The organism is Pseudomonas sp. WAC2, from assembly GCF_030403525.1.
Lineage (GTDB): Bacteria > Pseudomonadota > Gammaproteobacteria > Pseudomonadales > Pseudomonadaceae > Chryseomonas > Chryseomonas luteola.
The window spans coordinates 1-57,377 of sequence record NZ_JAUEPD010000004.1; the positions used below are offsets into that span (position 1 = coordinate 1).

Consider the following 57,377-nt stretch of genomic DNA (forward strand, 5'->3'; position numbering starts at 1 on the left):
TGATTTCCTGGTAGCGCGCATACGGAACGCCACTGGTCCCAATCACCTGGCCGCGATAGCGTGCATAGTTATGCAGGTCCAGAATGATCTTGATGTTGTGCTTTTGCGCATAACCAAAGGTGCGGTCGATCAGGGCTACATAGGTAGGATCTAGAGGACCGCCCAGCTTGGGTTGCAGACGCTCCCAGATGATGGGGAAGCGGAATGTCTTGATACCCCTGGCGCTCCACTGCTGGAAATAGGATTCCACTGGAAAAATATAGTTGGTGCCATTGATTCCAGGTAGAACATGGGGAGCAAATCCCGCACCGGACAGGTTCAGACTAACCAGATCGACCGGTTCGGCTTGGGCGGCTACCGAGCCAAAGGTAAGACCCACGAGAAGGGGCAGGCTCTTGAAGAATCGCTTAGAAAAATGAATGGACGTGCTCATAATCACCATACTGCTCTGCTAGTGATGGGCTAGGTCTCGCGTCCATGAATACGAGGGGGCTGCCCTAAATAAAAAGTAATGAGGTCTTGGTACTGGGAGATACCAAGAGGCGCATCCTGACGCTTGTGGCCTTGATTACAAGTGACGTGCCAAAACCTTTACATATAAGGAAACATTTAGGATTAAAGTCCTGATAGCTTTGCTAAATACTTGATGGCGCAATGCTTTCAGCAGGAAGACCGTTTATCGGGTTTGATTTTTCAGGTCGAGTAGGCAGTACCTGGTGAAGAAGGGACCCCTTGGGCAGTCAGAAATCTGGCTTTCAGGCGAGACCATTCTGGCGCTTTCGCCTATCCGGCTCGATATTTCTAGAATATTTTCATGATCTATTTTCGCTTTCGTCCAAAAGCAAAAACTTCTTGTCGAGATGCGGGATAATGGCAGCCAATTCGCTTATTCACGTTTCGGTAGTTTTGCATGGAAATCAAGGTCAATTTTCTCGATAACCTTCGGCTTGAGGCTAAGTTCGATGACTTCACGGTCATAGCCGATCAGCCTATCCGCTACAAGGGGGACGGTTCGGCGCCTGGGCCTTTTGATTATTTCCTGGCTTCATCAGCGTTATGTGCTGCGTATTTCGTGAAGCTGTATTGCCAGACACGCAACATCCCTACCGACAACATTCGTCTTTCGCAGAACAATATTGTTGATCCTGAAAACCGTTATCAGCAGATTTTCAAGATTCAGGTCGAGTTGCCTGCCGATATCTCTGACAAAGACCGGCAGGGCATTTTGCGCTCTATCGACCGTTGTACGGTAAAGAAGGTGGTGCAAACCGGCCCGGAATTTGTCATTGAGGAAGTGGATAACCTGGATGCCGATGCCCAGGCGCTGCTGATACCGAGCATGGCCTCTGACACGAGCACCTTTATTGCAGGCAAGGATCTGCCGCTTGAGCAAACTATCGCCAACATGTCGGGGATTCTGGCCGACCTGGGCATGAAGATTGAAATCGCTTCATGGCGAAATATCGTTCCCAACGTGTGGTCGCTGCATATACGCGACGCTCATTCTCCGATGTGCTTTACCAATGGCAAGGGGGCCACCAAGGAAGCCGCGTTGGCGTCAGCCTTGGGCGAGTTTATCGAGCGTCTGAACTGTAACTTCTTCTACAACGATCAGTTCTGGGGTGAAGACATTGCCAATGCAGAGTTCGTGCATTACCCGAACGAACGGTGGTTCAAGCCAGGCCGTAAGGATGCATTGCCAGCTGAAATTCTCGATGCATACTGCCGGGAAATCTACAACCCTGATGGGGAGCTACGCGGCTCGCATCTGTATGACACCAACTCCGGCAATGTCGAGCGTGGCATCTGTTCGCTGCCCTTTGTACGTCAGTCGGACGGCGAGGTGGTGTATTTCCCATCCAATCTGATCGAAAACCTGTACCTGAGCAATGGCATGAGTGCCGGTAACACGCTGGCTGAAGCGCAGGTGCAATGTCTATCTGAAATTTTCGAGCGCGCAGTGAAGCGTGAAATCCTGGAAGGGGAGCTTGCCCTGCCTGACGTACCGCAGGACGTGCTGGCAAAATACCCAGCTATTCTGGCTGGCATCCAAGGACTGGAAGAGCAGGGCTTCCCGGTATTGGTAAAGGATGCATCGCTCGGAGGTGAATTCCCGGTGATGTGCGTCACCTTGATGAATCCACGTACCGGCGGCGTATTCGCCTCGTTTGGCGCGCATCCGAGCTTGGAGGTAGCGCTTGAGCGCAGCCTCACAGAACTGCTTCAAGGGCGCAGTTTCGAAGGTCTCAATGATCTTCCTCAGCCTACGTTTGAAAGCCAGGCCGTGACCGAGCCGAACAACTTCGTTGAGCATTTCATTGATTCCAGCGGTGTGGTGTCGTGGCGTTTCTTCAGTGCCAAGGCGGATTTCGAATTTGTCGAATGGGATTTTTCAGCCGAGGGTGAAAATGCCAATGCTGAGGAAGCCGCGACGCTGTTCGGTATCCTCGAGGATATGGGTAAGGAAGTGTACATGGCGGTATATGAGGACCTGGGGGCAACGGCTTGCCGTATCCTGGTGCCGGGCTATTCGGAGATTTATCCGGTAGAGGATCTGATCTGGGATAACACCAACAAGGCGCTGTCCTTCCGCGCTGATATTCTGAATCTGCACCGTCTGGATGACGCCGCTCTGGAAGCATTGGTTGAGCGCCTGGAAAACTGCGAGCTGGATGATTACACCGATATCACTACCCTGATCGGCATCGAATTTGATGACAACACAGTTTGGGGACAGCTCACGATTCTTGAATTGAAGTTGCTGATCTATCTGGCACTGAAGCAGTTCGAGGAAGCGCATGAACTGGTCGGTGCCTTCCTGCAGTTCAACGACAATACCGTTGAGCGTGGCCTGTTCTATCAGGCTTTGAATGCAGTACTGGAGGTGTCGCTGGACGAGGAACTGGAGCTGGCCGACTATGAAGTCAACTTCCGCAGGATGTTTGGCAATCCGCGCATGGATGCAGTGCTGGGCTCAGTGGATGGAAGCATCCGCTTCTTTGGCCTGACGCCCACCAGCATGAAGCTGGAGGGGCTGGATAGACACCTGCGACTGATCGACAGCTATAAGAAACTGCATACTGCACGTGCCAGGGCCGCTGCCTCTGCCCATTAGCTGTCATTGAAGGCGCGTAGTGGCTAGGGTCGCTCCCAGTGACTATACGCCTGGCGGATGCCAGCAGTGCAATCGCCTGATTACCTGCTATTTGAGTAATCAGGCGCGCTCGCGAGACGGACCTGTTATTGCGTTGGGGCAGAGGAGAACTGACCCTTTGCCCGGCTACGAATGATGGGTCTGCTCTTTAGAGGAGGTACCCAATGGAGGTAATCGTCGTACTTCGGTGATGTAGATCAGGATCAGCGACACCCAAACGATTAATACAGAGGCCAGGGTAGTTTGATGTCATGGAAGGTATTATTATGCACAGGCGCATTTGGAGTGCGCGTTTGACCTGATCATTAAAAGGACTTAGCCATGACCGACATCAATCAGCCTATTCAGCCGGCCCCATCGCAGCAGCCGATAATCAGCAATTCAAATATGGCTGTTATCGTCTATGTTCTGTATATCGTAGGCTTCTTCAACGGCGTCACCGCGCTGATTGGACTCATCCTGGCTTACGCCAATAGAGACGCAGCAGACCCGGTTTCTCGTTCACACTTGGATTATCAGATCCGTACGTTCTGGTGGGGGCTTTTGTGGCTGGTACTGGGGTTTGCTTCAACCCTGCTCATCATTGGATGGTTCGTGTTGCTTGGCTGGGCCATTTGGACGATTTATCGAATCGTGAAAGGACTGACAGCAATCAATAATCGTCGCGGTATTTAAGCGCTGAATTCTGGCTAAACATTTTAGATATTCCCTGGGATAGTAGTGTTTGTCGCTGATATCCCAGGCTGATGTCTAACCATCAGAAACGCAAAACCAGCACATGCATGCACTAAAGCTTACTTATTACTCAGTGTATGCGTTACTGTTTTCCTGCCTTGTCACTATTCCTGATCAAATAACGTCAGAAGATAGGATTCTTGCCTTATCGTCAACAGATATGCTTGTTATTGGCAGGTACGTCTTCAACGAAAAAAACAGGGCAATAAAATGGCATACGAAATTGCCGCTAAAAACACTGTTGTTGACTCTAGCCAAACTACGGGATAAGTAGGGATCAATACACATGAACTGTCGATTAGAGTACGCAATTGAAGCCTCTTGGAACTTCAATTGCGTAATTAGGATCAGGCTTAGAAGGCCTTGGGGTTCTGCCCAAAGCGGTTTTCTACAGAATCTCCCTCGAGGCACATAAGTATTAGAAAGATGATTCCACCTACCGCGGGGACTCCACTGATAAGCACCCACCAACCGCTTCGGTTGGTATCATGAAGGCGTCGGACAGTTACTCCCAGATTTGGAAGAATCATAGCCAGGGTATAGGCACCACATAACCAGAGGCCCCAGCCAATTACTCCATCTACTACGGCTAGTACAATAGTAATGATCAAGCTGAATAGGGCGAACATCCAATATTCTTTCCGCCGAGCACGGCCATAAAACTTAATGTAGTTACTGACTACCGAGAGATACCATTCCATTTCTTACATCTTCCTTATACAAGCCATGCATAAACGCCAGCATCCTAAAAACAATGAAGTTCAGGAAAGGAGTCAGTAAAAGACGAGATGACTGCACAAAGACGCTACTTGCCATGAGAGCAAGCAATGCAAGAGAAATCTTTCCCAGATCATCCATAATCTTTCACAGAAGCCAGTCCATAGCTTCAAGGTGGGCGGTAAGTTTACAGATGAAGTCAACTTGACGCTACAGTAAAAGCGCTATCATTCATTCCAGATAGGTGACCACTGAGTAATAGTTGGAAAATTCGGCTTTTCAATCACTTAGATACGTCGAAGGTATTGAATCAGTGAAGTGCCATGATTAGCGTATCTTTAAGGTTTGGCAACCTGAGCATTGAGATAGCCGCTATTGCTTGGTCAGGTATACCGGCAGGCATGGATTTATCGTACATGCTACCGACTCAACCAGACTAAAAAAGTCAGACAGTTGTGTAATAGTTCTGACAAACCGTTCAGGATGATAACGTGTAAATGTTACCTTTAAAGGTTTACTAGCGTGTGGTTTCATAACCAGATCCTGGCCCTCAAAACGATTACTACATAGTTTGTGGTTGCATTTGATAAATCAGCGTTTGCCTATTGAGTGGGCGCGCATGCATTCCCTCGTGCAAACCTCATTGCCTCAACGTTTAAATCCATTGATACATCGTCAGCATCGACTTCTATCGAACAAAATGTATGGCTGTTCGCTGGGTGCGATGAGTCCTTATACAGTCGTAGCATGCCAAGCTGCTACAAGTCACACAGTAGGGTTATGTCATTGGGTGGGTATCAACACCGCTATAATCGTCGTAACGCTTGAGCGAGATCAAAAACGTTTATCCAGATTTCGATACGTTAGGGGTTCACCTCATACGTTCAGGAGTCTCGGATGGCCAAGAAATTTCCTTTGCAGCCTAAGCATCCGGAGCGCATCTGTTGGGGGTGCGATATGTATTGTCCTGCAAACTCGTTAGCCTGCGGTAATGGCGCCAGCCGTACCATGCATCCGGTTGAGCTGTTTGGTGAGGACTGGGATACGTTCAATGCAACCGGGGGTGAGCAGGCAGAAAGCGAGAACCCCGAACATCAGCTGAAACAGTAGGTCCGACGCGAGCGGGTATCCAATCAACCTATCGTACGTTCGTTTGGCTTAAGCTGTAGTCTCTTCAAATCGGATGAGAGGCTATAAGACGTGTTTACCCTGCGGCATGCCTGGTCAGGTCCCGTTGAGCTGGTGGATGCCAGCGGTACGGGTCACCGATTCGCCAAGCACAGCCATGATGAGTGTGTAATTGGCGTTAATTTGGAAGGCGAGGAGCACATCTGGCTGGATGGCAGGATGTTCAATGCCGGCAAGGGATCCATCACCCTGTATAACCCCGGCCAAATACAAGGCGGTGGGGCCCATGAGGGAGCCTTCTGGCACTACGTAGGGCTTTATGTATCGGCGGACTGGCTGGCCCAAAGCCTTGGGGTCAATAAAGTTGAGTTCGAGCATCCTTTGCTCTATCAGCCAGACATTGCAAACCGCTTTGCCTGCGTGGTGCAAATGGCGTTACAAGGTAGCTCCATGAGCAACCCACACGTTCATCAGGCGTTGGTCCTGTTACTCGCAGAGATCACGGAGCTGAGTGGTGTTGCACTGACCACGCATTCAGCCGAGCCAGAGGTGGTTCTTCGTATTCAGGAGTGTCTTGCCGACTCCTTGGCGCAAATGCCTACTTTGGACGAACTAGCCCTTTTGACCCAGCGATCCAAGTATCAATTGCTGAGAGCATTTCAAAAGGAAACGGGGTTGAGCCCACACCAATGGGCCATGCAGCTGAGAACGCGGCGAGCACGGGGACTGCTGCGGCAGGGTATGCCCGCCACGGATGTTGCTTATACGCTTGGCTTTGCTGATCAGAGCCACTTGAGTCGCCACTTTCGTTCGGCTTATGGAATACCGCCTGGCCAATATCAACGCCTCTACAGGTCCTGCAATCCTGTTCAAGATTATTGAGCAGGGGCAACCCATACTGATCGCCCTTTCTTTTCGAGACGCCTGATATGCTGACAATCTTCCTATCGGCCTTTTTGTTTGGCGCTGCGTTCTGCCTGTCGCCTGGACCTGTCCTGGCTGAAACGTTGCGTCGTGGCTTGTCCAATGGTTTCAGGCCGGCCTTAATGGTTCAGGTAGGATCTTTGTTGGGCGATGCCGTGTGGGCTGTATTAGGGTTGGTAGGGCTGTCAGTCCTGCTGGGCCATGAGCCGATTCGCATACCCCTAACGCTACTCTGTGCGGTTTATCTGGCCTGGCTAGGCGTTCAGAGTCTCAAGGATGCGTGGCGCCTGCCGGTCGGTACAGGTGAATCAGGTCAACCGCAGCAGGGCGCCTTGATGGCGGGTGCTGCCATCTCGTTGACTAATCCAAAAAACATTGTGTATTGGGGTGCGTTGGGAAGCGCCTTGTCGGGTATAACAGGCGACACTCCCAGTATTGCAAACACAGCGATGTTCTTTAGCGGAGTCATGAGTGCCTCCATTTTGTGCTGCTTTCTGACGGCAGCGCTTGTTGAGGGATTCCGGCGTGCCAGCTCGCCAAACTGGCATAGAGCCAGCCATGCCCTGTGCGGAATCCTGTTGCTCATCATGGCTGGGCTCGCTCTGCATGGTCTCTGAGTGCGATCTTATACATGCGCTATAAAAGACAGGTAACCGTTTTGATAAAGGTAACGGCCAATCATTACAAAGCAGATGGCTACGATGAGAGGCCTGATCAGTCGGGCACCGCCACCGATAACGGCCAGTGAGCCCAGATAGGCACCCGCAAGCTGTCCGACTGCCATGATGCCACCTACCAGCCAAAGTACCTTGCCGCCCACGATGAAGATTGCAAGGGATGCAAGGTTGCTCGCCAGGTTAAGGGACTTGGCAGTTGCCGTAGCGGTAATAAGGTCGCGGCCCCGTAAGGCTACCTCGCTGAGTGAAAAGAACGAGCCCGTGCCAGGGCCGAAAAAACCGTCGTAAAACCCGATAAGGGGGACAACCAGGAGACGGTGCAGCCGCTCCCCCATGCGCGGCTTGCGCTCAACAGTACCTGCGCCTGGCGCAAGCAGAAAGTACAACGCAATACCACCCAATATGAAAGGCACCAGGACTTCAAGAGCGGAGGCATCCACACGCTGAATAACCACGGCGCCCACGGCTGCACCAATAAAGGAGGTCAAGAAGGGCTTTTTGACACCTGCCCAGGCGATCTTGCGTTTACGAAGCAGGGTCAGTGTGGCGATTAGCGCCCCAAAGGTGCTCTGGAGTTTATTGGTTGCAATGGCTTGTACCGGTGGGATCTGAGCCAGCATCAGGGTAGGCACGGTAAGCAGCCCGCCGCCACCTGCCAGCGTATCGATAAAGCCTGCCGCAAAGGCAACCAGCCCGAGTAATAGCAGAAAGGTGGGATCCAACACTACATCCATTTCAACATCCTTTGATGACGCGAGACGGATACGATAGAGCAATGCCGGGTTTTGTGTTGCAATGTGGTATTGCAGAAATCGCAACAAGGAAGGCGGTATGTCACTGGCCCAGTTATGGGAGCTACAAGCCTTTTGCGCAGTAGTGGATCGCCATAGTTTCGTGAGTGCGGCGCGCCTGCTGGGACGCTCTCCCAGTACAGTGACGCGGGCCATACAGAGCCTTGAGGCACAGCTGGGGCATGAGCTTTTGCAGCGCTCACAAAAGCAGGTCCGATTGACCGAGGCGGGGGAGGCGTATTATGGCTACGCCAGGCAGATGCTGTCGCTGCAGGCCGAGGCAGAGGAATCACTCTCGGTACAGGGTACGTTGGCGCAAGGGTGGATTCGCTGCTCCGCCCCTGAAAGCCTGATGATGGATTTCTTGCCCAGCGTCATGGCGGAGTTTGGGCGGCGGAACCCCCAGATCAGCATCGATATACAGGTAAGCGATGCGGCGCATGATCCCATTGCAGACAAACTGGATTTTGCTATTCGTGGTGGCTTTGCCTATCCCAGCGAGCTGATCGGCGCGCCATTGTGGAGCTATCGGCGTTACCTCTATGCAAGTCCGGCGTATCTCGCCATACGTGGCGTGCCTGAAGCGCCCGAGGCGCTTGTCGAGCATGACCTGCTGATGCATACCTCCCCAAGAATCCTCAAGGATTGGTATTTCAGGCAGGGCGATGCTCAGGTCCGTTACAAGGCCCAGCCCCGTTACCGTCTCAGTTCAGGCGTAGCGTTATATAACGCTGCTGTCCAAGGTCTTGGTATCTGCCGGCTGGCAGACTGGCTTGCAGAACCGGCGGTGCAGGCGGGACGTTTAGTCCGGGTATGCAGCCATTATCGATTGACCTCCTCAACCGGGCATGACCCACAGATACATGCCGTTTATGCCAGTACCCAGCTGCCCCAGCGAGTGCGCGCCTTTCTGGAGGCAATCAAAAGCGCCGCGCGTGAACGTTACGCCTGAAGCGGTTGAGTCGTTGGTGCGACAGGCCCAATCACCCAGCAGAGGTACAGATGCTTGTAACCGTTTATGGTGTCGTCTTGTTCGCGGCGGCCTTGCATGCCACTTGGAATGCAATCGTCAAAAGTGGAAGCGACAAGATTCTTATCACAGCAGTGATTACCGCTGCAGCGGCATTGATAGCAGCCTTGATCCTACCATTTGTACCTCCGCCGGCAGCGCCCAGCTGGGGTTTCATTGGAGCATCTGCTGTACTGCAGGTGGTGTATTACAACCTGGTGGCACAGACTTATCGCGTCGCTGAAATGAACCTGGCATACCCGTTGATGCGGGGAACGGCGCCGCTGCTGGTAGCGGTCATCAGCACGGTGGGATTAGGCGAGCATCTGAGCACGACGGCCTGGGTGGGTATCGGCACGCTTTGTCTGGGTATCTTATTGATGGCGCGCCAACGTGCATCCAGGCGCGGGGCAGGGATTGGTCTGGCGCTACTTAACGCCCTGGTTATTGCTACTTACACATTGGTAGACGGGGCGGGCGTCAGAATGTCGGGTGCACCGCTGGCGTATACCCTATGGATTTTTCTTCTGACAGGCGCGGTTATGACGGCCTGGATGCTTTGGCGCAATGCCCATGCCTTCGTATCATTTTTCCGCGTTCAATGGCTGGTGGGACTGGTAGGGGGAGCTGGAACATTGGCGTCTTATGGCCTGGCGCTTTGGGCGATGACCCTGGCGCCTGTGGCCGTTATCGCTGCCTTGCGAGAGACCTCGATTATATTTGCGGCGCTCATCTCCGTGCTTGTTCTGAAAGAGCGCATGAGTCGGGGTCGAATTGCGGCGGTATGTGTCATGGCTATAGGGGCAATGATTCTGCGTCTGGCTTGACTAGTCAGGTGGCAAGCCAGATGCCAGCAAGTCTCGCCGATATTTGACGAAGCCGCGCTTGCTGTCACCCTTGAAGCCTGCCCGCTCGAAGAAGGCGTGGGCCTGAGTCCGGTGGGCTGAACTCAATAACATGATCTTGGAGCAGTCCTTGTCGATACAGCGTTGCTCGATGGCCCTGATCAGCTGCCTGCCGACGCCCGTTCCGCGTTGCGCCTCGTCAACGATTACATTCTCTACCACCGCAAACGGTTGAAAACCAAACATTGCATCCTTGCAGAAGATCAGCAACGCGCTGGCGATAACGGTGCCGCCATATTCGGCCACTAAAAGCTCATGGACAGGATCATGCTGAAGCTCCTCCAGACGAGCCGGAAGCACAGTAATGAACGCACTGTCCACAAGTTGGCTGTATAGCCGTTGGAGGTAGCCGGCATCGTCAGGTTGTGCACGTCGAACGGTTAACATGCGTGGACGATCTCTGTTGTGGTGCGTTGGCAGACTTTTATCTGTGGCTTTACCGAGGGATATCTCCGGTTGGCCGAAGCATCTTGTACATCGGTATACAGTCCAGCGTAAGACCACGAGGCGAGTGGTAGGTGGATACCTTTTCACCTATGAAACCACATTTTCGATAGAACGGCGCCGCGTTCAGGGTAGCGTCCAGGTGAAGGTAGTCCAGGTCTGCCTGAACGGCAAGCGTTTCGAGATGCTCCAGCATCTGGCGCGCAGCCCCTTGTCTCATGCAGTGGGGTAATACAAAGATTGCGTCGATCTTGCCGGATGTTAGGTCAACCATACCTGTTCCGATGATGCGCTCATCCGAGACCAGGACATGGAAATGGTCCTCGACATCATTTTCATAGCTTTGCGTAAAGGTGCCACTGGTCCAGATCCGGATCTGCTCGTCACTGTAGGACGATGGGCATTGATGACGAATGGCCTCACAGCGGACTGTCCAGGTGTCCGCCGTGTCTGCGCGGTTTGCCTTGCGAATGTGAAACACGTTATGACCCCTCTGATTGAGCAGCCGGACGGACTCATTCCCTGGCACCACGAGGCGCTATTTGCTGCGTGCAGAGAGGGTACATCCAGGAGGACGCACAGAGCCACAACAGCACACCTGCGCTGGCGACCAGAGCCAGTATTTTAAACGCTTCAGCATAGCCGTAACGGGCTGCGAAAAATCCGCCCAGGCTGGTACTCAAGGCAGCACCGATGCCCTGTACTGTCATGACGGCAGCAAGGCCGGTGTTGAATCGCCCGGAACCATCCAGAATGCGGGCTACCAACCCCGGTACGGCTACGCCCAGCAAGCCCGCACCAATACCGTCGAGCAACTGGACAGGGATCAGAACCCAGGGTGCCTGGATGAATGAGGCCAGCAGGCCGCGAAGAGGCAAGGCCAACAGTGCCAGTATAAACACGATGTAATAGCCCTTGGTCTGGGCCAATCTGGCCGCCAGCAGTGCCATGACGATCATGGTGGCCTGAGCCACGATTACCGTAGCCGCGGTATAGGCACTGGGGTCGCCAGCGGTGCCGCGCGCTACCATTGCCTGGCCCAGCAGCGGGAGCATTGCCGCATTGCCAAGGTGAAAGAGCAGCACTGTAACTGCCACGGTTAGAAGGGGGCGGTTGCGGAAAAGGGCTGACCAGGAAAGCTTTTTCGCATGATCCGGCGAGCCAGCGCGGGCTGCCTCGTGATCAATCTGGTCAGCCCGTATCCTTGCTAGCATGCACAAGGCGGCTAGTGTCAGAATGCCCATCAGGACGAATACAGCGCCCAGACCAAACCAGTAGCCGAATACGCCAGCGCCGATTGCAGCAAAGGCATTACCACCATGGTTGAACGCTTCATTTCGACCTAGCTGATGGTCGAACCCCCGTGTTCCTACAAGGCCTAGGGTAAGTCCTGCAATGGCGGGTGGAATAGCGGCACCGGCGATACCGGCAACCATCTGCGCGATGCTGGTAAAGAGAAAAGTAGGTAGAAAATAATTGAGGGCGCAGGCCACAAGAATGCACAAGGCAGCCCATGCAACAATACCGCGCTTGGCCTGTAGTGCGTCCACCAGCATTCCCAGCGGTGTGGTCAGGAGCAAACCGGCTAACCCGCCTAGTGTCATGACCAGTCCTATTCGGTCCGCGGTCCAGCCCTGTTGCTGAAGAAAGATTCCAAGGAATGGGCCAAGCCCGTCACGAACATCCGCAAGAAAGAAGTTCAGGCCGTTCAAGAACGCAGTGGGCGCCATGTGGATGCATGCCTCTTATGTCCATTGGGCAACGACTATTCATCCTGATTTAAAACATTTTGCAACCTTTAAGGAAGAATTAAGCCAGCCCCGTTAGCGTGATCACATCAAAAGCTGCATTGAGGATGCATCACATGAGATCACCTATATCTATCTGGACAACTTGGGTCCTGGCTTTTGCTGACGACACGCGGAAAACCCGGCAGCAGCTGCGTTAACGCCGTTCTGAACGATATACAGCCACTGATCTCCAGACTGTCACCAAGGGAGTCGTTTCATGATTGCTCGGATTTCGAGAACGCTGACCTGGATGCACAAGGTTTTTTCCTACGTCGGCTGGCCGCTGTTCTGGTTGTTTATCTGGGATGTCATCGTTACGGCCGATTCGATGTTGCTGATGAACAATCGGCTAAACCTGCCTCTTATGCCACTGACGCTGCTCTGTTCAGCGCTGGTCGTCCTGATCAGCTTTCGCAATACAAGCGCCTATAACCGTTGGTGGGAAGCACGTACCTTGTGGGGCGCCATGGTTAACAGTTCACGGAGTTTTGGTCGCCAGGTACTGACCTTGATCGATGATCAAGACGACAGGCGTAATCCAATCAAAGCGCTGCTGTTTCGCCGACACGTGGCCTACCTCAAGGCGCTTTCCGCTCACCTCAAAGGCCAAGCTTGCCCAGCGGATGTCGCGACGCTACTACCTGCCGATGAGTTTGCCCGCCGACATGACACCAATAACTTTCCCAACGATATCCTGAACGCCTCCGCAGCGATTGTGGCGCAGGAGTACCAGGCGGGTAGGTTGGACAGCATACGTCTGGCCCGTATGGAATCTACCCTCGTGGAAATTTCGAACCATCAGGGTGGAATGGAGCGTATTGCCAACACGCCATTGCCCTTTCCCTATGTGTATTTCCCGCGGCTGTTCATTTCGCTGTTCTGCCTGATCGTTCCGGTTGGCCTAGTGTCGTCTATGGGGTGGTATACGCCACTGGTTTCTACCGTCGTAGGCTTCATGCTGCTGGCGATCGAGCGGATCGGGACCGATCTGCAAACCCCGTTTGCCAATAGCCAGCACCAGATCCAGATGAACTCGCTGTGCAGCAATATCGAAAAGAACCTGGCCTCCATGTTCAAAGAGCCTTCGCGGCTGGAGTTCGGCTTTATGCCGCGGCGACTCAGCTATCAACCTAGCGCCACCGTTGCGTAGTCGCCAACAGCCCGCCGTGGTCCCTTGGGCGGCACAGTCACCTATCGAGATGCATGTTCTGTTCGAAAGTCTCAAATAGCCATGCATCTCAAAGGTTCGATAACAGGAATTAATACCAGAAGGCTCAAAAGCGGTTCGTTTACATCCTTTGGATCGATTTTATATTTAGCCTTTTCCTTGAAGAATCGACCGGCGTCTTGGTGATGCACTCGCAGGTGGAAGCCATGCACAAGGTTCATCTACCGCAGGGCAATACCGCGTTACGGATAGCCAGGAACACGCCATTCTTCAGCACGCCAACCGGTGCTGATCTGGTCGATTAACCGGGTCGCCAGGTAGTGACCCCTACGGATACAAGGAAAGGAAATCGTATGTCCCGCTTGAAACCACTCGCTGCTGCCATCCTGCTGGCCTTCGCCATGCCCTCATGGGCTGAAATGAATACTGCCAACGTTATGCAGGACGGAGAAAACAACACGGCAACCCTTGAGCAGGCTGGTACCGCTATCAATAGCCAGGCCTCTATCAGTCAGCTGGGAAGCAGTCATATCGGGGTTATCCAACAGCAACAGGTCAATAACGGTCAGGTATCAATTACTCAGGAGGGTTCTGCCAACGAAGGGCAGATCTACCAGGGGGGCGGCGGCCAAGATAACAGTGTGGCGCTTGAGCAGCGGGGCGATTCGAACCTGGCTACCCTGAATCAGGGTAGCGGAATAGCGCAAGTCGCTGATTTGCGAGCCACCCAGGAAGGAACAGGCAATACTATGCACGTAACCCAAAACGGGTTTGATACGGTGCTCGGTGTTACTTCTCGTGGCAATAACAACTGGGTCGAAGCTGTGCAGTACGGCGGCACCACATCAGGCAGTGTTACGCAGGAAGGCGATAACAATACGGCTTACTTCAGACAGTCAGGCGGTGGTGGTGCTGGCATTAGCCAATATGGCAATGGCAACAGCGCTTCGCTGGAACAGTCCACGCGTGAGTTTGCCAACGGTGGGATATCCCAGTCGGGTGATAACAATTTTGCCTCTGTCAGACAAAGCAATATGTTTGGCGGTCTGGGTGTCTCACAAGAAGGCTCGAATAACGAGCTTTATGTCGTGCAAGGGACACGAGGCTCCAACCTTTCTGGCTCCACCGTTGGCAATGATAACGACGTTGAAATCAACCAGTACAGTGACACCAGCACTATTAACTACAGCCAAACCGGGGACCTGAATATCGCCCAGATCGATCAGGTGGGATATCAGACACAAAACTCAGTGTCGCTTACCCAGAACGGCATCGCCAACCAGGCGCTGATTACTCAGGGTGGCGATACCTTCTATGGCAACACTGCAGGCATTACGCAAACAGGTACGGCGAACCGCGCAACAATTACCCAGCAGTAACGTTTAACCATGAAAATAAACACCGCGCTGAACGTCTCTCGACGGCAGCGCGGTGTTTATCATGGACTTACTGCTTTTGAATGAAGCCCTGGATGATATCCAGTGACACGTCGTTCACACCTTGCATGCCCTTCACCTTGCTCAGGGCTGACTGAGCAGCGTCTACCGAACTGTAATGGATGACGCCCATGCCTGCCGCCGAAGAGGCTTGTACCATCGTACCGCCAGTAGCTTTTGCAACCCGCTCGATAACAGCCGCATCCTGTACAAATACCTTCAGGCGCGGAGGCACCAGCACGGCTTGCCCAGAGGTCAGGTTCACTGCGACGCCCATCTCGCTCGGACCTGAGGCAGTGCTGGCTGCCGCCGCGGATTGCGATTTGAGCTGAGCCTGATTACCCTGCGGCAGCCTGATCGCATAAGGCCCTATCTGTCCCACCACATTGCTGTCTGCCTGTAGCATCTGCTGGCGGCTCTGGCTTTGCGTGGTTGACGGCGTTTGAGCAGAGGCAGTGGAGTCGATACGCTGAGCCGTTGCGTTGGGCACGAGGCGAAACGGGGTGTTTCCGACATTGAAGCTGGCCCCGGTTGCCGCCTGCTGAAGGCGCGCCGCGTCTGTGGTCTGCGCCTGTACCAGAGGTGTTGCAGCCAGGGTAACGGTTAAGAAGAATAAAGTGGCTATTTTCATGATCAGTGCCCCACCACGCGAAGTTTGAAGTCTTGCAGCTTGGCGGCATTACCCCCCGCATCAACCACATCCGTTAACGAAAGCGTCCAGTCACCCGTCGCCGGCTCATCCAGAAACGCGTTGCTCGCCGCCAGTGAAACGGTGAACCCGGTCCCGGACGTAACATCCGATAGCGTCGAGAAAGGTGTCATGACATAGCTTTTGGTACCGCTTGGCGAGGTTAGAACGGCCTTCAGGTTTGATGGCTTCATATGGCTGGTCTGGAAGCTGAGCTGTACCGCCTCAACCTTGATGCTCTGATTGATCCGCACGCGCAATGTTGCCGGAGCATTCACACCGCCAATCGGGCTGGCAGGATCACTGGAGGCTTTCCACTGCGTATCTTTCATCGCCGGCAGTAGCTTGAAGCTCATGGCTTTATTGACGGCCGCGGTTGCATCCACCAATCCAAACCCATACCAGTTGCTGAAGTGATGGCCTGCCGCGTTGGTAATCCATCCCGGCTCGATCACTGTGCCGCCGTAGCTCACTACGGGCTGATAAGGATCAAGCGGCCGCGCGGTGCTGGCTAGGATATATTTCACGTCGCGCTGGGTCAGCTTGGGATTAGCGCCCAACATCAGGCTAGCCACACCCGACACCGTGGGCGCGGCAGAAGAAGTACCATTCATGCGTCCCCAGTAATTGCAGGAGTTGTCGATAGGCGACTGACTGCCTTCCAAGGCATTAGAAACAGTATTCGCGGTATTGGCTCCTCGGGAACAGCCCATCAGATCAGTGGTTACGATGGCAGGGGAATAGTAGGTCGGCCTGATCGCTTCCCGTACATTGGTAAGGTCCGGGTTATAGGCCCTCTGATTGCCAAATTCGCCACCAAAGCCTGAGATCCACACTGACGATCCGGCTGTGGAGTAGGACGAGCGGAGCCCTCGAGCATTCACGGCGGCGGCGGTAATAATCGTGATCAGGTTGTTGTTGGGATCAACCGTTGAAGACGCGCAAGTCACATTTAGCTCGGCTGCCTTTTCAGAACAGATATTGACTCGGCCAAACGCAGTATAGGTAAAGAACTCCTTGAAGGAGTTGCCGGCCGATTTGACATAAATTCCGCCCTTGCCATTACGCGTGGACTGCATCAAACGTTCCCAGGCGGCCTGCTCGCTGGTAGAGAATGCAGGATAGTAAGGTGTACTGCTGCCCCAACTGTTATTGAAAACGGCCACATCCTTGGATTCGTTGCCGCTGCCCCAGGCGTACAGAATGTTTGCATCCTGGCTCGCCGGGTCTGCATCGCTGGCCAGGAAGTTAAAGCCCTTCAGCTTTGCCTCGGGTGCGATGCCTCGTCCTCCTTTTCCGTTCCATCCCATTTCGGCAATGATGCCTGCCACCGAGGTGCCGTGTTCATCGGTATCGACACTCGGCGTCGGATCGTTTGATCCGTTTACGAAGTTCTTCGAGCCATTTGGCACGACGTTACCTGACAGGTCTTCATGACGTATTTCCAAGCCATCATCCACCACCCCGACAATGACGTTCTTCCCTCGTATACCCAGCTCATGCAATACACCCATCCGCAGATCCACGCCGGCAAGTGGCGTGACATCACCGATTACCTTTTGCCCTCTATTGCGTAAATGCCACTGGTAAATGAACAGTGGGTCGCTGCCATTCTGAACATTTTGCGCGGCTTGTGACGATGCAGTGTCTTCGGCAGCGTATGCAATACCGCAGACTCCCCCTGCAAAAAGCGAAACTAATAAAAAAACAGGTTGTTTGGATGAGAGCATTATTCCGGTCCTTCGCTTTATCTAGAGATTTAGCCAGGCAGGATTAACGATACGCCCAGATTCGTTTTTCCTGATACGAATATAGAATTAACGTCTCGTTTTTTAAATCAGGTGTATTGACGGTTTGCTTGAGGTATTTCTTTAAATGCCACTCTTGTGATATTGAATTGAGATTCAAAATGAAAAGTTGTGATGGCATGAGTGCATGTTATGTTGTTTATAAGTTATTGATATATAATGTATTTATAATTTTATTGGCTCTCTTGTATGAATGGATCAGCATAACGCACGGCAAGAAAATCCGATAAACGGCATTAATTCTTTTCAATGTTTTTGACTTGGTTTGGATTATATCCAGATGACTGAGTGGTCATTTAATGAATAAACAATAAATTGAAAGGGCGACAAACAAGGCAGCGTGTAATGTTCGTTATGAAAGATAGGCTTGTATGGGTAGAGGAAATAAAGCTTTATGAATGGATAAGTTTATGCTGTCGTAACTAATTCATATTCTTGCTCAATTAATTAGTAAACAGTAGGCGTATTAAAGCTAATTTCTTTTAGCGCCTGTTTGCAGAGACCTTATGGCCAGAGTGCTTTGGGGTTATTCCCTCAAGAACTCGCCAGGCAAGTGATCGCTTGACACATGCTTCTGGCACCCAGTGTCGATCTAATGGGCGTGCAGCTGAGCAGGCGACCGCCAAGCGGCAGTGTAGAAATATCACTGCAGGCGTTGTCCCTGGCGCATTCCGTCACATTTTATGTGGTATTTCCTTCTTCAGTTATCCCGGCATCTGCCGATAGCCCTTCCGCATAGATAAATAAGCTGGCTTTAAGAAGAACAAACACACCAGCTGGATGATTCGAAACGACATTTGACGGAAGGATTTATGAATAGCTGGTTTGGGAATATCAGCGTTACGCGCAAGCTAACGCTGGGGTTCGGTGTGGTACTGGCATTGACGCTATTTCTTGCATGGAGCGGCTGGAGTGGTTTGGGAAGCGTTATTCAGCGCAGCCTCTGGATGACAGACATCAGTAAGCTGAACAGAACGCTGACCGACCTACGTATCGCACGTCTGCAATTCATGCTAGCGAATGGGGATGAAACCAGTACCGAGCGGTTGCAGAAGAACTTGGGTATCTACCTTGAGCAGCAAAAGAAGCTCTTGGGTAGCTTTACCAACCCGGCCAATGTTGTGCTGCTGAAAAAGCAGGACGGCATCAACGGCGATTATCAGAAGTCCCTGGGCAACATGCGTGACGCATACAAGGTTGCGAATTCGGCTCGTGAGACCATCAAGAGCGAGTCGGCTGACGCGGCCAAGCTGATCGACAAGATGACCAATAGCGTCCTGCTGCTTCCCAGCTATGATGACCGTCGCTTCTCCCAGTTTCAGACTATCTCAAAGACCAAGGAAGACTTGCTGAAAACGCAGTTCCTGGTCAGTGTCTATGCCGCTAATTCAACGTCCGAGAATGAACAGGCACTGCTGGCTCAGATCGAAACAACGGGCAAGGGTATCGATCACATGATGTCCGTGTTCAAGGATGAGCTGAGTTATACGGCCCAGCAGGTCAAGGACTCGCTGAATCGCTATAGCACGGCTGTTGCTGGCTACAAGAAGGCCAATGCGGATATTGCTCAGGCTCGCAAGGAAATGACCGATCAGGGCAATGAGATCGTCAAGATCAGTGAGGAGTTGTATCAGTTCCAGCTGGATCGTCTGGCAATTGAAAGCAGCCATGCGCGTCAGCTGCAGATCGGCAGCACGATTCTGGCTCTGTTGTTGGGTGTACTGGCTGCCTGGGTGATTACCCGTCAGATTACCCAGCCGTTGAAAGAAACACTGGGTGAAGTTCAGCGTATTGCCTCGGGTGACCTGACGGCTTCTGCCCGTGTTACCCGCCGCGATGAGCTGGGTGTTCTTCAGCAGGGTATCCAGAACATGGGCAATACACTGCGTGAGCTGATTACCGGTATCCGCGATGGTGTGACCCAGATCGCCAGTGCTGCCGAAGAGCTTTCCGCCGTGACCGAGCAGACCAGCGCAGGTGTAAACGGCCAGAAGAGCGAAACTGATCAGGTGGCTACCGCCATGCATGAAATGGCCGCGACCGTACAGGAAGTAGCCCGTAATGCCGGTGATGCGTCCACGGCTGCCAGCGAGGCGGACAAGCAGGCCCGCATGGGTGACAAGGTGGTCAACGAGGCGATTGTACAAATCGAGCGTCTGGCTTCTGAAGTAAACCGTTCTTCCGAGGCCATGACCAATCTGCAGAAGGAAAGTGACAAGATCGGCAGTGTGATGGATGTCATCAAATCTGTCGCTGAGCAGACCAACCTGCTGGCGCTTAACGCTGCCATTGAGGCCGCGCGTGCTGGTGAAGCCGGTCGTGGATTTGCGGTGGTGGCGGATGAGGTTCGCGGTTTGGCTCAGCGTACTCAGAAGTCGACAGAGGAAATCGAAGGGCTGGTGGCTGGATTGCAGGTCGGTACGCAGCAGGTCGCGTCTATGATGAACGATAGCCGCAAGCTGACTGACAGCAGCGTCGAGCTTGCCCGCAAGGCAGGCGGCTCGCTGGAAAACATCACTCAGATGGTGTCCAACATCCAGTCGATGAACTTGCAGATTGCGGCGGCGGCTGAACAGCAGAGCGCCGTGGCTGACGAGATCAATCGCAGCATCGTCAATGTTCGCGATGTGTCCGAGCAGACTGCAGCGGCGAGCGAAGAAACCGCGGCCTCCAGCGTTGAGCTGGCGCGCCTGGGTAATGAGCTGCAATCCATGGTCAGCCGCTTCCGCGTCTGATCCTCTCTTCAGTGCACGGTACTCGCCGTGCACTGACTCTCCAAACGGGCATATCCAGCTCAGCGCTGTTGGCTTTACAGCCAGGGTGACTACCTAATTGCGGGCGTCTGTCACGCCCTGGTTGATCTCTGTATCAAAGAGATGCCTGCGCTCAGTGGCCTCGCTACAATAGCCATTCATTTCAATACGCCCACTTATAGGGATAGTGTCTTGGGTCTTGTCTCCTGAGTGCCGACGCTTCGGCTACGCAAGGGGAAGGGTCTCTAGCAGGGAGCTCGCTTGGTATGATTGTTGGTATAGACCTGGGAACCACCAATAGTCTGGTCGCCGTCTGGCGTGAGGGTGCGCCGGAGCTGGTCAGGAACGCGTTGGGAGATACGCTGACGCCCAGTGTAGTCGGCCTCGACGATGAGGGGCAGATACTGGTGGGTAAGACAGCGCGTGAGCGGCTGCATACCCACCCCACACGAACAGCCGCCCTGTTCAAACGGTACATGGGAAGCGCCCAGGAGGTTCGCCTGGGGGAGCGCACCTTCCGGCCGGAAGAGCTGTCCGCACTGGTGCTTAAAAGCCTGAAGGCTGACGTCGAGCGTCAATACGGCGAGCCGGTGACCGAAGCGGTCATCAGTGTTCCGGCCTATTTCAGCGATGCACAGCGCAAGGCTACCCGCATCGCGGGCGAGCTGGCAGGGCTCAAGGTCGAAAAGTTGATCAACGAGCCGACAGCCGCGGCCTTGGCGTATGGGCTTCATCAGAAAGACAGCGAAACCTCATTTCTGATCTTTGACCTCGGCGGTGGCACCTTTGATGTCTCCATTCTTGAGTTATACGACGGAGTCATGGAAGTACGCGCCAGTGCAGGCGATAACTTCCTAGGTGGAGAAGACTTCGATCTCATGCTCATGGAACGTTTCGTCGCGCTTCAAGGCCAGCAGAGCGGCTTTCCTGCTCTGGAGCAGGTCCGCCAGCCGCTGCGCCGTGAGGCGGAGCGCGTACGTAAAGCCTTGGCGCAGGAATCCAATAGCGAATTTGTCCTGCGGTATAACGAGCAGGAGTGGCGCCAGACGTTTACTCAGGCACAGCTTGCCGAGCTCTTTGCTCCGCTGCTGGAGCGCCTGCGGGGCCCGATTGAGCGTGCACTGCGGGATGCGCGAATCCGGGTGGCTGATCTTGATGAAGTGCTGCTGGTCGGCGGTACGACACGCATGCCCTTGGTACGCAAGCTGGCAGCAGGGCTGTTTGGCCGTTTCCCCTCCATCAGCCTCAACCCTGATGAGGTCGTTGCTCAGGGAGCAGCCGTTCAGGCGGCCCTCAAAAGTCGTGACGCAGCCCTTGAGGAGGTTGTCCTGACCGATGTCTGTCCCTATACGCTTGGCATCGAAACCTCAATCACGTTTGGTCAGCAGAGTGAAAGCGGGCATTACCTGCCGATTATCGAGCGCAACAGCGTAGTGCCTGTCAGCCGTGTCAGGTCGGTACAAACGCTCCATGACAACCAGAGCAAGGTCCTGTTCAGGATCTTTCAGGGCGAGAGCCGACTGGTGAAGGACAATATCAAGTTGGGCGAACTCGAGATTGATGTTCCTCCTCGCAAGGCAGGCGAGGTCAGCATTGACGTGCGTTTTACCTACGATAACAACGGTATTCTGGAAACCGATGTCACCATTCCGTTGACGGGTGCCAACCATCGGCTGGTCATTGAAAACAACCCCGGCGTTCTGAGCCCCGATGAGATTCAAGAGCGTCTCAAAGCCCTGGAAAAACTCAAGATTCACCCGCGCGACCAGCAGGTAAATACCCATATGGTGGCGCGTCTGGAACGTCTGTATCAAGAGTTGTTGGGCGACGAGCGCGAGACCGCGGGGTATCTGGCTACCCAGTTTCAACAGATCCTGGAAACGCAGGACGAGCGTAAGATCAGTGAGGTGCGCAAGCAGATCGCGGAGCAGCTCGACAGGCTTGAGCGGGGGACATGGTAAGCCCTATGGACTGCTGGGAAATTCTGGGTCTTGATGATGAGGCCGATGAGCGTACTATCAAGCGGCAGTACGCCAAGCTGCTCAAGGTGCATCGCCCCGATGATGATGCCGAGGCGTTTCAGCGGCTGCGCGAAGCTTATGAGGAAGCCTTGAGCTGGGCCAGAGAGCGAACCGTCGAGGAGGTCGAGGATGCCCCTTGGCCCTTCATGCGCCCGCCAGAAACCTTTTCTGATGCGCCCATTGAGCCCGTGCTGCCTGAAGACAATAGTGTCTTGCTACAAGCAACCCAGGCTCATGACTCGGACGAGGTTGAAGAGCCGGCATTCTTTCCAGGTGATGCACCTCGGCCTCGCCCAGCGCCTGATTATCCCGAACCGGCTCTGAATGCCGAGGCCTTGGCCGGACATCATGCCAGGCGTCTGCTGGAGGAAACCGTTGCCGAGAACCTACGTCAGCAATGGGCTCAGGCACAGGAGTTGAACTGCGCAGCTCCATTCCAGGCGGGACTGCTCGAACGCTGTCTTAGGCATGATGAAACCGCGCTTCTGCTCGCTGCGGTTGAACTGCTGCAGTGGCTGACACCCTGGCAGAGTGTCGTGCTCAGCGCCGGTCAGGAAGCCTATCTGACTGCAGAGCTTCTGGGGCATCAGCGTGAGCATCTCGATGACCTTGGCGAAGCAGGTAACGAGCTAGGCTTTCTAGCGCAGCTCAGGGTACTGAGCAAGCAACCCTGGGCGAATTCATTCGACAGACAGCAACAACTGCAGGGTTGGATGCTGGAGATGCTGGACGAGGCCGACTATCTTACCCCTTCATTGTTCGAGGGCGTATGTTGCCTGTTTGGCTGGGATGACCGGAAGGGCATTGTACCTGCGCCGTACGAGACATGGTGTGCCCTAGTAGAGCGCTGTGAGCAGGAGGCTTATGCCCTCTGCCTGCAACAGCTCCTCAATGCAGAGCCGACAACTCCTGAGGGAAGGGCTGCTCATCTGTTGCTGGGGCCTATCTCTCATTCCGAGCAGATTCGTCTCGCCAAGGCTTTCAAGCCAGAAGACCGAGCGGCGCGTGAGACCCTAAGGGATAGTCTGAATCATCGCTACCCTGGTTTGAAACAGCGTTTTCCAGATGCGCGACTCGATGCGTTTGTCAAGGTAGAACCTGAAGAAGGCAAGCCACTTTCGTATGGCTGGGTATGGGCAGGCGCTGCTCTATTTGCACTTCTTTATACTTTGCCACAGCGGTGGCAGGAAGGGCGTCTTGACGTATTTACCTTGTTCTATTCCTTGACGCTTTGGCCGCTTGTTGCCGTATGGGTAACCAAACTACTCACGCGCTTGTGGCGACCGGTAGCCAAATGGCTAGAACCGCTCGATTTGATCCTCACTTATAAGGTGCTACCTGGGCGGTTATTCAACCCAGAAGCCTCGCGCTGGACGCTGCTACGCAACGGTATTCCTCTAGCCGTTATGGCCTTATTTATGGGGCAAAAGGCCGGGCTTATTGCACTTGGAATCATGGGGCTAGTAACTTGCGCCTGCTTTGTACGCCTACCCGCCGGGGGTACCCCATTCGATGCGCTGGTTGCTTACTGGCGACGCAACGATTTTTCTAAAGTCATTCGACTGATCCTGATTACTGCTGCCTTTATTATTATGGGCGGTCTTGTAGGCCTTGCTACACGCGGATCGTCCCCAAATCAAAAGGTACCTGTTTCATCCAGTGCGGTGGAGCAGTGCGTCATGCATTCTGCACCTCAGGTAGCAAAGCTTTGTGACAACGCCCAGGATGCGCAGGTTTGTATGTTGAAGCTACAAAAACTGTTCAATGAACAATGCAACAGTCAGCAGCCCGAGCCAACTGTCAAAAATAGCGCATCAACATGAGGCTGGGCTCAAGAGGCTCAGCTTTAGGAAAGGTTTATGGACCACCCCGCGTTGTGTCATTGGCGCGGGGCTTTTCATCGTTAGTATAGTAAGCAGGTTAAGGCGCTAAGCTCTATACGAAAAGTCTTCGAGCGAAGGTCAGGCGAGGCAAGAATCGGTAAGGAAGCAGAGTTTACGTGTTGTAAATGAGCATTCCAAATCGGTTTTTAACGAAGCACCACCGAGCGCAGGTACTTTTCGTATAGAGCCTAGAGTAGTTATTCAAGGAGTAAAGCCAGCGTACTAGACATCCTGATATTGAAATTTATAAATACGATGCGTAAAGTAGTTACTTCATTTGCTCATGGTTGCCATTCTGTAGATTCACTTGGGCAGCCGTGAGCTTAGGCTTTTGACGAAGCGTCACATTTATTCGTTGATATTGAAGTATTTAAATGAGCAAATCCATACTGCAAACTACCACGCTAGGCCCTTATACACTTAAGAGCCGCATTGTATTACCGCCATTGACTCGTTCGCGTAGCACCCAGCCAGGCAACATACCCAACACGCTAATGGCAACCTATTACCTGCAGCGGGCTAGCGCAGGGTTCATGGTCACTGAGGGAACACAGATCGAGCCTCGTGGCCAAGGTTATGCTTGGACGCCGGGCATATACTCACCTGAGCAGATCGAGGGATGGCGACTGGTAACCGACGCGGTGCATAAGGCAGGCGGTATTATCTTCGCTCAGCTCTGGCATGTAGGCCGTGTATCGCATACATCGTTGCAGCCAGCGGGGGCAGCGCCTGTTGCGCCCTCAGCCATAGCCGCTGAGAACGTCAGCGTATTCATCGAAACCGGCCCTGGGACTGGAGTCCTCAGTGCACCTTCAACGCCTCGTGAGCTCAGTACGGCTGAGGTAAAAGAGCTGGTCCAGTTTTACGCGCAGGCAGCCCGTAATGCATTGGACGCTGGTTTCGACGGAGTTGAAATACACGCCGCCAATGGATATCTGATCAATCAGTTTATCTCGGCGCACAGTAACCAGCGTACCGATGAGTATGGCGGTTCGCTGCACAATCGTTTGCGTTTCCTGCGGGAAGTTACCGAAGCAGTTGCTGCAGTGGTTGGCAAGGATCGAATGGGCGTACGTTTTGCTCCGCTCTTTGAGACAACGGATGAGGCGCGGGTGTATCTGGGGCTGGTTGAGGAAAATCCTCAGGAAACCTACCTGGAAGCCATTAAAGTGCTTCAAGATGTAGGAATAGCCTACCTGTCAATTGCCGAGGCAGACTGGGATAACGCACCAGAGCTTCCCGATCATTTCCGCGAGGCGGTCCGCAACACGTTCAAGGGCCGTATCATCTATGCGGGACGCTATACGTTAGAGCGTGCGGAGCGAGTGCTAAAGGCTGGGTGGGGCGATCTGATTGCGTTTGGCCGTCCTTTTATTGCCAACCCCGATCTGCCTGAACGGATTGCCAATGATTGGCCGTGGACTCCAGTGGATCCTGCCACGATGTATGGGGGCACAGAGGTCGGCTACATCGACTATTCTCGATACGAGTCCTGAGAAATTGTTCAAATACCCCTTGGTAAAAATGCCAAGGGGTTCCGCTGTGATAACATTGACTGGCTGTTTACTATAAAGGAACCGTTACCGGATACCAGCAATGAGTATCGATGTCAGCTTGGCGCTTAAAGCGCTCGATAATCCTACCCGTCTCAAGATCCTGAATTGGCTGAAAGAGCCTCGCCGGCACTTTCCAAGCCAGGAAGTTGATCCTGAAACCACTGGGGTATGTGTAAGTATTATCCAGGACAAAGCTGGGCTTTCCCAACCTACGGTTTCGCTGTACTTAAGCACCTTGCAGCGCGCCCAGTTGGTTACCTCTCAGCGTATAGGTCCCTGGACATACTACAAGCGTAACGAGGCGAGCATTGCCTTATTGAAGGAGGCATTGGGTGAGCTGATCTGATCACGAAAGACATCATGATCAGCAATACGCCTGTAAGTGACGGCGACAGGTAACCCGTCTCTATTTAAGCCGCGTTCTGCGGCGGTTATAGCATACATCGCCGTCGATATATACCCTGATTAGCCAAAGCGACCAAGCGCTATTCCTGTATTCATATGATTTCGCCAGCCTGTTAAGGCGGGCATTCAGCCAACACTTTGCCCCTATTGATTCCCAGTCACACATAACTATTAGTGGTGCCGTCTCGCGTCAGCTTGAATGGCTGAGTGTGTACTTGAGCCTCAAGAATATGAACCATCCATGGTAAGAACATATCAAGAGTTGCGCTGGATAATGATCAGGCACCTTTAAGCAACCATGCATAAAAAAGGCAGCCTTCAGGCTGCCCTTTTTGTGACTATGCCGTTACTGCTTATTGGCATACTTGCTTTGGAGCGCCTTGGCATGCTCAAGATGCATTTCCAGCTTGGGCAGAGCAGCTTGTGCCAGAGCCTTCAGCTCAGGATCTTTGCTAGTATTGGCTTCGTTACGGAAAATCTCGATAGTCTGTTCGTGGGCGACAACCTGATTATTGGCATAGGCAGCATCGAACGACTCATCGCGTACCTGGAGGACCATTTTCTTGGCCATATCCATCAGTTTCGCATTATCGGCGACTTCCAGCTTCTTCTGTTGAGCCAGTTGCTGGAGTTGCTGATTCATTTTGGTGTGATCGTCAATCATGGACTGAGCAAAAGTCTTGACGTCCTGAGACTTGCTCTTTTCAAGCGCCAACTTGGCTGTTTCAATCTCAGCAATGCCCTTGGCCGAAGCATCGTCTACGAAATCTTCAGGTGACATGGCCTCAGCTTTCTTGGTATCAGCCGATTGTGCATGGCCGGAAGTGCTGTGTGCGCTATCAGTATGGGTAGTATTTTGCGCAAAGGCAGTCGCCGTGCCCATTGACAGCAAAAGGGCGCACGTGAAGGCGAATTTTTTAGGCAGTGCTGGGCTCATGGTGATTCTCCTGATCTAGCTTTAAAAAACACCGGATCGCTTGGTGTGCCTGGCGAGGCAGCAGCACAAGCAATTAGTCTCATCTCCGATGATGCTGGGCTTATATAGCCTACTGGTTGTGACTGACATCCCAATCGAGTTGTTCCCAATCCCAAGCAGATCCATGAAAACACTTGTAAAAACGTGTCTCGATATTGACCGTATAAGGCCTCCATGATGAACCGTACCTGTCTGATGCCAGTCGCAAGAAGGTAAGACTGAAGAAGGCGTCGAGATGAAAAGCGAGATTTCAGCTCAGGAGCTGGGACTGGATCTATATAGTGGAGATGAGAAAGCACTGTTTGGCTGGTTTCTGGCCAGTTACCTGTTTGGCAAGCGTATTTCACAAACGATTGCTGCTCAGACATGACGTTTGATGTTCAAGTCTCACGGCCATGATACGCCGCTAAAAGTATTGGCGTGTGGTTGGCACGGCTTGGTAAGGCTGTTACGGGAAGGGCGTTACACGCGCTATGACGAGTCTACCGCCACGCGGCTACTGGAGGTATGCCAGATACTTCAAGCTGAATACGGTGGCAGCATCATGGATATCAAGAATAAAAGCGAAGGCCGTTCGGATTTCGAAAAGCGCCTGCTAACCTTCAAGGGCGTCGGGCCAAAGACGTTAGAAATCTTCATGCGAGACGCTGGACCTGTTCTGTTCCACTAACGAAAAGCGCAAAAAACGTGTCTGATCGTCCTCTTGTGGTAACCAAGAGCGATCTATTGAACCGCGCCTGGTTGCATGCAGTGAAACCTCTTATAGATGAATACAGCTGTGCACGGCTTCAACAGGCATGGCGACGTCATCCACGGCGTGGATCATGCCTGTAGCCAACGCTGCTGCGGGGTTAAGGATACGGGGAGAGGCCTTCAGATAATTACGAATGTCCATTCGCTCGCTCGCACCCGCAGTGCGCTCCATGACGATCTCGGCATAGAGGTCCAGGTCATAATCCAGACTCATGGCATATTCAGACATCCGCGCATGGTCAATTGCCCCATGCAAGCTCCAGTGAAATGGATGAATCAGAAACTTGCTGTGGCGACAGGCTGTGCGGTGGCGTCCCGCCAGGAACAGAATGTTACCCATGGACTCGACGGTCCCGAGGTTGTGCGTATGGACCGGAATCGGAAGCGATACCAGGAAATTGTACATTGAGAAGCCGTAGCTGCAGTCGCCACCCATGGTCGCAATCTTTATGAGCAGGCTAGAGGCGTCCTGCTGCAAGGCATTGGAGCATTTCTCGATCAGCTGACCACACGTGGTTGAGTTGATGGGGCCAGTGAAATTGATAACGTGTGTGGTCATGATGGGTACGACTCAAGGATTGGGTCTGCGATATTGGCAGCGGCTACTGCCTAATAAGCAGATCGGCATTCTTGGGCAATCCTTGAGCGTTCATGACAGCAGGTAGGCTACCTGGAACGTTATTGGTTTCTTGAGGCCGATCATCTTGATTTTTAGCGATGGAATTTCTGATCAAGCTTCCATCCTCAACAAAAAAGGCGCCTGTGCGGCGCCTTTTTCCTGTTGCGGGATTAACTCAATACGCCTGTGAGGCATCGACCTGTACGGCCTTCTGCATCTTCGGTGGCAGCGGGTTGCTAGTATTGGTTGGCAGCGACTGTTGGTACAGGTTGGTCAGCATACCTTCCAGCGGCAGATTATCCGAAGAGTCTCCTACGGAAATCATGTAACGGCCAGCATCAGCAAGCCAGTTCCATGTGTTGACATCGAAGTAGGCCAGCGAACGCGCGTCCAGCTGAACGGTGACCTGCTTGGACTGGCCGGCTTGCAGGAACACTTTAGTAAAGCCTTTTAGCTCTTTCTTCGGACGGTCGATCATCGCCTTTTTGGGGCTGACATAAACCTGAGCTGTTTCGTAGCCATCCTTGTTACCGGTGTTGGTGACGGTAAAGGTGACGTCGATGGTTGAACCAGGTGTCAGCGACTTCGGACCAATCTTCAGGTCGGAGAAGCTGAACGTGGTATATGACAGACCGAAACCAAACGGGAACAGTGGCTTGGTACGCTGCTTATCCAATCCGCGATATCCCATGTATACACCTTCCGAATATGTCATCTCGGTCTGGGCATTGTCACCCACGTACAGATCTGGATTCGGGTAACTGGCATAGGCAGGGTTATCCTGGATACGTTTTTCGATCGAGATTGGCAGCTTGGCAGAGGGGTTGGTATCGCCAAACAAGATTTCCGCCAGGGCCTGACCGCCCAACTGACCGGGATACCAGGCATGTAATACGGCCTTGGACTTCTTCACCCAGGGCTCAAGGTTCATGCCGCCACCGCCATGCAGCACAACGATAGTGTTGCGGTTGGCCTTGATGACATTCTGGATAAGATCGCTCTGGTACTCGGGCAGATCGAATCCATGATCCGATGCTTCGCCTTCGTACTCGCTGTTGAAGCCTACGGCTACCATGACAGCGTCATATTGGCTCAGGTCTTTAGGCGCAGCCAGCGACGCCCAGCTCATCTGCAGACCATACAGGCTACCCGACGTTGGAATATAGTGATCGTTGACGCGGCTATATTCGAGCTTGATGTCGTAGGTCTGGCCGGCTTTGAGGTTATATGCCTTGCCCGAATGAGAGATTGAGTCCGCCAGGTCGTTGGACAATGGTTTGCCATCGAAGTCGATGACCAGCTTGTTGTCTACCCATAGCTTGTAAGCGCCATCACCACGTACCTTGAATACTTGGTCGCCATTGACGGTCGGTTTGATTTTGCCGGTAAAGCGGGCCGAGAAATTATTCTGGTCCGGGCTGAAGCCATCAATGGTAGTGACGCCATTGGCCGTGATGTTCTGTGCCTTCAGGAAATCCCAGTTTATACCGGGTTCAATACGCTTGACGGCGGGCTCGCCCGAGAAGTTTGGATTGTTGAAGTATTCAGCTGTCAGACCTGCTACGGTCTCGGTGGAGCCGGTGCTATCACTGGAGGTATACCACTCCGACGTTTGCGGATCGAGAGACAGTGCCTGGATATAGGTGATCTGGCTTTGATCCTGAGCCAGTTGCTGCAGGCCTTGCAGCTCGGTGGTATAGGTATTGGCGGCAGACCAACCGGTACCGAAGGGGTAGGGTGGGCGCTGCTTGGCGATATCACCAATCACAGCAATGCGTGCGGTTTTTGGCAGCGGCAGCAGGTTATTGGAAGAGCCTTTTGCTTTCTCGTTCTGTAGCAGAACGATGCCCTGCCGGGCCATATCAAGGGACGTGCTCAGACTGCGCGGATCGTTGCCTATGTGCGATGCGGTCGGCAGGCCTTTGTCAAAGCCAAAGCCAATCATGGCGCGCAGGTTACGACGGACCTTCTCGTCGATCACTGACACCGGCAACTGACCACTCCACACGTACGGCATCAAAACGGATTCGTTCATCTGTAGGCCGCTGGGCATGTCTAGGTCAGCGCCAGCCATCGCCGCCTTGTAGCCGTTCTGGATGGAGTTGAAGTCGCTGACAACGAAACCTTTGAAACCCCATTCGCCCTTGAGCATGTCGGCGATCATGCTGTGGCTCTCGCAGGCATAATCGCCGTTGATCTTGTTGAAGCCGCACATGATCGACGCAGGGTTGGCATTTTTGACCAGAGACTCGAAGCCGGGCAGGTAGATTTCACGCAGGGTGCGATTGTCGACCTTCACATTCAGGTAATGGCGGTTGGCTTCCTGCTCGTTCGCGACAAAGTGCTTGGCACCTGTCCAGATACCTTGAGCTTCGATGCCATTGGCGACAGCTGGAGCTAGCACGGCACCTAGGAAGGGATCTTCGCCGGTCAGGTGCTCAGCAGAGCGGCCATTGTAAGGCGTACGGTACATGTTGAGGCCGGGAGAGAGCAGTTGCTGTCCGCCCGATGCGCGAGTGTCGTAGCCAATAGCCAGACCGTAGGTTTTGGCCAGGTCCACGTTCCAGGTTGCTGCCAGCGCAGACTGGGCAGGGTACTGCACCCCGAACATGGTGCCTTCAACGGTTACGCCAAGAGAGGAATCGCGGGCTAGAGTGCCCGGCAAGCCAAACTTGGGCATGGCACGCATCATGTAGCCGTTATCGATATTGATGTAGCTGATTTTGTCCGACAGGGACATCTGGGACAGGATCGACTCGACTCTGCTTTCGACTTCCGGACCTTGCTTGAGGGGGGCAGCCCAGGCGCAGCTGGCACTTGCCAAGGCTACGGCTAGCAAGGATCTGCTGGCCACAGGAAAAACACGAGTAGGTTTCTGCATGTTGGTGGGGGTCCATCCTAGGATTTACTTAATCAGCGTGAGGCTGATCTCATTTGGAATATGAAGGGCGCTTAAAATAACCGTACTGTTCAGTTTAGTTATTGGACAGGTTCACACTTTTGAAAGCAAAGCGCTATTACTTTGCTTTTATCTGGTGGCCTATGAGCATTAAAACGCTATTAAGTTTCCTGATGTGACGATCTGCCTTAGCATGGCAGGATTATGTTGGTGATCATGGACGTAGGATGAGAACGAAAAGCCTAAGCAAACGCCGTGAAATAGTGGACGTTGCCTCGACGGTTTTTATGGAGTTGGGCTTTGATCAGGCATCCATGTCTGAAATTGCCAGCCGCGTAGGCGGTTCAAAAGCGACGCTCTACAACTATTTCAGTTCCAAGGAAGAGCTGTTTGCCGAATGTATCCGCGCCAATGCTGCCAAGCATTTTGAGCCAATATTTGCGCACCTTCCGCTAGACGCCGATTTGCCCGAGATGCTGGAGCGATTTGGTAATGAATATGTCCAGACCATTATTCGACCCGAAATCATGCAGGGCCGACGCCTGGTGCAATCGAGTGCAGGAAACAGCCAGGTAGGGCTTATCTACTATGAGAACGGACCCAAGATTGGCTGGTCTCGAATGGCAGAGGTGCTCCGTAACGCCATGGATAACGGTGTATTGGAACCTTCTGATCCTTGGGTCGCGGCGCTACATCTCAAGGCTTTGCTGGAGGCCGAGTTCCATGAGCAGGCTATGCTGGCGTTAGAGCCCGCCATTGACCCGAGCCTGATCGGCCCCGCCGTGCAAAGGGCGGTAGCCTTCTTTCTAAAGGGGTATCGTCTGCAGACGTAACCTGCCGCTTTTTAGGGGGAGGGTTTGGGCTTATTCTGGTGAAGTGCGGAGCATTTCGGCTGCTGCTTCGGTGGCCTGAGGTGTAGATTTACGGTGTAGGCCTTGAAGTACGCCTTTACGGTCCGCTTCGCTGCGGTTCTGGCTCATCTTCCATTTTCCTTCCAAGCGGGAAACGTGGATTTCTATACCGACAATTCGAGACAATTGCTCGTCAATGAAGTCGGCTGGCGCATCGGTCATTCTCCAGGGCGTGTCCTGAGTAGCCTCATGTTCACGGGTCAGGCGAGCCACAAGGCCTCTGACCCATTGGGCATCGTCTCTGACCTTGATCCGTCCATAGGCATGTACGGTGGCATAGTTATAAGTCGGCACGACCCGGTGCGTTTCAAGTTTACTGGCATACCAGGAAGGTGAAATATAGGCGCTTGGCCCCTGGAAGATGACAAGCGTTTCGTCATTGCCATTAAGCGCTTCCTGCCAGAGCTGACTGGCACGCGCCACATGAGCCTTGAGAATGCCTAGACCCGTCTCCTCGCTTTCCAGCAAAAACGGAAGATGCTCGGCAGACAAACCATGACTTCCCTGTATAACCAAAGCACCCAACGGGTGCTCCTTGACGAAGCGATGCAGAACGGCTGGGTCCGTTTCCTTGAAAGGGGTCGGAAGATACATGCGCAAGGCTCCGTTAGAGAATCAACGTAACCTTAACGGTATGCCTCCAGAGACAACCATATACAGAATGCAGCAGATTGAACATTACAGTTATGAGGTCCGTGCTGAATTACGGAATGCCATTCCTACCATAGACCAGAAAACCGGAGCGCTCAGCCAGCCGATCATAATAAGTGTTCAAGGCGGGTAGGTGGAGATGTGTTACAGGCGTTTCGAACCATCGGTTCACAGAAAGACCGATCGGAATGTCCGCAAGCGAAAAGACTTCGCCTGCTACATAACCCTTGGTTTTCTGAAGCTGGGCGTCAAGGATGGCCATACATGCTGACCATTGGTGATGACTCTGGCTGATTTGTTCTGGATCCTGATGGTTGGGTAACCGCCTTACCAGCGCTTGGAAGGCATAGCTCCAGGAGGGGTTCAGCGTAGAGGCCTGCCAGTCGATCCACTGATCAATGATGGCGCGACCCTTATTCTCCACCGGATATAGAGCCTCTCCATTATAGTGGTTCGCCAGATAGCGAATGATTGAATTCGATTCCCACAAGACGAACCCCTTGTCCTGGATAACCGGGACCATGGCGTTGGGATTCAGAGCTAGAAAGTTCGGATCATCCGTTGGCCTGAACCCTGTGCCCCACTCTTCAAGAGTGAAGGGAATGCCAAGCTCTTCGCACGTCCACATGACCTTGCGAACATTGATCGATGTCGCCTTTCCCAGAACCGTCAGCATAGTATTTCCCTTTAGAGGTTACTGCTGATTCTACCCATTGCCTGAAATGACTAGTATTTCTCAGGACGTCAATGTTTCAAACCAGCCTGCATAGGGCGTGTTGGCAACTTGTCGGCGGTTATAGTCGGGCGCTCCGTCTGTCCACCACACTGGCCCACGCTCACCTAAAGCGCGCTTGGCTTCATCGACCCGGTGGCGAGCCTGCTGTTCAGCCGCTTTGTCGTGGTTGCGCTTCGCTTGGCCCACCTCTCTGCGCGCCGTCATCAAGTCGTGGGTAAGCACCTTGCGTTGCGCCTCTGGAAGTGCAGGATTGGTGCATCGCCAGAGTTGACCACGTACCACGAAATAGCGGCCATCAGGCGTAACGGGGTAGGGGGGCGTATCAATACTCATAGGTGTACATATAGGCCCGTGAAAACTTTTTAGAGCGTTGGGCGGACAGGTTTATTTGCTCGAGAGATGCTAGGAAAACAGCAGAGCAAGTTGGCCTAGGTCGAACACGGAGCATGCTTCATGGATAGTGGTTTAATCGTGTGCCGCAGCGGGTTGATCAACTGGAGGTGTTGTTCAACCCGTTCAAGAAGGGTCAGGTACTGGGAGTCGCAGAGTACGCAACACCCGTTACCATATCGATTAGCTGGCCGATCGACCACGGTTTGGGCAGAAACCTGACCTTATACTTGATGCTGGCAGTGGCTGGCGTGTCATAACCGGACATTACGATGATGGGAATATGAGGCCATGTAGCGCCTACATGATTGGCAAGTTGGGCACCGTCCATCGAGCCTGGCATACGGATGTCGGTGATCAGCAGGTCGATATCTGCCGCCTTGTCCTGCAGAAGGGCATGAGCCACGTCGGCCGACTCTGCGGTCATGACGTTGAAACCCTCGCCATCCAGAAGCTCACGGACGAATTCCCGAATCACTTCCTCATCTTCTACAACGAGAACAGTGGAGGGGGTGCGGTTGGTACCTTGTGTCGATTGTTGACTATACATATGTCAGTGCTTTTCCAGATATCTGCCAGAAGCCGTCGTCAAACGGATGTACTCGGAGGACTCGGCGTATTCCCTATGTGGTTCGAAGAAATGGACACAAAGAGAGTGATTAAGTGCCAGCCGGAGTCATGATATTGGCGAATTTGTTGTATCCGTACAGGCTTGGCCAAAGCGTTAGGCCTGGATCTGGACGAGTAGCTTACAAGTAAAATAGATGTAGAAAAGCCAGCAAGATGCTGGCTTTTCATGCAGGTACCGTTTATTTTCTGACCCACTTTCCATTGAGCTGGATGTATTGCCCCGCGGGTGTCTTCTCGATCGCCTTCTTGCCGGCGATGGCTTCTACGTCACCCAGCTGGATGCCATTTTGCTGAGCCAGACGCTGGTACTCATCGCGGCGGGCCTGATTGATCAGATTGGCAATTTCGGTGCCTTGGCTGCTCCCGTCAACCGCGCCCAAGTAGCCATTGGGTTGTTCGCCTACCTGGCCACTTGACTTGGCATGGCTCAGGGTGGCCATCGCCTCGTTGAGGCTCATGGCCCAGGCGGGACTGGTGAAAAGCAGGGCCAGCATCAAACTGGCAACACGGATTCGCATGGCTGGCTCCTTAGAATAGACCGCTGTTTTCGCTGAGAACGTTGTCCAGTGCCTTGTCTACTTTGATGTAGATTTCATGCTGGATTTTTACGTTCAGGTTGATGTTGATCGGCTCGTTTGGAACCGCGACCTGTACGGTAGGTGTACAGGCTGCTGCCAGGAGGCATAAGAGCAACATGCCGAATAGTGGGCGCAACCCCATTAGGGCTTCTCCTCGGCTTTGGGGCCAGTTTGATCATGATGCAGGCGTTCCTGCACACGACGTTGAATGGTGTCGCTGACTCGGTCAGTCAGTTGCAGACTGGTCAGTAGTTGCGGAATGTTTTCTTCAAGGTTGATTCCAAAGTTGAACGCTCGTCCCTTTTCAATATCAGGGTTGCGGCCCTCCAGGCGGAGTGAAAGCATCAGTGTACCGTCTTCACGGTAATCAACGCCGCTACGAAGTACCTCGTAATGGAAATCGTCGAGCGCATCGGCTACCAGTTTCATCCCGGGATTGCTCCGCCCTAGCGCTTTGATTCGATCCGAGCGGAAGCGTAGCATGCCGGCTCCACGTGCGCCGACAACGCCTTGCTCGACGCGAATACCCTGGCGCGTCCAGTGCAGGGGTAACTGCCCGTCAATTGTACCTTCGCCGCTGAGCCCCTCGGTCGGGTAGGCTTCCAATAGTGAAGCGACTTGCAGACCTGAGAGATGCACCGGCAGCGCAAGCGTGAAGTCGCCCAGGTTGCCTTGGCCTGGCGGTATCCACAGGCGACCTCCCAATATGGCCGTTTGAGCCTGTTGCCAGGACAGCGTGCCGGCCAGTGGATCATCCAGCCGAGCGCGATAGGCGCCGCTCAATTCAAGAGGACCTAGAGTAAACCCTGGGTTAAGGCTATCGGCTTTGAACGCAGGCAATGCTACGCTCAGCTGATCGTTATTCAAATCAAGCGCAACCTTTGCACCAACGCCATGCATTTCCAGGCGATCGTAAATACCGCCCAGACCTTGAGCATCCAGATCAATATGCAGGTTCATGTCGCCTTGTTGAGGGACACGAAGGGCAAGCTGGCCGTCAAGACGTCCCGTATTGAATTCCAGCAAGGCCGGCCAGGCGGTAAATGTGGCTGCAAAGGGATTTCCAGCCCGCATGAATAATGTGTCCAGTATGCCTTCCAGGACGAACGACTGATCAGGAGACTGACGAAGCCGGGTCTTGAGGCTGAGGCCTGTATCGGTCCTGAGTGTACCATTTAGACCTAGTGCCCGATCCGTCAACTCAAGCTGTCCATCCCAGTTCCATTTGGCAGCTTTGAGCTGCGGGTGAGCAATGCGCTTGGTCTCGAGCTGAGTGTTGCCCTTCAATGTGAAATGCACGTCCTGCTGATCGTCCAGCCGCCCCATTAGGTTGAGCCCAGGCGAAGTTGCAGATACGTTGTCCAGGCGTGTCCCCGAAGTACCGCTACCGATGTCCAGCTGGCGCGCACCTAGCATGATATTGGAGAAGGTCAGCTCAGCACTGCGCTGATCCATCTTCCCTTGCGCCTTCAGTTTGACGTCGAGAGTGTGAACGGCAACGCTGGATTGCTTAAAATTTGGAACGGTCCCATGCAGATCAAGCCCATCCACCAGGAGGCGCCAAGAGGCCTGAGTAGCAACCTTAAGGCGTCCCTTCAGGTCCAGAGCTGCTTCGCCACGGGAGGTTAGGGTAAGGTCGAGGGGGAGCAGCACGTCCGGCTGATCAATAGGTGCAGGTGTCTGCGCCCGGATATGGAGTTGGTCGGGTCGTATACCCTGCGGGAGTTGGAGCTGCCAAGGTTGGTTCTTTACTGCAAGTTGCAGATCGGCTTGCAGGGCTCGAGGCATTACATAGCCGTGATCCACTGTAGCATCCACGCTGGCATCGCCTCGAAGTGATCCCAGTCCTGGCACTGGCCAGGCTTGGGGTAAATGCGCATCAAGCCGAATACTGCCTTGTGCATTAAGCAGGGATTGGAGGTCGTCAATTGTGTTAGGTAGGGACAACTGCCAGTCACCTTGTACTCGAAGAGCACCCGGCAAGGATTCAGCGTTCACGGCAGGCATTGGCCACCACTGGTTGATCCAGTCCAGAACCCAGGGGCCTTCATTAAACGCAGGAATCAGGAGGTCACCGCCCCAAGCCACTCCGTCGCCGTGGGGCGTTAGCGCAGTCCGTAGCACAAGCCTTGGCTGATCATCAATGGCAAGGTTGGCTGTCAGGCGTGGTGCCTCTGGTGTGCCTTCAAGCAAGGCCAGGGTTTGTAATGTGCGCCCCTCATGACGAAGCGTGAGCTCCAGGCTGAGGGGCAAGGCCTGGTTGTTTGCCTGGCTTGCACTCAAGGAGCCTTCCAGCCTGCACTGGCCTTGTGCGCAGGGCAGAGACAACGTGAAATTAGGTGCATCCAGACGATCGGGTAGCCATGTCGGTATGGCGAGAGGAGCGTCAAGGTGCAGAGGGCCAATAGGCTTACTGCTGGTACCGTTTGGAATAGCAGTCAGCGCGAGCTCAACGTGATCGATCCTGAGATGACGCCCGGTCCACTCAAACATCAGTGGCCCGGTGTTGAGTGACTGCTCTGTACCATCTTTATCGGCTTGGACAAGCGATAGGCTCTGTAACCCTATCGAGTGAGTATTCAGATACAGCCCTTGTAGATTCCAGTGTGTAATACCCAGCGAGCGAATCAATAACGCAAAGCCGAGCGAACCGGATGCCAGCAATAACAGGAAAACTACACTGGCCCAGCCTAAACGCCGAAACCAGCGTAGGGCGCGAGAAGAATTGACGTTAGACAGTGGACTCACCGCTCGAATACAGGCTCGACGTTAGGGTGAAGCGTCTAAACCACTGAATCAACCCTGGTGCCTTCGTTTTGCATTAAATGCTTATTTTTCTCAGTAATACCAGCCCATTATAACGCAACCAAACTACAATGACGCTTTTGTAATCAAGACAAAAAAGCCCCGGGCGTTTAACCCGGGGCTTGGCGAACACGCTAATGTTACAAGCAGAATGTCAAAACAAAGTTGAACACCAGGGCGGCGATGAAGCCGAGTGGCGCTGCTTTGAACAGGAGCTTGGGAAAGAGAGCAGAGCGGCTTTGTTCAGTGGGGCATGAGCCCAGCAGCAGGCTTCCCCCGGAAGAGAAAGGCGAAATAGAGGTTGCCTGTGCCCCCGCTACGATGCAGATGAAAATGATCATCGGATCAATGGACAGATTAGCGGCAATTGCAGGCACGATCGGGAAGAGCGCAGGTGTTACCACGCCCAATGTACTTGAGAACAAGGACATCAGCGCCGCGACCACACCAAAAGCAACAGGTACCAGGACGGCCGGTATGTTGGCGCTGATCCAGGACGCCAGAAGATCAACCGTGCCGGCCTTGATCGCAACCGAGATCAGCATACCTACGCCACAGATCATGATGATGGTAGACCAGGGGAGCGTAGCCATGACCTTGCGCTCATCGCCCAGCTTGAGCAGCAGTGCAATCACGGAGAAAACACTGGCGATCAGACCAATATCCATCTTCGAGTTGATAAAGCTGATCGTGTCATTCTGGGGGAAGATAAGGTGGGCGATAGGAGCCAGCAAGACAAGCCCCATCATTAGAAGGGTCAACCACAGCGTGGTTTTCTGATCTTTTGTGAAGGGTGTAGGTGCGCTGATGTTGAACGCAGCCTCCTTCATAGACTGCTTGGGCCCGCTGAGCAGGACAAAGCCAGTGATGACCAGTAGTGGAATTACAATCGTACTGGCGAAAATGCCAAAGCTGTTGATAAAGGCGGTTTGTTCCGGAACTCCTGCATTTACCATCAGGCCGCGGAAGATAATCCCGCTCTGGCTGGAGACAAAATTGGCGCCACCTAATGCTCCGTAATTTACTGCCATCGAACCTAATATTAGGCTCATGCCGGTTCGTTCGCACAAGAGCAGCGTAATAGGCGCCATAAATGCTAGTACCGTATAGTACCCAGCGCCTAAGGCCGCGATCAGAGTGGCGGTAACAAAAACGGCGTAGGGCAACAGGTAGGGTACTTTTCTGCAGCTGTACAGCAAATGCTCCGACAGTTTTTCCAGCGTGCCGTTAACGATGGCAAAACTGTAGAACAGGCATACCGAGAAAATGATAAAGAAGATTTTGAGCGGCCAGAGGTTGATGACTTCCGACGGACTCATACCCATCACAAACGAGCCGATCAGGTAAGCGAAGGCGATAGCAAACAGGCCGATATTGATCCGGGTCTTGTACCCGAGGACAATGGCAACGGCAATCGCCGTCACGACGAGCAGACTCATCATAATTGTCTTTCCTTGTTGTTATTGTCTGGTTTTCAGGGCTTGAACTTGAACAGTCTGGCCGGGTTGTCCACCAGCACTTTCCTTCTTTCCAGCACATCCGGGAGGAGGGAGGTCATTATTGAAAACTGGGCATCATAATCGGTCTGGTCCTCGAAGCGGGTATGAGGCCAATCGCTACCCCATAACAGTTGATCAGAGTGTCCATAGGCGTTGCGCAATATATCAACCATCTGGGTAGCTTGCTCTAGACTGGCCTTGCTTCGATAGGTCGCGGACAGTTTGACCCATATAGCGGAGTCAGGCAGAAGCGACAGGAAGGCCTGATGCTCTGGCGTTTCAGGATCTATACAGCCGGCGGGCAAGCCGAAGTGGTCGATGACAACGTTGACCCCTGCATCCAATAGCGTTGGAACGATAAGGCAGAGGTCTTCTATGGCACGCTGGATTTCGACCGACCAGTTTCGGTCGGCCATCTTCTTGAAAAAGGTTTGCCACCGTGGCTGTGAGTAATCCTCCAGCGGAAGTCCGACCAGGTTCAGTCTTACACCCACTACCCCTGCCTTTTCCAATTCATTGAGTTCGGCGTCACTGACTTCGGAATCGACTACCGCTGTGCCACGTAACCGTTCCGGATAGACCCGCAGCGCACCTACCATGAAGTTATTGTTGGTCCCCAGGAAGCTGGGCTGTACCAACACACCATGGGAAAGCCCGCAATGCTCCAGATGAGCCAGATAGCTTTCCACAAGGGCATCGTAGTCAGGGCTGTAGCGCCGGTTTTCAGTCAGGGGAAGGTCACGGGAAAAAATATGTGCATGGGTATCGATACCCGTGATGGGCATATATGGCTGAGACATGGGCACTACCCTTGTTGTGTGTTTTGGCAAAGGTAACCACCACCCTTGCCCATAAAACATATATTCATCTATATGAATAGAGGAACGTATAGCGATGCGTGTTAGCTGTCAATGCATCACCCGGCGGTGCTCGTGGTAAAGTAGGTCTACCAGTCGTTTGGATGACGATATGAACAACGCAAAGCTGGGACAGGATGAGCGTTTACCGCTCTATCAACGGTTGAGTGATGAAATACTGGCCAGGATTGCGTCAGGTGAATGGTTGCCAGGCCAGTCGATCCCCACCGAGGCTGAATTGACCAAGCTCTATGGCGTTGCCATCGGGACGGTGAGAAAGGCAGTGGATACGCTGGTGAGCGAGGGCTTGCTCGAACGAAGCCAGGGCAGGGGGACGTTTGTTCGTCGGCCAAGCTTCAATGCCTCATTCTTTCGTTTTTTTCGCCAGATAGATTCGTCCGGTAGCCAGGCTGTGCCGACCAGTCAGGTACTCAGCCGCACGCTCGAGCAGCCTCCTCAGGCCGTGATCCATGCATTAATTCTCAAGAAGCATGAGCAGGTAGTACATCTGGAGCGCGTCCGTGTCATCGAGGGGCAGCGGAAATTCTATGAGGATATCTGGCTTCCCGGCTCGAAGTTTTCCAGGCTTCTAGACGTAGACCCAGGCAGGTTCGGCAATCTGCTTTATCCCTTTTACGAGCAGCAATGCGGCCAGCATGTCGCATCAGCGCAGGAAACGCTGACGGTGGAATCGGCTTCGGCTGAAACGGCTCGGATTCTGGAAATCGAGGAGGGCAAACCGGTTGTCGTGATCGAACGTATCGCGCTGGGCTATGACCGGCTTCCCATCGAGTACAGAGTATCTCGAGGTGCGGCAGAAGGCTTTCGTTACCAGGTCGAGATAACCTAAAGAGTCACTTTAAAATCGGCCGTTTCCAATAATTATCCTGGACGTTCTCCACGGTATGTCTGATCAGACCACGCCCAATCTGCCTCTGGATGACAAGCGTTTTGCTGAGGTAGCCAGTCTTATTTCAACCGCTCGCCAGCGAGCGGTTCAGGCCGTCAACATCGAGTTGATCGATTTGTATTGGCGGGTAGGGGCGTATATCAGCGCCAAGCTTGAAACCGCGGAGTGGGGAGACGGGGTCGTCGATCAGTTGGCGCGCTATCTTGCACAGACTCAACCCGGCTTGCGTGGTTTCACTCGCGCCAATCTGTTCAGAATGCGCCAGTTCTATGAAGCGTACCGTAACGAACCATCACTAGCCGCTCTGGTACGGCAGTTACCATGGACCCACAACCTCATTGTTCTCAGTCAGAGCAAGCGCCCCGAAGAGCGTGAGTTCTATTTACGGCTGGCCATGCAGGAACGGTGGTCCAGCCGTGAGTTGGAGCGGCAGTTCAAGTCTGCACTGTTTGAGCGCTCCGTTACGCAGCCTGCAAAAGTCTCGGCAGCGCTGAGACAAAGTCATCCTGAGGCGCTGAGTGTGTTCAGGGATGCCTATATGGTCGAATTTATTGGGCTTCCGGAGGGACATGCAGAGGCTGATTTGCACCACGGACTGCTGCAGCGACTCAGGGATTTTCTGATCGAACTCGGGCGGGATTTCTGCTTCGTCGGCTCCGAGTATCCCTTACAGGTCGGTGGACGGGATTTCGCGTTGGACCTGCTGTTCTTCCATCGGGGCCTGAATTGCTTGGTGGCCATCGAGCTCAAGGTAGGCCGATTCGAGCCGGAATATCTGGGTAAACTCGAGTTCTACCTTGAGGCGCTGGACCGCACCGTACGCAAGGTGCATGAAAATCCTGCAATTGGTGTTCTGCTCTGTGCCAGCAAGGATGATGAAGTCGTTGAGTACGCGTTGAATCGATCTTTGTCGCCTGCGCTTGTAGCGGAATACCAGACCCATTTGCCCGACAAGAAACTACTGCAGGAAAAGCTGCATGAGTTTTATCGGTTGAACAGTCGTGACGATGACATGAGTGACACTTAGCGGATCTTATTCAATGCGAAGGTCTGCCAGGACGATTTGATTCTGTCCGCTTTCCTTACCTTTGTACAACGCCTTGTCTGCGCGCTTTACGGTAGCAGATAGCGACTCCGAGACCGCCATTTCGCAAACTGCCAGCGTAGCTGTAATAGCGATGTCCTGATTGTTAATGGTACACGGCAGTTGGCGGATATCGTCCAGTAAGTTCTTAGTCACCTTCATTGCGTCCTGTACTGTATCCTAGACTATTCTGAAGATGTTTGATAAATGTCCTGACTTTGGCTGAAAGGAAGCGGCGGTGAGGGTAAACAGCATAGAGAATGGGGGTGTAGCTGGTCTTCCACGCTTGCAGTAGCGGTACTAGGCGACCAGCTTTTATGTCATCGCCAATGATGAAGCTTGGCTGCAGAATAATTCCATGACCTGCCAAGGCTGCAGTTCGCAAAACATCGCCGTTATTGGCCCGAAACATCCCGGATACCTTGACTCGTACTTCTTCTTCGTCGCGTTGAAAGAGCCATTCATTACCCTGGCGCGCGTACGTATAGTTGAGGCAGCGGTGTTGTCTGAGTTCCAGTGGATGCGCTGGCGTTCCATGCTGTTTCAGGTAGAGCGGTGAGGCACACACCACTAAGTCGAGTACGGCCAGTTGACGTGCGACTAAGCTGGAGTCGTCGAGCTGACCAATACGTACTGCCAGATCGAAACCTTCCTCTACAAGGTCAACGACTCGGTCATTCAGTTCAAGATCAACATATACCTCTGGGTATCGCTCCATGTATCGGGCAATTACCGGGGCCAGCTGCAGGATACCAAAGGAGAACGGGGCATTGACCCGTAGCCGCCCCCGCGGATGCTGGACATCAGACTGCAGGGCTGTTTCCAGGTCATCAAACTCGGCCAGTAACGGAAGAATGCGCTCATAGAGTGCACGACCCGCATCGGTAAGGCTTAGCTTGCGTGTCGTCCGGTTAAGCAGTCTCACATCGTATTTACGCTCAAGAAAGGCGATCAGTTTCGTAAGTCCCGAGCGGGACAGTTCAAGTCGATCAGCGGCCGCAGCGAATGACCCTAGTTCCACTACTTTGACGAAGGCAGATAGCGCAGAAAGCGTATCCATGTCGATTTCCAAAATGTAAATAATTCATTTTTATTTACCCTATTTATCTCTAAAAGGGAAATACAAAGAATAGCGGTATCTGACCGACCGCACTTTTTTCTAAGGATTTAACGATGGATACTCGTACCGCTCCCTATGCCGCGCTCCTGTTGCGCTTAGCGCTAGGTATCATGTTTCTGGCCCACGGCCTTACAAAGCTGTTCGTTTTTACCTTATCGGGTACCGCACAGTTCTTTGAATCGGTTGGTTTTCCAGGCGTGCTGGCCTATCCGGTTACGTTCTTCGAAATTCTGGCGGGTGCAATGCTGATACTGGGCATCCTGCCTCGCTGGGTTGCAGCCGTTGCGGCAGTACAATTACTGGCAGCCTCTTCCGTACACTTTGGAAACGGCTGGTCATTTACCGCAGCTGATGGCGGCTGGGAATATCCTGTTTTTCTGGCGGTCACGGCCGCTGCGTTGGCACTCCTGGGGCCCGGTGCCTTGGCTCTGAAGCCATCGCTTCGTAAGGATTAAGGTTCTAAACCGCGCTGCACCCTTGAGGAGAACACCATGAGCCGACTTCCCACGATTTTCATATCCCACGGTTCGCCAATGGAGGCATTGGATGCAGGGCGGGCAGGGCAGGCCTGGACGGAGCTTGCCGCGGCGTTACCACGTCCGCGAGCCATTGTAATGGTATCCGCTCATTTTTCGGCACCATATCCAGTGCTCGGAGCGACCTCGCAGCATGACACCATCCATGACTTTTATGGCTTTCCTCAGGCGCTTTATGCGCTGCGCTACAACGCGCCGGGTGAACCTGACCTGGCTTTTCAGCTGGCAGAGGCGTTGCAGGCTCAAGGGTTGCCGGTACGTATTGATCCTAATCGCGGGCTGGATCATGGCGCGTGGGTGCCACTGCGTTACATGTATCCTGATGCCGATGTTCCAGTCGTCAACCTGTCCATTGATGAAAACAAGGGCCCTGCCTATCACTACCAGCTCGGTCAGGCATTAGCGTCATCATTGGCTGACGACATACTCCTTATTGCGTCAGGCAGTCTGACACATAACTTGGGCGATTTTCGCAGGCCGCACCGGTCCGTTCCCCGCTACGTCACAGGCTTTCAGGTGTGGATGCAAGACCGCCTGAAGGCTCGAGATATAGCCGCTCTGCTGGACTACCGTGGGCAGTCACTGGAGGGCGTTCAGGCTCACCCGAGTGATGAGCACTTGTTACCTCTTTTCGTTGCATTGGGTGCAGCGGGTGAGCAGAGCGAGGCACACGTATGGTTCAGCGAGATAAACCATCAGATATTGGCGATGGATGTGTACCGGTTTGAGCGCAGCCCTATTTGAGACATCGATAATGAGGTGTGTCTATGGACTATAGATACGGTCTAACCTGAAGCAAAAGTCGGTTACAGGCTAGATACAATAGGCCCTCAAGCTCTTGTCGTCCTACCGCTGGCTTAAGATTTAAAACAGCTTTCCAGGAAAGCCGCAGACGCAAGTATGATCTCCACGTCATTATTTCTTCCGCAAAAAAGACAGTCCTGGGGGCGCCTGGTATTACGCTATATAGCGTTGCCTCCAATGCAATTTTGGGAGGCCAGAGAAGCAGACAGTCAATCGCTCCCATATTAGGTAACAAGACTGTTCCCCAGCGAAAATCCTTGACGCAGACATCTATAATTAGATCGTTTTCCCCAGGATCAGTGATCTGTTGTATAGGTGTAAGTACCAGTACGTCCCGTAAGCATCTGGCAAGGTGTTCTTCAATGGTGCTCTTTTCAGACGGAAAGTCTGGCTCGAGAAACCGGGTTAAATCGCTTCGAGATCTAACCGTTACTGTTCCAAGAAACAAGCGGGATGTTGGTCTGCACGCATGTCGTTTGAACATATTCCTGGGCTGGTCCTGGCTGCGCCAATTAAGTCAACGCTCAATATGACTGCACAAATGTTCCAGATTCAATCGGAAAGAGGCTGATACGATACCAAGACGATCTGTTTGTTGCCGTCCATGATATCAAGGCGAAAGTCCTAACTATGACAGACGACAGGAAAAGCTGGGTTCACCTGAGCCAGGACGCTGAAACCGGCATCGAGACCATTCGTGCTCATTTTGAGGGTCATGCCTATGATCCCCATTGGCATGACAGCTATCTTGTAGGGTTTACCGAGCAAGGCGTGCAGCAGTTCAGCTGCCGCAATGCGCTGCACGTCAGCACCCCTGGTAAGGTCTTCATGCTTGAGCCGGGTGAGATTCACGATGGCCATGCGCCGGCAGAGGGTGGGTTTACCTACTCCATGCTTTATCTGGAGCCGCAGTGGATCGAGCGTGAGTTGAGGATGTTGCATGAGGATGCGCCTGTACAATGCCTTCCCAGTTTTGGCGCAACACTGACCGATCAGACCGAACTGATAATCGCCATTGCCGATGCGTTCAAAGCGCTCGAATACAATGAGTTGAGAATAGTAAGGCAGACCGCGCTGGATCAACTGCTGATCAAGCTGACCGACCATGTGAAATGGCGAATGCGGGGAGCTTATGATCCCAGACTTCCGTTGGTAGCTTATCGCGTTCGAGATTATCTTCACGCTCACATGCAGGACGATGTAGGCCTGGATGAGCTTGCTAATACCGTAGGCGTGGATCGATTTCGCTTGACCCGAGCCTTCAAGGCCGCCTTTGGTTTGGCACCCCATGCCTACCTCATCCAGCTGCGACTCGCCAAGGCTCGTTTTATGTTGGCGAAAGGCGATCAACCGGCCGAGGTTGCCATGAGACTCGGTTTTGCGGATCAGAGCCACATGGGCCGTTGGTTCCGCCGCGCCTATGGGCTGACTCCAGCCAGCTACCGCAAGTGCTGCTCAAATCTTCCAGACGCCTCACGCAGCTAACACCACAATTGACTTCAGCCGTATAACTGTGGAGTCGATAAGATGATTTCTGTGCCGTTCATTCTGTTCTCTCTGGTAGCCTCCATCACTCCAGGGCCCACCAACATCCTGGTGTTAAGTCACAGTGCCCGCTATGGATTCTGGAAGGCATTACCTATTGTCCTGGGTGGGTGTGCAGGCGCGGCCGGTATCGTGCTGGTAACAGGCGTGGGGATTGGCGAAAGCCTGACGAGCTACCCGTTGATCCAGCTCGTGATGAGCACTGCCGGCGTGCTGTGGTTGAGTTATCTGGCCTGGCAGATCTTTAGCAGCCCAGCCACGCCATTGAATGAGATGAGTGAGTCCATGGCCAATGACAAGCGCGTCGGGTTTGGCGGAGCGGCCGGGTTGCAGCTGATAAATCCAAAGACCTGGATGATGGCGATCGCCGTTATCAGCGTGTTTACGCAAGCCGGGTCAGACAAGGCCGCGCAGGTGGTACAGCTGACATCTGTATTCTTTGCGATATCGATTCCGTGTCTGACGGCATGGGCAGTGCTGGGCTCAAGCGTTTCGCGCTGGCTCGATTCTGCCATCCGTGTCAGATACTTCAACCGTCTCATGGGCCTGCTGTTATTGGGATCGGCTTGGCTGAGCCTGCTTTGATGTTTGTCCCATAGTTAGGCCAGACAACTGCCTGGCCTAACTATGGCTGTCTTCATGTAGTACTTTCAGGATATTTGGCTCGAGCCAGCCAGCCCTTCCATAACCATTTTCTCTCATGAACATCCAGAGGAGCATCGAACGCGTGCAATGCTAGCCACTGGTTGAAACGCAGCTGTTCGAGTTCTTCGGCTGGCTTGCATACCGGCCCACCCAGAACCTGTTCGATATTGTTAAGCAGTGGGGCAGGTACCTGTTCGCGGTACAGGCAAATCTGCTCTCTCAAGACATCCAGTGTATAGGTGAGGATTTCCTTGTCAGAAAACTCAGGCACGGACATAAGACACCTCTTGCAGCATTGATCATTAAGCAAAAACGGTTAAATACGATCCGTCGCGATGTCACATGAAGCGGGTTAGTGCTGAGTCGTTAGTTGGGCAAGCAAAAGCCCCATTTCTTTTACCGGCACGCAGTAGTTCGGGTTACAGGCGCTAAGTTCATGAATAGCTGTGGTATAGCTAATAGCCTGTCTTTGATCCTCTACGATACAGACTCCCCGGCGCCTTTGATGGCACGCAAGCCCTCGACGCCGTCTCGTCCCGATGCTGATAACACCGCGCCTATTGTACGCGGCCCAAATACCTTGGCTGCAGAGGTGAACAGTTTATCTGCTGAGGCATGCTCATGCCTTGCGGAATCAAGCCGTTTAAGCCTGATCATGCCCTTGGGCTCTATAGTGACTTGATACCCAGGCGGAGTGAGATAGACGCAGTCCGCCACGAGTAGCTCGCCGGGTGTGCATACTTTTACGGGAAGGAAGGTATAGCGTCCCATAAGCGTTACGAGCGCCTCTACAGGGCTGTCGGTTGCTATACGAAGCATCACAACGACACAGGTTTCCAGGCGGGAAGGAAACGTGCTGGCGAGCTGGCATAAGGCTCTAAGACCAGGAAGGGGGGAGGTAATAACTACAATGTTGTTGATTGAGCTCATCTTAAACTTCTCATGCAAAACGCTGTGAAAGCATGTCCTGATGAAAAGGTAACTCCGGCTTACTGCCCTCACGCTCCGTATGCGGCTGCGTACAGACGGAAAAACAACGGGAATAAAAAACTGTATCGCCGCGAGTACAACAACTTCGCCAACACACTAAACGCGGCGATACAGAGGAGCACACTTCATGAGCTATGACATCACTACAGAACAGGTTCAAATACAACCTGTATTCAATGGAAAGCTGGGTGAAAGATAAGTTGCAGAATTGCTAAATCATTAAATTTTCTGAACTTTATTCAAATACAAATTTTGCTAAGTAGATACCAGACGCTGATTAAGATAGCGCTTCGTTGGAACGTCGCAATTGTGCAGATTTGCTTTTTAATCTTCTACATGAAAATTGTACGTGTATAACTATGGACCTATCTGTTACGTCTTAACCCTGTAATATCTTGAAACATCCATCCATCCTTATATAAGACTACGGCAGCTGAAACAGATAAGCTTTAGTCCCGGGTCACAGCTGCTACTCGCCGTCGACGTTGGACGTAAGCAGTGAGTCAATGGCGTGAGCGTTCAAGGGCATACGATGCTACCGGTCTCATCTACCTAGTAATCACACAGAAACAAGGCTTAGTACCCCTGTTTTGGCTAGCCGATATCGAGCAAGGTCTTCTGCCAGAAACAGCGAGCCCTGGTAATGGTGTGCGGCCTCACTACGGATATCCTCAATGGAGGGAGACTGCTCCGGATTGGCTTGATAGCGGGCGCTAAAGTGCGTCAGGACAAGATTGGGCAGCCCGCTGGATTGGGCAAAGCTTGCAATCCCGGCCGCTGAGCTATGTCCGAATGTATCGCCAGCCCTGTCTGCAACATCTTGTGTATATGTCGACTCATGAACAAGCACCTGAGCTGGCTGGCAAAAGGTCCGCAACAGCTCGGGCTGATCGTTGTCACCGCAGACGACCAGGCAGCGAGCCGCATGGGGGTAGTACACATAATCGCCGCTTTTAAACGTTTGGCCTTCATGTACCACATCAATGCCTTTACGCAGCTGTCCCCAGATTGGGCCGCGTGCAATACCTTCGGCATTCAATTTTTCAGTGTTTAGATGAGGCTCACGGGCTGTTTCGGTAAACCGATAGCCGAAAGAGAGCACGCGATGGGAGAGGGGCGTAGCATCGACCGTCCACCGTGGAAATGCCCACTGCCCTAGCGCCTCAGCCGGCAGAAACTCTACGTCAAAGGGCAGGTACAACTGGGTGAATTGTCGAGTCGCGTTAAACCATTCGGCAATGCCCGCCGGGGCAATGATGGGAAGTGGCTTCTTTCGGCCTGACATGCCTGCGCTGGCCAGGAGGCCTGGCAAACCATAACAGTGGTCACCATGGACATGTGTAATGAAGATGGCCTGCAGATCATGCAGCGACAGACGTGTACGCAGTAGCCGGTGCTGAGTGGCCTCGCCGCAATCAATCAGAAACCAGGCACTGCCCATCTCTTCCTGTAGGGCAAGCCCGGTCACGTTGCGTTTCTTGGTCGGTACGCCGGCGGACGTGCCCAGAAATAGTAAATCCACAAATGCCTCTATTTATCGGTGCCGCACCAGTATCAAGACATAGTGTATATCGCAGATGGCTGCAAGGTGGTGAGCATGAGACTTGCCGACCTCCGTGTCGGCGTATTTCAGAACGCTCAGGTTCCAGGCGCGACGTCATTTCTGGCGATTCGGATCTCTTGCACCATGGCCTCGGAAAACTTCTGGGCGGCTGACCAGCGCAGGTGGATTGCATCTATGAAGGATGTTTTGGCGGTAATCCATTCCTTGTCGCCATTCCAATACTGGGCCTTGGTGGGCGCCAGGGCGGTAGCAAGCTGCTGGTCGAAGTTAGCCAGAAATACACCCGTTGGATCTTGCTGGGCTTTCCAGTCAGGATGTAATGGCGTGGATACGACCGTTAATTGCCGTCCCTCCTGGTACAAACGGGTAGCCAGGGTTTGCAGGGCATTGAAACAGGTTGAATCCAGCACCTCCGGGCGGCCATACAGCAACTCCCGACTGTTTAGCGTATTCAGTGGGCCATCGCCGTAGCGATTGAACACCAGAGGATCGAACTCGATACGGTTGGCCCGCTGATCCTTCACCTTCAAGGCATTGCGCATCAGCGAGCCGGGGGAGAAATAGTGCATGTAGTAAAGCCAGGGTGACGTTTTCTCATACACGTACTGATCAACATCGTTGCGATTGAATACGGCAGCCGAAACACGCCAGCAACCCGCAAAGTCCTGGGGGTCGACTACCATCAGGACATGCCTGACGGTAGGTTCCCGGTCAAGTAGCCAGTTGGCAACGTATACCGATTGATTGGCATGCAGACCACAGAAGGCGCCGTTCAGCGGGCGCGTACCTGGGGAATGCCTGACGATGGCATCACCATCGATATGCCTCCAGGCTACAGATGACCCTATCACCAGCAGGTCTGGCGATTCGATGGGATTTTCACGTAGAAAGCTGAGTTTCTCATCAACGCACAGGCTATTGGAGAATGCCGGTGGGGGCAAGTTATCTGTGCCGCGCAGGCCGAGCAGCAGCATCCAGAACGCCGCGAGGGCACCTGCCATTCCGCCAAATAGTGCCAGCAGGTAGCCGGCAGAAATCCTGCTGCCGGAACTGGAGGTGGGCTTGTCATCCGCTGCTGAAGTCTTCATGACACCGCTGCTCCTTCGAGTTTGGATTGGATCAGCTGAGCGAAATGGCCCACATTCTTGAGTGACTCAAGCTCTGCGGTCCTGAACTTGATACCAAAACGCTGCTCTGCCGCCACGATCAGGATGACATGCGTCTGGCTGTCCCAGCCGTCGATGTTGTCAGCGGTCATGTCTGAGGCAAGCACAATGTCCTCGTCATCAAACACATCGCGGAAGACCTGGGTCAGTGCGTTGAGAATGTCCTTATCGTTCATACGTCAGTAACCTCGATGAAGTGGCGGGAAGTACGGGGTGAGAGCAGGTCATAACGCCAGAAGCTGGCGTTGGGGATAGCGCCTTCAGGTGCTGGGCAATGATCGAAGCCCAGCGCTGCATAATGTTCGGCAACCATGCCGTTCCGGTCGGTAGGGCGATATTCGCCGATGAGCGCTGCCCAGCCAGCTGCCGTCGCGCGTTTGATCAGTACGTCGAGGACGGCCTCTTCTACCTGACGGCCCAGGACGCGGCAGCTCATCAGCCAGGTATCGATAAGAAGTTCATCCTGAGCCCATGCGGTATCTGCGCGTGCGAGAACTACGCTGATCAGGCCGTTATCACCGAATTTGTCGCTCAGGCGCACCGCAAGGGCAACTGCATGATTATCTGCTGCAAGGCGTTCGACCTCCACTTCGCTGTAGCGGCGCGTCGTAAGGTTGAACTGATTGGTCTTGTTAATCAGCTGCGTGGTACGGATCAACTCTGCCGGGCCGATGGTGGTAGCGGTAAGAACCATCTGCAGACCGCGCAGATAACCTTCCATGTCGGTTGCCTGGCTCATGGCAACCTTGCGTTCGGCGTTAAGGGCGTAGTGACGGCTGCGTGCAGTGTCGTCTGTGGTGAACGAGACTGTCTCGAAATAACCGGCAGCCGCTACGCGAGCAGGGTAGTCGGCTACATCCTCGGGAAGTTCCGGCACCGCCACCTCGGGTAGCTCACGGCGAACAATGTCACGCTCAGCCGGGTTATCGTCGACAAAGACTAGGCTGTCGAGGCCGATATTGAGCATGGAGGCAATACGACGCAGGTTGCTCGCCTTGTCCTCCCAATTGGCAACAAAGGCGGCGATATCGGAGCGCTTGAGACCCATTTCCGGGTGGTCGAACGCCGCTTCAGCTACTGCCAGATCGTTCTTGCTACAGACCGCGAGAATGATGCCTCGTTTGGCCAGCTTCCCTGCGTAATGCTGGAATGCCAGAAACGCTTCACCGACCGGTGATCCCTGGCCTATCTGGATGCCATGAACACCATCGTCGCCAATCACGCCGCCCCACAGGGTGTTGTCAAGGTCCAGGACCAAGCACTTGCGTGAGAGACCGACCCCGGCAGCAGCAACCCTTGCCAGCTGATCGCCATAAAGGGGGGCCAGCGTTGGGCTGACCAGCTGTTTGGCTTGGTGCCACCGCACAGGCTCAGCCAGACCGGTGCCATACATTCCTTGTGCAGCTTGCCACGCCAGGTCCATCAGCAGTACACCTTCTTCCCTTGCCGCTGCACGGATGGCGGTATTGAGCCGCTCGATTACGGCAAAGGGCGCGGCTGGAACATGGGCTTCGAATGAGCCGAACAGCAAGGGTTCTGCAGTGACAAGCGTTTGCTGAATAACCTGCGCTGCGTAACGTTCCCGGGCGAGGCGCCAGAGGTGGCGTAACTCCTCGATACGCGTCTCAACGGCGCTTGAAACCTGCGCCTCTGATGCATCCAGGGGCAGCTGCAGGGAAGTGTCTTTTGCATCCACGGCCAACAGAATCACCTGGGGGGCAAAGGACGATAGCGCAGGGTCGTCCATCAGTAAGGCCTGTCGATACATGCCATACGGGGCAACATACACGGACAAGGCCAGACGCCGGGAGAGGCCTGCTACCCGAATGGCAGGAACGAGATGGTCCACGGTATGGGAGGAAAGCAGGGCGATGCGCAAGGGACGCAAACCCAGTGCTGCAAGATCTCCTGCTGTAGTGAGATCACTCAGTCCTTCTGCGGCAAGCTTATCCAGTCGGGTGGTAAGGGTGAAGTCGCGTCGAAATCCGGATAAGTAAGCCGCCTGACTGAGCCGCTTGGCAGGGTCTGCCTCTCGCTTGGCCTCGCTGATCGCTGCGCTGAGATCTGGATGAGGGGGAAGCCAGGGTAATAGGTCCATCATGGAATGCTCCTGTTTCGACACTTAGAACTGGAAGTAAAGAAACTCGGTCGGGGCCGCAGAGAACGCAGAGGCCAACGCAAAAAAACCCAGTACACCCAAGGCAGCGCCTAGCACCGGCGTAGGTCGCCACGCCACGAAGGGGAACCAGTGTTCGATCCAGTTTTCCTTTGGCCGAAAGTTCAGGGCAGTGCGGAAGTGATGCATCCACTGGCCGATATTGGGCATGGTCCAGACAAAGGCCAGCAACATAGCGATGGCCAGGAAATCGGACTTGTCGAGCTTGGTCGAGACGTCGCTCAGGCCCACCATGCCGGTGAGGATTGCCATGGCAGCGGACACGCTTTCGGCTCGGAAGAACACCATGGCCACCACCACACAGGTGAAGGTGAGCAGCAATGCAGCGACCTGATGGATTCGGTTGTCACTGTCGAGCTTCCAGCCTTTACTGACCTTATAGGCGCGCCAGCCATGGGCGACCACAAGGTAAAAACCGTGGAGTAGCCCGAACGCTACGAATTGCCAGCCGGCCCCATGCCAGACGCCGGAAATGAACATGGTGAAAAGGGTAGGGTAGGCCACCAGCGCTACAAAGGTACCAAGCGACATTTTTCCGCGCTTGGGCAGGGGCTTACCGGCAGCCAGCCGTGCACGGGTAATCCGCATGACGATGGGATTGTAGATATAGGCGGTCAGAAAGCGTGTCAGCGTCATGTGCCAGCGAGACCAGTAGTCGATCACGTTGCGTGCCTTAAACGGGCTGTTGAAGTTGGCCGGTAGGCTTATTCCAAAAAGAAGCCCCAGGCCGATCGCCATGTCGCTATAGCCGGAAAAATCAAAATAGATCTGGAGGGTGTACGTAAGCGCGCCGGTCCATGCGTCGAAGAAAGAGGGCGTCACGCCGTCGGCTGCCAATGCAAACACCGGCGAAGCTTTTTCACCCAGCGGGTCGGCGATAACAACCTTCTTGAATAGCCCCAGCAGGAAGATAGTGGTGCCAACAGTGAGATTATCCAGGCGGGGTTTGAAGTTGTTGCGTTCGCGAAACTGCTCCAGCATCTCACGGTGATGGGTAATCGGTCCGGCGATCAGGTGCGGAAAGAAGGTAATGAAAAGGCAGTAGTTGAGAAAATTATGTTCAACAACTTCACCGTCGTGTGCATCGACCAAATAGGCAATTTGCTGGAACGTGAAGAACGAAATGGCCAGGGGTAGAATGATGTCACTGACCGTCCAGCCTGTATCGAGCACATCGTCAAGCGTGCCGAGCAGAAAACCGGTGTATTTGTAGTACCCCAGCAGTGCCAGGTTGGCGGCAATACCTAGTGTCAGGGCCCAGCGGGAAGGGTTGCGAAGTAGATAGCCACCCAGCAGGTAATTAAAGATCATGCTTGCGGCCAACAGCGGAACGTTGGCTGGATTCCACCAACCATAAAATACCAGGGAGGCGAGTGTCAGCCAGACGATCGCCAAGCGTTGTCGACCCGTCCCACCCAAAACAAAAAAGCCTAACAGTACGACAGGAAGAAATCCGGCTATAAACGCAAACGAGTTAAAAAGCATCGTCCTGACCCTCTTAACAACGCCGCTCCATGGCCAAGGGCTCGCCCGGCGACAAGCCAGAGCGGGGTGGTTTCCTTGGCACTGCATCATGAATGGCTATCACTGATATCCACCGCGGCCATCTACTACCGACCGCGCATAAGTGCCTTTCACCGTCGCGTACGGGGATTTTGATCCAGAACGTTTGTGCGCTCGGCCACAGAAAAATCCTATATCTTCGTGTAGCACCTATGCTTAGCGCTTGCCAAAAAAGCTCGCCGCTTCAAGCGGAAGATTTGCTTATTTGTGTGATCTAGTTTGCTTTGTGTGGAAAGAAAAGCGCCGTTTATTAATGTTCTGTTAATGAGTCTTTACCAGATTGCCCATAAATTGTGACGGCTATCACTCATAAATGGGACGCGGTTGTTGTTGCTCCTTAAAACAAATAACGGAATTACAAAATAATACCAGCCCTATTAATGGTTTAAGAAAACTACCAAACCCATGTACATAACCAAGTAATCAGAGACGTAAAAACAAAAAGGCCACCATTAGGTGGCCTTTTCGCTAAACAGACGATTAGCGTTTGGTGCGGGTGGTAGGATCGACATCGTCCATATGATCGGTGCCCCGCATGCCAGCCCGGGTTGCGACATTGTCATTTTCGATGTCTACATCGGTACGGCGTACTGTGTCACGAACCGTTTCGTTATGATGAGTCGTTTCCTTACCTACCACGACTTCTTCCACAACTCGAGCAGTCTTCTCAACAACGGCTTCTTCTGCTGTTTCCTGGATCTCTACCGTTCCGGATTTGAAGGCAGAAAGATCGTCAGTGGAGACTGGGCGGTTGACAGGGCGACGTTCGATAACGGCATGCTGTTCGCTGAGGTTGACCGTTTCTTCAACGGGACGCTCACTCATACGTGATACCACTCGTACGCGGCCCAGGCTGTTTTCACGTTTGCCGACCTTCAATTCTTCTTCCATGACTGGAATGGCCGTGCGGTCAGTCGCTTCAGTAGGCGTCTGGTCAGCGAGGGTAGTGGACCCTACACCCAGTGTAGAAGCTGTGTTGGGGTAGTCACTCGATACCGGCCCGGTAGCGGCGCTAGTACCCATGGTGGTCGCTGAAGAGCCGATCGCACCCTGGTTACTCCAATTGGCGCTGCGCTCGTCAATATCAATTGCGCCATTGCGCTCCATGATTTCTTCAACGACACCTACTTGTGCGTCGTCATTGACGGTAACAGTCACCACAGTGGATCCACGGCGTACCGCTTCAGGATAGGTATCGGCGTAGCGGCTGTTATGGGTGTCGCTATCGCTGAAGATTGAGCGGAAGAAGCCGCCGATCTTGTCGGTCATCGATTCATCGTCGTGAGTACGGGTGTCGGACCGCATGGAAGTATCTGTCGTGCCGTCGAGCACGGGGGATTCGTTAGAGGCGGCCATGCGGATGTTCGTTTGGGATACGCCTTTGGACAAAAGCTCACGCTTAACCTGTTCTGCTTCGTTAACGTGGTCAAATGCTGCAACTAGAATGTGCTGTTTCATAAAGTCACCTTTCGTTCTCTTCGGCAGCTGTGCTGCGATTCGATTGGGCGGTGCAGACTGCGTTTACCGCGCGGAACCGGAGTGATCTGACTCCGGATGAGAGTGGCTGCGTTCCACAGTCACGTTTTCGCGTTTCAATGTGACCGGCACGGTACGTTGTGCTTCACGAGTGACGCGCTGGACATGAAGTTCTTCCTTCAACATCAAGCGTTTTTCAACAACCAGAACTTCTTCGAAAACAGGGATGATGGTGATATCACCGTCCTGCCGCACCTGTGGAAGGTGAGCGGGGTCGACTGGCGTGTCGAATTTGACCCGTTCGATAACCGTTTCCTCATACCGCAAGGCGTCAGAAACGGTGTATTCCTTTGACTCGACGGTCTTGTTGATCCGGACGCGACCGGATTCGACAGTCTCTTTATGAAGCTCGGCACGCTCTTCAACGATAGGTATCGTTTCGGTTGCTTGCCTATCAGACTGGTCGTTGTTCATCCGTCTATCCTGCTGTTGATTTCGCTCGGTGTTTTCATGCCCTTCGTGAAAATGGAGTGAGTCACAAACGGTTCGTTCAGAGAAACTTACGAGCGGTAGGGCCGGTTCTAGACTGGTTGAGAGCAGAAGATTTACAGGAACGTAAGCGGTCTGTAGGAGTCGGCCCAATGCAACCGAGCAAGCGTAACGCTGGTAAAGGAGGTGATGAGAGGAGGCGGACGCAGAAACGCCCGCCGACACGAGGAAAGGACCTAAGCGCTTAGATGACGCATCCATGCCAAGCCTTCAGATGTATTTCCACGTGGACGGTATTCACAACCGACCCAACCGGTGTATCCCAGTTCATCGATCAGCTGGAATAGATAAGGGTAGTTGATCTCGCCGTTGTCCGGCTCGTGTCGGTCCGGTACGCCGGCGATTTGAATATGCCCGATACCTGCCATGTCACGACGTAGTTTTGCAGAGATATCTCCTTCTACGATTTGGCAGTGGTAGCAGTCAAATTGGACCTTGAGGTTGGCAGCACCCACTTCTGAACAGATGGCCTGAGCCTCATCCTGCCGATTCAGGAAGAAGCTGGGCATATCACGCGTATTGATAGGCTCAATGACTACCGTCAGGCCACTCTTGGCCGCTTCCTGCGCCGCATAGGTGAGGTTTTGCAGGTATACCTCACGGTGTGCTGCGCGATCTGCGCCTGCCGGCAGCAGCCCGGCCATGACATGAAAGCGGTCATTACCCAGAGCGGCAGCATAGTCCAGCGCACGGGCGATGCTATCTTGAAATTCAGCTTCGCGTCCGGGGAGGGAGGCGAGACCGCGCTCTCCGGTCGCCCAATTTCCAGGCGGTGCGTTGAACAGCGCCTGGACAAGTCCGTAGTCGTCGAGCCGTGCCTTGAGCTCGGCAGCTGGGTAGTCGTAAGGAAACAGGTACTCGACTGCCTTGAAGCCATCGGCCGCGGCCGCAGCAAAGCGGTCGAGAAAGTCGTGTTCGGGATATAGCATGCTCAGGTTTGCAGCGAAGCGGGG

At 53.5% G+C, this 57,377-nt stretch carries 53 protein-coding genes and 1 pseudogene (1 of these 54 running past the window's edge); 22 read left to right on the forward strand and 32 right to left on the reverse strand.

Translation table 11 applies throughout. The annotated features are described in order from the left end of the window. On the reverse strand, positions 1 to 433 hold a 433-nt coding region (locus QWJ10_RS09580), incomplete at its 3' end, for a cellulase family glycosylhydrolase (RefSeq protein ID WP_289925838.1). Between the two features lie 477 nt (positions 434 to 910). On the opposite strand from QWJ10_RS09580, the gene QWJ10_RS09585 reads away from it, so the two are divergent. Beyond that, entirely contained in the window at positions 911 to 3,115 is a 2,205-nt protein-coding gene (locus QWJ10_RS09585; RefSeq protein ID WP_289925840.1) for an OsmC domain/YcaO domain-containing protein, read from the forward strand. 360 nt (positions 3,116 to 3,475) lie between these two features. Continuing rightward, positions 3,476 to 3,829 (forward strand): hypothetical protein, encoded by a 354-nt coding sequence (locus QWJ10_RS09590; RefSeq protein WP_019366385.1) that lies wholly within the window; start codon positions 3,476 to 3,478, stop codon positions 3,827 to 3,829. A gap of 413 nt (positions 3,830 to 4,242) precedes the next feature. Here QWJ10_RS09590 and QWJ10_RS09595 read toward each other — a convergent pair whose 3' ends face one another. Then, entirely contained in the window at positions 4,243 to 4,590 is a 348-nt protein-coding gene (locus QWJ10_RS09595) for a DUF805 domain-containing protein (RefSeq protein WP_289925842.1), read from the reverse strand. Positions 4,591 to 5,503: 913 nt separating this feature from the next. On the opposite strand from QWJ10_RS09595, the gene QWJ10_RS09600 reads away from it, so the two are divergent. The 3 genes from QWJ10_RS09600 (at position 5,504) to QWJ10_RS09610 (ending at position 7,275) form a co-directional block, all read left to right on the forward strand. After that, the gene (locus tag QWJ10_RS09600; RefSeq protein ID WP_074825628.1) at positions 5,504 to 5,716 is read left to right on the forward strand and encodes a DUF3079 domain-containing protein; all 213 of its coding nucleotides are present in this window, start codon (positions 5,504 to 5,506) and stop codon (positions 5,714 to 5,716) included. A 90-nt stretch (positions 5,717 to 5,806) separates the two neighbouring features. Further along, positions 5,807 to 6,616: an AraC family transcriptional regulator gene (locus tag QWJ10_RS09605; protein WP_289925848.1), complete on the forward strand. Its 810-nt coding sequence runs from the start codon at positions 5,807 to 5,809 to the stop codon at positions 6,614 to 6,616. Positions 6,617 to 6,663: 47 nt separating this feature from the next. Further along, positions 6,664 to 7,275 carry a LysE family transporter gene (locus QWJ10_RS09610; protein ID WP_010798575.1) on the forward strand — a complete coding sequence of 204 codons (612 nt, stop codon included), beginning with the start codon at positions 6,664 to 6,666 and terminating at the stop codon, positions 7,273 to 7,275. A gap of 8 nt (positions 7,276 to 7,283) precedes the next feature. Here QWJ10_RS09610 and QWJ10_RS09615 read toward each other — a convergent pair whose 3' ends face one another. After that, a complete protein-coding gene (locus QWJ10_RS09615) occupies positions 7,284 to 8,069 on the reverse strand; it encodes a TSUP family transporter (protein ID WP_289925856.1) in 786 nt (261 codons plus the stop codon). A gap of 97 nt (positions 8,070 to 8,166) precedes the next feature. Here QWJ10_RS09615 and QWJ10_RS09620 point away from each other — a divergent pair, with 97 nt between their 5' ends. Both QWJ10_RS09620 and QWJ10_RS09625 read left to right on the forward strand, forming a co-directional pair. Continuing rightward, on the forward strand, positions 8,167 to 9,078 hold the full coding sequence (locus QWJ10_RS09620) for a LysR family transcriptional regulator (RefSeq protein ID WP_289925858.1): 912 nt from the start codon (positions 8,167 to 8,169) through the stop codon (positions 9,076 to 9,078). A gap of 50 nt (positions 9,079 to 9,128) precedes the next feature. After that, complete coding sequence (locus QWJ10_RS09625) at positions 9,129 to 9,962, forward strand: DMT family transporter (RefSeq protein ID WP_289925860.1); 834 nt, start codon at positions 9,129 to 9,131, stop codon at positions 9,960 to 9,962. Here the strand turns inward: QWJ10_RS09625 and QWJ10_RS09630 are convergent, their stop codons facing one another. From QWJ10_RS09630 to QWJ10_RS09640, 3 genes are read right to left on the reverse strand one after another with little or no spacing between them, the layout of a single operon-like run. Further along, complete coding sequence (locus tag QWJ10_RS09630) at positions 9,963 to 10,427, reverse strand: GNAT family N-acetyltransferase (protein ID WP_125889297.1); 465 nt, start codon at positions 10,425 to 10,427, stop codon at positions 9,963 to 9,965. 49 nt (positions 10,428 to 10,476) lie between these two features. Further along, positions 10,477 to 10,965 carry a GNAT family N-acetyltransferase gene (locus tag QWJ10_RS09635; RefSeq protein ID WP_289925864.1) on the reverse strand — a complete coding sequence of 163 codons (489 nt, stop codon included), beginning with the start codon at positions 10,963 to 10,965 and terminating at the stop codon, positions 10,477 to 10,479. Positions 10,966 to 10,999: 34 nt separating this feature from the next. Beyond that, positions 11,000 to 12,214, reverse strand: coding sequence for an MFS transporter (locus QWJ10_RS09640; RefSeq protein ID WP_289925866.1), 1,215 nt, complete (start codon positions 12,212 to 12,214; stop codon positions 11,000 to 11,002). A gap of 277 nt (positions 12,215 to 12,491) precedes the next feature. On the opposite strand from QWJ10_RS09640, the gene QWJ10_RS09645 reads away from it, so the two are divergent. Together QWJ10_RS09645 and QWJ10_RS09650 are read left to right on the forward strand one after the other, a co-directional pair. Beyond that, positions 12,492 to 13,424 carry a bestrophin gene (locus tag QWJ10_RS09645; RefSeq protein ID WP_150346405.1) on the forward strand — a complete coding sequence of 311 codons (933 nt, stop codon included), beginning with the start codon at positions 12,492 to 12,494 and terminating at the stop codon, positions 13,422 to 13,424. Positions 13,425 to 13,795: 371 nt separating this feature from the next. Next, positions 13,796 to 14,821: a hypothetical protein gene (locus QWJ10_RS09650; protein ID WP_289925872.1), complete on the forward strand. Its 1,026-nt coding sequence runs from the start codon at positions 13,796 to 13,798 to the stop codon at positions 14,819 to 14,821. Positions 14,822 to 14,888: 67 nt separating this feature from the next. Here the strand turns inward: QWJ10_RS09650 and QWJ10_RS09655 are convergent, their stop codons facing one another. Both QWJ10_RS09655 and QWJ10_RS09660 read right to left on the reverse strand, forming a co-directional pair. After that, entirely contained in the window at positions 14,889 to 15,509 is a 621-nt protein-coding gene (locus tag QWJ10_RS09655; protein ID WP_289925874.1) for a hypothetical protein, read from the reverse strand. Between the two features lie 2 nt (positions 15,510 to 15,511). Next, positions 15,512 to 17,296, reverse strand: coding sequence for a S8 family serine peptidase (locus QWJ10_RS09660; protein ID WP_289925876.1), 1,785 nt, complete (start codon positions 17,294 to 17,296; stop codon positions 15,512 to 15,514). Positions 17,297 to 18,186: 890 nt separating this feature from the next. Between QWJ10_RS09660 and QWJ10_RS09665 the strand changes: the two genes are divergently transcribed. The 5 genes from QWJ10_RS09665 to QWJ10_RS09685 all read left to right on the forward strand — a co-directional run bounded on the left by QWJ10_RS09665 (position 18,187) and on the right by QWJ10_RS09685 (position 25,933). Further along, complete coding sequence (locus QWJ10_RS09665) at positions 18,187 to 20,109, forward strand: methyl-accepting chemotaxis protein (RefSeq protein ID WP_289925877.1); 1,923 nt, start codon at positions 18,187 to 18,189, stop codon at positions 20,107 to 20,109. Between the two features lie 284 nt (positions 20,110 to 20,393). Continuing rightward, positions 20,394 to 22,088, forward strand: a complete 1,695-nt coding sequence (locus QWJ10_RS09670) for a molecular chaperone HscC (protein WP_289925879.1) — start codon at positions 20,394 to 20,396, stop codon at positions 22,086 to 22,088. Positions 22,089 to 22,093: 5 nt separating this feature from the next. After that, on the forward strand, positions 22,094 to 23,971 hold the full coding sequence (locus QWJ10_RS09675) for a J domain-containing protein (protein WP_289925880.1): 1,878 nt from the start codon (positions 22,094 to 22,096) through the stop codon (positions 23,969 to 23,971). 434 nt (positions 23,972 to 24,405) lie between these two features. Next, on the forward strand, positions 24,406 to 25,527 hold the full coding sequence (locus QWJ10_RS09680) for an alkene reductase (protein WP_289925881.1): 1,122 nt from the start codon (positions 24,406 to 24,408) through the stop codon (positions 25,525 to 25,527). Between the two features lie 100 nt (positions 25,528 to 25,627). Then, positions 25,628 to 25,933, forward strand: a complete 306-nt coding sequence (locus tag QWJ10_RS09685) for a helix-turn-helix transcriptional regulator (protein WP_010798560.1) — start codon at positions 25,628 to 25,630, stop codon at positions 25,931 to 25,933. Between the two features lie 405 nt (positions 25,934 to 26,338). On the opposite strand, the gene QWJ10_RS09690 is transcribed toward QWJ10_RS09685, so the two are convergent. Then, positions 26,339 to 26,929: a DUF4142 domain-containing protein gene (locus QWJ10_RS09690; protein ID WP_232235708.1), complete on the reverse strand. Its 591-nt coding sequence runs from the start codon at positions 26,927 to 26,929 to the stop codon at positions 26,339 to 26,341. 274 nt (positions 26,930 to 27,203) lie between these two features. Here QWJ10_RS09690 and QWJ10_RS09695 point away from each other — a divergent pair. Next, positions 27,204 to 27,638, forward strand: a pseudogene (locus QWJ10_RS09695) (DNA methylase). A gap of 90 nt (positions 27,639 to 27,728) precedes the next feature. On the opposite strand, the gene QWJ10_RS09700 reads toward QWJ10_RS09695, so the two are convergent. Beyond that, a complete protein-coding gene (locus QWJ10_RS09700) occupies positions 27,729 to 28,280 on the reverse strand; it encodes an ATP-dependent Clp protease proteolytic subunit (RefSeq protein ID WP_289925890.1) in 552 nt (183 codons plus the stop codon). A gap of 235 nt (positions 28,281 to 28,515) precedes the next feature. Next, positions 28,516 to 31,221, reverse strand: coding sequence for a glycoside hydrolase family 3 C-terminal domain-containing protein (locus QWJ10_RS09705; protein ID WP_289925892.1), 2,706 nt, complete (start codon positions 31,219 to 31,221; stop codon positions 28,516 to 28,518). A 245-nt stretch (positions 31,222 to 31,466) separates the two neighbouring features. Between QWJ10_RS09705 and QWJ10_RS09710 the strand changes: the two genes are divergently transcribed. After that, on the forward strand, positions 31,467 to 32,072 hold the full coding sequence (locus QWJ10_RS09710; protein WP_289925893.1) for a TetR/AcrR family transcriptional regulator: 606 nt from the start codon (positions 31,467 to 31,469) through the stop codon (positions 32,070 to 32,072). 30 nt (positions 32,073 to 32,102) lie between these two features. On the opposite strand, the gene QWJ10_RS09715 is transcribed toward QWJ10_RS09710, so the two are convergent. The 9 genes from QWJ10_RS09715 to QWJ10_RS09755 all read right to left on the reverse strand — a co-directional run bounded on the left by QWJ10_RS09715 (position 32,103) and on the right by QWJ10_RS09755 (position 40,239). After that, a complete protein-coding gene (locus QWJ10_RS09715) occupies positions 32,103 to 32,744 on the reverse strand; it encodes an FMN-binding negative transcriptional regulator (RefSeq protein WP_289925895.1) in 642 nt (213 codons plus the stop codon). Positions 32,745 to 32,853: 109 nt separating this feature from the next. Then, entirely contained in the window at positions 32,854 to 33,477 is a 624-nt protein-coding gene (locus QWJ10_RS09720) for a glutathione S-transferase (protein ID WP_289925896.1), read from the reverse strand. A 60-nt stretch (positions 33,478 to 33,537) separates the two neighbouring features. After that, complete coding sequence (locus QWJ10_RS09725) at positions 33,538 to 33,870, reverse strand: hypothetical protein (RefSeq protein ID WP_289925898.1); 333 nt, start codon at positions 33,868 to 33,870, stop codon at positions 33,538 to 33,540. Positions 33,871 to 34,063: 193 nt separating this feature from the next. Continuing rightward, positions 34,064 to 34,477 carry a response regulator gene (locus QWJ10_RS09730; protein ID WP_019363877.1) on the reverse strand — a complete coding sequence of 138 codons (414 nt, stop codon included), beginning with the start codon at positions 34,475 to 34,477 and terminating at the stop codon, positions 34,064 to 34,066. Between the two features lie 259 nt (positions 34,478 to 34,736). Further along, positions 34,737 to 35,075: a YdbL family protein gene (locus QWJ10_RS09735; RefSeq protein ID WP_289925903.1), complete on the reverse strand. Its 339-nt coding sequence runs from the start codon at positions 35,073 to 35,075 to the stop codon at positions 34,737 to 34,739. Between the two features lie 10 nt (positions 35,076 to 35,085). Next, a complete protein-coding gene (locus QWJ10_RS09740; protein WP_289925905.1) occupies positions 35,086 to 35,277 on the reverse strand; it encodes a YnbE family lipoprotein in 192 nt (63 codons plus the stop codon). Next, positions 35,277 to 37,883, reverse strand: coding sequence for a YdbH domain-containing protein (locus tag QWJ10_RS09745; RefSeq protein WP_289925907.1), 2,607 nt, complete (start codon positions 37,881 to 37,883; stop codon positions 35,277 to 35,279). The genes QWJ10_RS09740 and QWJ10_RS09745 overlap by 1 nt, the downstream gene beginning before the upstream one ends. Before the next feature lie 197 nt (positions 37,884 to 38,080). Further along, positions 38,081 to 39,382 (reverse strand): SLC13 family permease, encoded by a 1,302-nt coding sequence (locus QWJ10_RS09750; RefSeq protein WP_122044126.1) that lies wholly within the window; start codon positions 39,380 to 39,382, stop codon positions 38,081 to 38,083. A 32-nt stretch (positions 39,383 to 39,414) separates the two neighbouring features. Then, positions 39,415 to 40,239: an amidohydrolase family protein gene (locus QWJ10_RS09755; protein ID WP_289925912.1), complete on the reverse strand. Its 825-nt coding sequence runs from the start codon at positions 40,237 to 40,239 to the stop codon at positions 39,415 to 39,417. Between the two features lie 169 nt (positions 40,240 to 40,408). Here QWJ10_RS09755 and QWJ10_RS09760 point away from each other — a divergent pair, with 169 nt between their 5' ends. After that, positions 40,409 to 41,146 (forward strand): GntR family transcriptional regulator, encoded by a 738-nt coding sequence (locus QWJ10_RS09760; protein WP_074825680.1) that lies wholly within the window; start codon positions 40,409 to 40,411, stop codon positions 41,144 to 41,146. 55 nt (positions 41,147 to 41,201) lie between these two features. After that, positions 41,202 to 42,233 carry a PDDEXK nuclease domain-containing protein gene (locus QWJ10_RS09765; RefSeq protein ID WP_289925916.1) on the forward strand — a complete coding sequence of 344 codons (1,032 nt, stop codon included), beginning with the start codon at positions 41,202 to 41,204 and terminating at the stop codon, positions 42,231 to 42,233. A gap of 6 nt (positions 42,234 to 42,239) precedes the next feature. Here the strand turns inward: QWJ10_RS09765 and QWJ10_RS09770 are convergent, their stop codons facing one another. Both QWJ10_RS09770 and QWJ10_RS09775 read right to left on the reverse strand, forming a co-directional pair. After that, complete coding sequence (locus QWJ10_RS09770; protein WP_197873502.1) at positions 42,240 to 42,446, reverse strand: hypothetical protein; 207 nt, start codon at positions 42,444 to 42,446, stop codon at positions 42,240 to 42,242. Continuing rightward, positions 42,439 to 43,350: a LysR family transcriptional regulator gene (locus QWJ10_RS09775; RefSeq protein ID WP_289925919.1), complete on the reverse strand. Its 912-nt coding sequence runs from the start codon at positions 43,348 to 43,350 to the stop codon at positions 42,439 to 42,441. The genes QWJ10_RS09770 and QWJ10_RS09775 overlap by 8 nt, the downstream gene beginning before the upstream one ends. A 113-nt stretch (positions 43,351 to 43,463) precedes the next feature. Between QWJ10_RS09775 and QWJ10_RS09780 the strand changes: the two genes are divergently transcribed. From QWJ10_RS09780 to QWJ10_RS09795, 4 genes are all read left to right on the forward strand, one after another. After that, a complete protein-coding gene (locus tag QWJ10_RS09780) occupies positions 43,464 to 43,865 on the forward strand; it encodes a DoxX family protein (RefSeq protein ID WP_019363867.1) in 402 nt (133 codons plus the stop codon). 36 nt (positions 43,866 to 43,901) lie between these two features. Next, complete coding sequence (locus tag QWJ10_RS09785) at positions 43,902 to 44,690, forward strand: class III extradiol ring-cleavage dioxygenase (protein ID WP_289925923.1); 789 nt, start codon at positions 43,902 to 43,904, stop codon at positions 44,688 to 44,690. Between the two features lie 690 nt (positions 44,691 to 45,380). Then, positions 45,381 to 46,235 (forward strand): AraC family transcriptional regulator, encoded by an 855-nt coding sequence (locus tag QWJ10_RS09790; protein ID WP_289925924.1) that lies wholly within the window; start codon positions 45,381 to 45,383, stop codon positions 46,233 to 46,235. Between the two features lie 42 nt (positions 46,236 to 46,277). Next, on the forward strand, positions 46,278 to 46,880 hold the full coding sequence (locus QWJ10_RS09795; RefSeq protein ID WP_197871866.1) for a LysE family translocator: 603 nt from the start codon (positions 46,278 to 46,280) through the stop codon (positions 46,878 to 46,880). A 52-nt stretch (positions 46,881 to 46,932) separates the two neighbouring features. Here the strand turns inward: QWJ10_RS09795 and QWJ10_RS09800 are convergent, their stop codons facing one another. From QWJ10_RS09800 to otnI, 10 genes are all read right to left on the reverse strand, one after another. Further along, positions 46,933 to 47,217, reverse strand: coding sequence for a hypothetical protein (locus tag QWJ10_RS09800; protein ID WP_019363862.1), 285 nt, complete (start codon positions 47,215 to 47,217; stop codon positions 46,933 to 46,935). Between the two features lie 200 nt (positions 47,218 to 47,417). Beyond that, complete coding sequence (locus tag QWJ10_RS09805; protein WP_289925928.1) at positions 47,418 to 47,870, reverse strand: chemotaxis protein CheB; 453 nt, start codon at positions 47,868 to 47,870, stop codon at positions 47,418 to 47,420. Positions 47,871 to 48,489: 619 nt separating this feature from the next. Next, positions 48,490 to 49,452, reverse strand: coding sequence for a ribonuclease Z (locus tag QWJ10_RS09810; RefSeq protein ID WP_289925929.1), 963 nt, complete (start codon positions 49,450 to 49,452; stop codon positions 48,490 to 48,492). Positions 49,453 to 49,568: 116 nt separating this feature from the next. Beyond that, on the reverse strand, positions 49,569 to 50,582 hold the full coding sequence (locus QWJ10_RS09815) for a hypothetical protein (protein WP_289925930.1): 1,014 nt from the start codon (positions 50,580 to 50,582) through the stop codon (positions 49,569 to 49,571). Continuing rightward, positions 50,579 to 50,836, reverse strand: coding sequence for an acyl carrier protein (locus QWJ10_RS09820; RefSeq protein WP_122044138.1), 258 nt, complete (start codon positions 50,834 to 50,836; stop codon positions 50,579 to 50,581). Before QWJ10_RS09820 ends, QWJ10_RS09815 begins: the two co-directional genes overlap by 4 nt. Beyond that, entirely contained in the window at positions 50,833 to 52,758 is a 1,926-nt protein-coding gene (locus QWJ10_RS09825; protein ID WP_354669627.1) for an HAD-IIIC family phosphatase, read from the reverse strand. The genes QWJ10_RS09820 and QWJ10_RS09825 overlap by 4 nt, the downstream gene beginning before the upstream one ends. Before the next feature lie 24 nt (positions 52,759 to 52,782). Beyond that, on the reverse strand, positions 52,783 to 54,321 hold the full coding sequence (locus tag QWJ10_RS09830; RefSeq protein WP_289925936.1) for an MBOAT family O-acyltransferase: 1,539 nt from the start codon (positions 54,319 to 54,321) through the stop codon (positions 52,783 to 52,785). A gap of 558 nt (positions 54,322 to 54,879) precedes the next feature. Continuing rightward, a complete protein-coding gene (locus QWJ10_RS09835; RefSeq protein WP_289925938.1) occupies positions 54,880 to 55,857 on the reverse strand; it encodes a YsnF/AvaK domain-containing protein in 978 nt (325 codons plus the stop codon). 63 nt (positions 55,858 to 55,920) lie between these two features. Beyond that, positions 55,921 to 56,625, reverse strand: coding sequence for a YsnF/AvaK domain-containing protein (locus QWJ10_RS23170; RefSeq protein WP_354669625.1), 705 nt, complete (start codon positions 56,623 to 56,625; stop codon positions 55,921 to 55,923). Beyond that, positions 56,601 to 57,377, reverse strand: the 3' portion of a protein-coding gene (gene otnI, locus QWJ10_RS09845) for a 2-oxo-tetronate isomerase (protein ID WP_289925942.1). The gene runs 3 nt beyond the window's last position; the window shows 777 of its 780 coding nt (coding positions 4-780); its start codon lies beyond the right edge, outside the window; its stop codon occupies positions 56,601 to 56,603. Before otnI ends, QWJ10_RS23170 begins: the two co-directional genes overlap by 25 nt.

Bases quoted from the DNA above. Each gene is read 5' to 3' on its own strand.
- QWJ10_RS09585 (WP_289925840.1), top strand. From the start codon at position 911: ATGGAAATCAAGGTCAATTTTCTCGATAACCTTCGGCTTGAGGCTAAG.
- QWJ10_RS09590 (WP_019366385.1), top strand. From the start codon at position 3,476: ATGACCGACATCAATCAGCCTATTCAGCCGGCCCCATCGCAGCAGCCG.
- QWJ10_RS09595 (WP_289925842.1), bottom strand. From the start codon at position 4,590: ATGGAATGGTATCTCTCGGTAGTCAGTAACTACATTAAGTTTTATGGC.
- QWJ10_RS09600 (WP_074825628.1), top strand. From the start codon at position 5,504: ATGGCCAAGAAATTTCCTTTGCAGCCTAAGCATCCGGAGCGCATCTGT.
- QWJ10_RS09610 (WP_010798575.1), top strand. From the start codon at position 6,664: ATGCTGACAATCTTCCTATCGGCCTTTTTGTTTGGCGCTGCGTTCTGC.
- QWJ10_RS09615 (WP_289925856.1), bottom strand. From the start codon at position 8,069: ATGGATGTAGTGTTGGATCCCACCTTTCTGCTATTACTCGGGCTGGTT.
- QWJ10_RS09620 (WP_289925858.1), top strand. From the start codon at position 8,167: ATGTCACTGGCCCAGTTATGGGAGCTACAAGCCTTTTGCGCAGTAGTG.
- QWJ10_RS09625 (WP_289925860.1), top strand. From the start codon at position 9,129: ATGCTTGTAACCGTTTATGGTGTCGTCTTGTTCGCGGCGGCCTTGCAT.
- QWJ10_RS09630 (WP_125889297.1), bottom strand. From the start codon at position 10,427: ATGTTAACCGTTCGACGTGCACAACCTGACGATGCCGGCTACCTCCAA.
- QWJ10_RS09640 (WP_289925866.1), bottom strand. From the start codon at position 12,214: ATGGCGCCCACTGCGTTCTTGAACGGCCTGAACTTCTTTCTTGCGGAT.
- QWJ10_RS09645 (WP_150346405.1), top strand. From the start codon at position 12,492: ATGATTGCTCGGATTTCGAGAACGCTGACCTGGATGCACAAGGTTTTT.
- QWJ10_RS09650 (WP_289925872.1), top strand. From the start codon at position 13,796: ATGTCCCGCTTGAAACCACTCGCTGCTGCCATCCTGCTGGCCTTCGCC.
- QWJ10_RS09655 (WP_289925874.1), bottom strand. From the start codon at position 15,509: ATGAAAATAGCCACTTTATTCTTCTTAACCGTTACCCTGGCTGCAACA.
- QWJ10_RS09660 (WP_289925876.1), bottom strand. From the start codon at position 17,296: ATGCTCTCATCCAAACAACCTGTTTTTTTATTAGTTTCGCTTTTTGCA.
- QWJ10_RS09665 (WP_289925877.1), top strand. From the start codon at position 18,187: ATGAATAGCTGGTTTGGGAATATCAGCGTTACGCGCAAGCTAACGCTG.
- QWJ10_RS09670 (WP_289925879.1), top strand. From the start codon at position 20,394: ATGATTGTTGGTATAGACCTGGGAACCACCAATAGTCTGGTCGCCGTC.
- QWJ10_RS09675 (WP_289925880.1), top strand. From the start codon at position 22,094: ATGGACTGCTGGGAAATTCTGGGTCTTGATGATGAGGCCGATGAGCGT.
- QWJ10_RS09680 (WP_289925881.1), top strand. From the start codon at position 24,406: ATGAGCAAATCCATACTGCAAACTACCACGCTAGGCCCTTATACACTT.
- QWJ10_RS09685 (WP_010798560.1), top strand. From the start codon at position 25,628: ATGAGTATCGATGTCAGCTTGGCGCTTAAAGCGCTCGATAATCCTACC.
- QWJ10_RS09690 (WP_232235708.1), bottom strand. From the start codon at position 26,929: ATGAGCCCAGCACTGCCTAAAAAATTCGCCTTCACGTGCGCCCTTTTG.
- QWJ10_RS09700 (WP_289925890.1), bottom strand. From the start codon at position 28,280: ATGACCACACACGTTATCAATTTCACTGGCCCCATCAACTCAACCACG.
- QWJ10_RS09705 (WP_289925892.1), bottom strand. From the start codon at position 31,221: ATGCAGAAACCTACTCGTGTTTTTCCTGTGGCCAGCAGATCCTTGCTA.
- QWJ10_RS09710 (WP_289925893.1), top strand. From the start codon at position 31,467: ATGAGAACGAAAAGCCTAAGCAAACGCCGTGAAATAGTGGACGTTGCC.
- QWJ10_RS09715 (WP_289925895.1), bottom strand. From the start codon at position 32,744: ATGTATCTTCCGACCCCTTTCAAGGAAACGGACCCAGCCGTTCTGCAT.
- QWJ10_RS09720 (WP_289925896.1), bottom strand. From the start codon at position 33,477: ATGCTGACGGTTCTGGGAAAGGCGACATCGATCAATGTTCGCAAGGTC.
- QWJ10_RS09725 (WP_289925898.1), bottom strand. From the start codon at position 33,870: ATGAGTATTGATACGCCCCCCTACCCCGTTACGCCTGATGGCCGCTAT.
- QWJ10_RS09730 (WP_019363877.1), bottom strand. From the start codon at position 34,477: ATGTATAGTCAACAATCGACACAAGGTACCAACCGCACCCCCTCCACT.
- QWJ10_RS09735 (WP_289925903.1), bottom strand. From the start codon at position 35,075: ATGCGAATCCGTGTTGCCAGTTTGATGCTGGCCCTGCTTTTCACCAGT.
- QWJ10_RS09740 (WP_289925905.1), bottom strand. From the start codon at position 35,277: ATGGGGTTGCGCCCACTATTCGGCATGTTGCTCTTATGCCTCCTGGCA.
- QWJ10_RS09750 (WP_122044126.1), bottom strand. From the start codon at position 39,382: ATGATGAGTCTGCTCGTCGTGACGGCGATTGCCGTTGCCATTGTCCTC.
- QWJ10_RS09755 (WP_289925912.1), bottom strand. From the start codon at position 40,239: ATGTCTCAGCCATATATGCCCATCACGGGTATCGATACCCATGCACAT.
- QWJ10_RS09760 (WP_074825680.1), top strand. From the start codon at position 40,409: ATGAACAACGCAAAGCTGGGACAGGATGAGCGTTTACCGCTCTATCAA.
- QWJ10_RS09765 (WP_289925916.1), top strand. From the start codon at position 41,202: ATGTCTGATCAGACCACGCCCAATCTGCCTCTGGATGACAAGCGTTTT.
- QWJ10_RS09775 (WP_289925919.1), bottom strand. From the start codon at position 43,350: ATGGATACGCTTTCTGCGCTATCTGCCTTCGTCAAAGTAGTGGAACTA.
- QWJ10_RS09780 (WP_019363867.1), top strand. From the start codon at position 43,464: ATGGATACTCGTACCGCTCCCTATGCCGCGCTCCTGTTGCGCTTAGCG.
- QWJ10_RS09785 (WP_289925923.1), top strand. From the start codon at position 43,902: ATGAGCCGACTTCCCACGATTTTCATATCCCACGGTTCGCCAATGGAG.
- QWJ10_RS09790 (WP_289925924.1), top strand. From the start codon at position 45,381: ATGACAGACGACAGGAAAAGCTGGGTTCACCTGAGCCAGGACGCTGAA.
- QWJ10_RS09795 (WP_197871866.1), top strand. From the start codon at position 46,278: ATGATTTCTGTGCCGTTCATTCTGTTCTCTCTGGTAGCCTCCATCACT.
- QWJ10_RS09800 (WP_019363862.1), bottom strand. From the start codon at position 47,217: ATGTCCGTGCCTGAGTTTTCTGACAAGGAAATCCTCACCTATACACTG.
- QWJ10_RS09805 (WP_289925928.1), bottom strand. From the start codon at position 47,870: ATGAGCTCAATCAACAACATTGTAGTTATTACCTCCCCCCTTCCTGGT.
- QWJ10_RS09815 (WP_289925930.1), bottom strand. From the start codon at position 50,582: ATGAAGACTTCAGCAGCGGATGACAAGCCCACCTCCAGTTCCGGCAGC.
- QWJ10_RS09820 (WP_122044138.1), bottom strand. From the start codon at position 50,836: ATGAACGATAAGGACATTCTCAACGCACTGACCCAGGTCTTCCGCGAT.
- QWJ10_RS09825 (WP_354669627.1), bottom strand. From the start codon at position 52,758: ATGGACCTATTACCCTGGCTTCCCCCTCATCCAGATCTCAGCGCAGCG.
- QWJ10_RS09830 (WP_289925936.1), bottom strand. From the start codon at position 54,321: ATGCTTTTTAACTCGTTTGCGTTTATAGCCGGATTTCTTCCTGTCGTA.
- QWJ10_RS09835 (WP_289925938.1), bottom strand. From the start codon at position 55,857: ATGAAACAGCACATTCTAGTTGCAGCATTTGACCACGTTAACGAAGCA.
- QWJ10_RS23170 (WP_354669625.1), bottom strand. From the start codon at position 56,625: ATGGATGCGTCATCTAAGCGCTTAGGTCCTTTCCTCGTGTCGGCGGGC.